Annotated in this window: 44 protein-coding genes, 2 tRNA genes and 1 rRNA gene (1 of these 47 cut by a window edge); 12 read left to right on the top strand and 35 right to left on the bottom strand. The window is 25.7% G+C overall.

Annotated elements, in window-relative coordinates; all coding sequences use genetic code 11:
• The 19 genes from KYD98_RS15245 to KYD98_RS15335 all read right to left on the bottom strand — a co-directional run.
• Positions 1-664: the 5' portion of a PTS mannose/fructose/sorbose/N-acetylgalactosamine transporter subunit IIC gene (locus tag KYD98_RS15245; protein WP_219780909.1), read on the bottom strand. It extends 95 nt beyond the left edge of the window; 664 of the gene's 759 nt are visible here — the first part of the coding sequence; the start codon lies at positions 662-664; its stop codon lies off the left edge, out of view.
• A gap of 105 nt (positions 665-769) precedes the next feature.
• Positions 770-1,240 carry a PTS sugar transporter subunit IIB gene (locus KYD98_RS15250; protein ID WP_219780910.1) on the bottom strand — a complete coding sequence of 157 codons (471 nt, stop codon included), beginning with the start codon at positions 1,238-1,240 and terminating at the stop codon, positions 770-772.
• Between the two features lie 16 nt (positions 1,241-1,256).
• Positions 1,257-1,682 carry a PTS sugar transporter subunit IIA gene (locus KYD98_RS15255; RefSeq protein ID WP_219780911.1) on the bottom strand — a complete coding sequence of 142 codons (426 nt, stop codon included), beginning with the start codon at positions 1,680-1,682 and terminating at the stop codon, positions 1,257-1,259.
• A 417-nt stretch (positions 1,683-2,099) separates the two neighbouring features.
• Entirely contained in the window at positions 2,100-4,772 is a 2,673-nt protein-coding gene (locus KYD98_RS15260; protein WP_219780912.1) for a sigma-54-dependent transcriptional regulator, read from the bottom strand.
• Between the two features lie 214 nt (positions 4,773-4,986).
• On the bottom strand, positions 4,987-5,340 hold the full coding sequence (locus KYD98_RS15265; protein ID WP_308462465.1) for a type II toxin-antitoxin system PemK/MazF family toxin: 354 nt from the start codon (positions 5,338-5,340) through the stop codon (positions 4,987-4,989).
• Between the two features lie 8 nt (positions 5,341-5,348).
• Entirely contained in the window at positions 5,349-5,591 is a 243-nt protein-coding gene (locus KYD98_RS15270; RefSeq protein ID WP_219780913.1) for a hypothetical protein, read from the bottom strand.
• 479 nt (positions 5,592-6,070) lie between these two features.
• The gene (locus KYD98_RS15275) at positions 6,071-6,700 is read right to left on the bottom strand and encodes a germination lipoprotein GerS-related protein (RefSeq protein ID WP_219780914.1); all 630 of its coding nucleotides are present in this window, start codon (positions 6,698-6,700) and stop codon (positions 6,071-6,073) included.
• A gap of 67 nt (positions 6,701-6,767) precedes the next feature.
• Entirely contained in the window at positions 6,768-8,270 is a 1,503-nt protein-coding gene (locus tag KYD98_RS15280; protein WP_219780915.1) for an NAD(P)H-hydrate dehydratase, read from the bottom strand.
• A 1-nt stretch (position 8,271) separates the two neighbouring features.
• A complete protein-coding gene (acpS, locus tag KYD98_RS15285) occupies positions 8,272-8,643 on the bottom strand; it encodes a holo-ACP synthase (RefSeq protein ID WP_219780916.1) in 372 nt (123 codons plus the stop codon).
• Between the two features lie 276 nt (positions 8,644-8,919).
• Positions 8,920-9,243 (bottom strand): DUF6514 family protein, encoded by a 324-nt coding sequence (locus KYD98_RS15290; RefSeq protein ID WP_219780917.1) that lies wholly within the window; start codon positions 9,241-9,243, stop codon positions 8,920-8,922.
• 662 nt (positions 9,244-9,905) lie between these two features.
• Positions 9,906-10,262 carry a single-stranded DNA-binding protein gene (locus tag KYD98_RS15295; protein WP_219780918.1) on the bottom strand — a complete coding sequence of 119 codons (357 nt, stop codon included), beginning with the start codon at positions 10,260-10,262 and terminating at the stop codon, positions 9,906-9,908.
• Positions 10,263-10,334: 72 nt separating this feature from the next.
• Positions 10,335-11,186, bottom strand: coding sequence for a YihY/virulence factor BrkB family protein (locus tag KYD98_RS15300; protein WP_219780919.1), 852 nt, complete (start codon positions 11,184-11,186; stop codon positions 10,335-10,337).
• 284 nt (positions 11,187-11,470) lie between these two features.
• The gene (gene dltB, locus KYD98_RS15305) at positions 11,471-12,619 is read right to left on the bottom strand and encodes a D-alanyl-lipoteichoic acid biosynthesis protein DltB (RefSeq protein ID WP_219780920.1); all 1,149 of its coding nucleotides are present in this window, start codon (positions 12,617-12,619) and stop codon (positions 11,471-11,473) included.
• Between the two features lie 147 nt (positions 12,620-12,766).
• Entirely contained in the window at positions 12,767-13,954 is a 1,188-nt protein-coding gene (gene dltD, locus KYD98_RS15310; RefSeq protein ID WP_219780921.1) for a D-alanyl-lipoteichoic acid biosynthesis protein DltD, read from the bottom strand.
• Between the two features lie 392 nt (positions 13,955-14,346).
• Positions 14,347-14,487, bottom strand: coding sequence for a hypothetical protein (locus tag KYD98_RS15315; RefSeq protein ID WP_219780922.1), 141 nt, complete (start codon positions 14,485-14,487; stop codon positions 14,347-14,349).
• Between the two features lie 135 nt (positions 14,488-14,622).
• Positions 14,623-15,939: a nucleotide sugar dehydrogenase gene (locus KYD98_RS15320; protein ID WP_219780923.1), complete on the bottom strand. Its 1,317-nt coding sequence runs from the start codon at positions 15,937-15,939 to the stop codon at positions 14,623-14,625.
• Positions 15,927-16,526 (bottom strand): acyltransferase, encoded by a 600-nt coding sequence (locus KYD98_RS15325; RefSeq protein ID WP_219780924.1) that lies wholly within the window; start codon positions 16,524-16,526, stop codon positions 15,927-15,929. The genes KYD98_RS15320 and KYD98_RS15325 overlap by 13 nt, the downstream gene beginning before the upstream one ends.
• An 18-nt stretch (positions 16,527-16,544) precedes the next feature.
• On the bottom strand, positions 16,545-17,729 hold the full coding sequence (locus KYD98_RS15330) for a DegT/DnrJ/EryC1/StrS family aminotransferase (RefSeq protein ID WP_219780925.1): 1,185 nt from the start codon (positions 17,727-17,729) through the stop codon (positions 16,545-16,547).
• Between the two features lie 243 nt (positions 17,730-17,972).
• Positions 17,973-18,563: a DUF1836 domain-containing protein gene (locus KYD98_RS15335; RefSeq protein ID WP_219780926.1), complete on the bottom strand. Its 591-nt coding sequence runs from the start codon at positions 18,561-18,563 to the stop codon at positions 17,973-17,975.
• 762 nt (positions 18,564-19,325) lie between these two features.
• On the opposite strand from KYD98_RS15335, the gene KYD98_RS15340 reads away from it, so the two are divergent.
• On the top strand, positions 19,326-19,571 hold the full coding sequence (locus KYD98_RS15340; RefSeq protein ID WP_003369321.1) for an AbrB/MazE/SpoVT family DNA-binding domain-containing protein: 246 nt from the start codon (positions 19,326-19,328) through the stop codon (positions 19,569-19,571).
• A 65-nt stretch (positions 19,572-19,636) separates the two neighbouring features.
• Here the strand turns inward: KYD98_RS15340 and rsmI are convergent, their stop codons facing one another.
• The 3 genes from rsmI to KYD98_RS15355 all read right to left on the bottom strand — a co-directional run bounded on the left by rsmI (position 19,637) and on the right by KYD98_RS15355 (position 22,785).
• The gene (gene rsmI, locus KYD98_RS15345) at positions 19,637-20,482 is read right to left on the bottom strand and encodes a 16S rRNA (cytidine(1402)-2'-O)-methyltransferase (RefSeq protein ID WP_219780927.1); all 846 of its coding nucleotides are present in this window, start codon (positions 20,480-20,482) and stop codon (positions 19,637-19,639) included.
• A 1-nt stretch (position 20,483) separates the two neighbouring features.
• Positions 20,484-21,236: a tRNA1(Val) (adenine(37)-N6)-methyltransferase gene (locus KYD98_RS15350; RefSeq protein WP_219780928.1), complete on the bottom strand. Its 753-nt coding sequence runs from the start codon at positions 21,234-21,236 to the stop codon at positions 20,484-20,486.
• 280 nt (positions 21,237-21,516) lie between these two features.
• Positions 21,517-22,785, bottom strand: coding sequence for a C40 family peptidase (locus KYD98_RS15355; RefSeq protein WP_219780929.1), 1,269 nt, complete (start codon positions 22,783-22,785; stop codon positions 21,517-21,519).
• Between the two features lie 364 nt (positions 22,786-23,149).
• Here KYD98_RS15355 and KYD98_RS15360 point away from each other — a divergent pair.
• Positions 23,150-23,225: transfer RNA gene (locus KYD98_RS15360), tRNA-Pro, on the top strand.
• A 149-nt stretch (positions 23,226-23,374) separates the two neighbouring features.
• The gene (locus tag KYD98_RS15365) at positions 23,375-24,019 is read left to right on the top strand and encodes an HAD family hydrolase (protein ID WP_219780930.1); all 645 of its coding nucleotides are present in this window, start codon (positions 23,375-23,377) and stop codon (positions 24,017-24,019) included.
• Between the two features lie 89 nt (positions 24,020-24,108).
• Here KYD98_RS15365 and KYD98_RS15370 read toward each other — a convergent pair whose 3' ends face one another.
• Positions 24,109-24,852, bottom strand: a complete 744-nt coding sequence (locus KYD98_RS15370; RefSeq protein ID WP_219780931.1) for a peptidylprolyl isomerase — start codon at positions 24,850-24,852, stop codon at positions 24,109-24,111.
• A 370-nt stretch (positions 24,853-25,222) separates the two neighbouring features.
• Between KYD98_RS15370 and KYD98_RS15375 the strand changes: the two genes are divergently transcribed.
• The gene (locus KYD98_RS15375; RefSeq protein ID WP_219780932.1) at positions 25,223-25,900 is read left to right on the top strand and encodes a uracil-DNA glycosylase; all 678 of its coding nucleotides are present in this window, start codon (positions 25,223-25,225) and stop codon (positions 25,898-25,900) included.
• Positions 25,901-26,088: 188 nt separating this feature from the next.
• Here KYD98_RS15375 and KYD98_RS15380 read toward each other — a convergent pair whose 3' ends face one another.
• The gene (locus tag KYD98_RS15380; protein ID WP_219780933.1) at positions 26,089-26,304 is read right to left on the bottom strand and encodes a hypothetical protein; all 216 of its coding nucleotides are present in this window, start codon (positions 26,302-26,304) and stop codon (positions 26,089-26,091) included.
• 460 nt (positions 26,305-26,764) lie between these two features.
• Here KYD98_RS15380 and KYD98_RS15385 point away from each other — a divergent pair, with 460 nt between their 5' ends.
• Complete coding sequence (locus KYD98_RS15385; protein WP_219780934.1) at positions 26,765-27,184, top strand: DUF3785 family protein; 420 nt, start codon at positions 26,765-26,767, stop codon at positions 27,182-27,184.
• A gap of 190 nt (positions 27,185-27,374) precedes the next feature.
• Here the strand turns inward: KYD98_RS15385 and KYD98_RS15390 are convergent.
• Positions 27,375-27,450 (bottom strand) — tRNA-Phe (locus KYD98_RS15390).
• A 5-nt stretch (positions 27,451-27,455) separates the two neighbouring features.
• A 5S ribosomal RNA gene (rrf, locus tag KYD98_RS15395) occupies positions 27,456-27,572 on the bottom strand.
• A 423-nt stretch (positions 27,573-27,995) separates the two neighbouring features.
• Here rrf and KYD98_RS15400 point away from each other — a divergent pair.
• Together KYD98_RS15400 and KYD98_RS15405 are read left to right on the top strand one after the other, a co-directional pair.
• Positions 27,996-28,703 carry a DUF554 domain-containing protein gene (locus KYD98_RS15400; RefSeq protein WP_219780935.1) on the top strand — a complete coding sequence of 236 codons (708 nt, stop codon included), beginning with the start codon at positions 27,996-27,998 and terminating at the stop codon, positions 28,701-28,703.
• 142 nt (positions 28,704-28,845) lie between these two features.
• Positions 28,846-29,574 (top strand): NAD-dependent protein deacylase, encoded by a 729-nt coding sequence (locus KYD98_RS15405; protein WP_219780936.1) that lies wholly within the window; start codon positions 28,846-28,848, stop codon positions 29,572-29,574.
• Positions 29,575-29,688: 114 nt separating this feature from the next.
• On the opposite strand, the gene KYD98_RS15410 is transcribed toward KYD98_RS15405, so the two are convergent.
• Positions 29,689-29,859 carry a (2Fe-2S)-binding protein gene (locus tag KYD98_RS15410; RefSeq protein WP_219780937.1) on the bottom strand — a complete coding sequence of 57 codons (171 nt, stop codon included), beginning with the start codon at positions 29,857-29,859 and terminating at the stop codon, positions 29,689-29,691.
• Positions 29,860-30,231: 372 nt separating this feature from the next.
• Between KYD98_RS15410 and KYD98_RS15415 the strand changes: the two genes are divergently transcribed.
• Positions 30,232-30,624, top strand: coding sequence for a hypothetical protein (locus KYD98_RS15415; protein ID WP_258049865.1), 393 nt, complete (start codon positions 30,232-30,234; stop codon positions 30,622-30,624).
• Positions 30,625-30,754: 130 nt separating this feature from the next.
• Here KYD98_RS15415 and KYD98_RS15420 read toward each other — a convergent pair whose 3' ends face one another.
• The 6 genes from KYD98_RS15420 to fusA form a co-directional block, all read right to left on the bottom strand.
• A complete protein-coding gene (locus KYD98_RS15420) occupies positions 30,755-31,765 on the bottom strand; it encodes a CPBP family intramembrane glutamic endopeptidase (protein ID WP_219780939.1) in 1,011 nt (336 codons plus the stop codon).
• Between the two features lie 364 nt (positions 31,766-32,129).
• A complete protein-coding gene (locus KYD98_RS15425; protein WP_219780940.1) occupies positions 32,130-33,365 on the bottom strand; it encodes a competence/damage-inducible protein A in 1,236 nt (411 codons plus the stop codon).
• A gap of 54 nt (positions 33,366-33,419) precedes the next feature.
• Positions 33,420-34,028, bottom strand: coding sequence for a histidine phosphatase family protein (locus KYD98_RS15430; RefSeq protein ID WP_219780941.1), 609 nt, complete (start codon positions 34,026-34,028; stop codon positions 33,420-33,422).
• A 412-nt stretch (positions 34,029-34,440) separates the two neighbouring features.
• On the bottom strand, positions 34,441-35,394 hold the full coding sequence (locus tag KYD98_RS15435) for an ROK family protein (protein ID WP_219780942.1): 954 nt from the start codon (positions 35,392-35,394) through the stop codon (positions 34,441-34,443).
• 113 nt (positions 35,395-35,507) lie between these two features.
• Positions 35,508-35,744, bottom strand: a complete 237-nt coding sequence (locus tag KYD98_RS15440) for a hypothetical protein (protein ID WP_219780943.1) — start codon at positions 35,742-35,744, stop codon at positions 35,508-35,510.
• Between the two features lie 307 nt (positions 35,745-36,051).
• A complete protein-coding gene (gene fusA, locus KYD98_RS15445; protein WP_219780944.1) occupies positions 36,052-38,133 on the bottom strand; it encodes an elongation factor G in 2,082 nt (693 codons plus the stop codon).
• 475 nt (positions 38,134-38,608) lie between these two features.
• Here fusA and wsfD point away from each other — a divergent pair, with 475 nt between their 5' ends.
• The 3 genes from wsfD to KYD98_RS15460 all read left to right on the top strand — a co-directional run bounded on the left by wsfD (position 38,609) and on the right by KYD98_RS15460 (position 44,038).
• A complete protein-coding gene (gene wsfD, locus KYD98_RS15450; RefSeq protein ID WP_219780945.1) occupies positions 38,609-40,174 on the top strand; it encodes a glycan biosynthesis hexose transferase WsfD in 1,566 nt (521 codons plus the stop codon).
• A 374-nt stretch (positions 40,175-40,548) separates the two neighbouring features.
• On the top strand, positions 40,549-42,378 hold the full coding sequence (locus KYD98_RS15455) for an LTA synthase family protein (RefSeq protein WP_219780946.1): 1,830 nt from the start codon (positions 40,549-40,551) through the stop codon (positions 42,376-42,378).
• Positions 42,379-42,670: 292 nt separating this feature from the next.
• Entirely contained in the window at positions 42,671-44,038 is a 1,368-nt protein-coding gene (locus KYD98_RS15460) for a DUF2334 domain-containing protein (RefSeq protein ID WP_219780947.1), read from the top strand.
• A gap of 162 nt (positions 44,039-44,200) precedes the next feature.
• On the opposite strand, the gene KYD98_RS15465 is transcribed toward KYD98_RS15460, so the two are convergent.
• The gene (locus KYD98_RS15465; protein ID WP_219780948.1) at positions 44,201-44,644 is read right to left on the bottom strand and encodes a VanZ family protein; all 444 of its coding nucleotides are present in this window, start codon (positions 44,642-44,644) and stop codon (positions 44,201-44,203) included.
• A 243-nt stretch (positions 44,645-44,887) separates the two neighbouring features.
• On the bottom strand, positions 44,888-45,325 hold the full coding sequence (locus KYD98_RS15470) for a hypothetical protein (RefSeq protein WP_219780949.1): 438 nt from the start codon (positions 45,323-45,325) through the stop codon (positions 44,888-44,890).
• Positions 45,326-45,697: 372 nt separating this feature from the next.
• On the opposite strand from KYD98_RS15470, the gene KYD98_RS15475 reads away from it, so the two are divergent.
• The gene (locus KYD98_RS15475; RefSeq protein ID WP_219780950.1) at positions 45,698-46,093 is read left to right on the top strand and encodes a hypothetical protein; all 396 of its coding nucleotides are present in this window, start codon (positions 45,698-45,700) and stop codon (positions 46,091-46,093) included.
• Positions 46,094-46,197 lie beyond the last annotated feature (104 nt).

The following is a 46,197-nucleotide window of genomic DNA, read 5'->3' on the forward strand; positions in this document are numbered from 1 at the left end:
AGCAAACTGACATTATAATTCCTAATACAAAGAATGGCATTGTAAATGAGTTCCCTATTAATTTTAAGTTCATTGCAATACCTAATGCTGGTAACATTGCACCTATTACATTAAATACATGTAATACATTAGGACTTAAAACTTCTAACATTCCTGATACAGCATTTGGCCCATAGTATACAACTAACGCTGCTGGAATGAAACTTAGTAAGAAAAGTGCTATTTGCGGTGGTATTACATTTATAAATCCAACAGCATCAATATTTCCTTTTTCAACTTCTCTATCTGCCCAGTGAACAAAGAATGAATTAATTGTCATCTTTCCTATCCATAGAATTGTTGCAATAGTACCAAGTGGAACTGCTATTGCCATTGCAGTTTCAATATCTAAATTTGAAATTAATGCAAGTGCGGTACCAACATATCCTGCAAAAGCAGGATCACCCATTTGAGCACCACCTGCTGATATAAATCCTAAATAAATAACATTTATACCTGCTCCTATTAGTGCACCTTCCAGAGGTTGTCCTAATATTATCCCTGTTATAAATCCAGCTACTAAAGGCCTATTAAATGTGAAAAATCCTGCATAAGTAAACCATGGACTCCATGAAATATAATAGAAAAATCCTATTAATACAGCTTGTAAAATTGTAACATTCATATCTTTTCCTCCTATTTATAGTTAAGATTTATTATTAATACGTTTACATAAGATTGAAATTATTTAACTATCTAATCTAGGATAAATTCAATCTAAGTATTTGTATTATAGTTTATCTAGTGAAATTTGCTTTGCATCAGGGACAATTTGTACATAAACATTTACACCAAGTTCCATAAGTTCTTTAAATGCACATTTTTCTTCTTCTGAAACTGAAATATTTTTATAGAATTGTTTTCTTCCTTGTTTTGCGCCCATTCCTCCAAGATTTAATTTTTTTATTCCTACTCCAGCTTTTACAAGACTAAGAATAGGCATTGGAGTCTTAACTAAGACTATTATTCTTTCTCCATCATCATCTTTATTTAAAGCATTAATAGCATCATTTACTCCATATATTTCAACTTTAATTGAAGATGGAGCTGCTGATTTTAAAACCATTTCCATAAATGGATCTTTTGCTACTGCATCATCTATCACTATTATTTTAGTTGCCTTTGTTATTTTAGACCAAGCTGTTGCTACTTGACCATGTATTAATCTATCATCTATTCTTGTTAAAACTATATTTAACATATTTACCCACTCCTTTTTACCTACTTGATTGTTGTAATAATTTCATTTCCTTAAATAATTCTTTAATCCCTGTTAATCCAGTTTCAATACAATGATTAGCTAAATCATCTAATTCATAAATTTCTCTCATTGTAATTGCTTCAAGTAACATTGGTAAATTAATACCTGTTATACATCTAAATTTAATATCTAGTAGCTTACCTGAATTTAGAGCAACTACATTATACGGACTTCCTCCCATTAGATCTACTAATACTAAAACTCCATCGCCATCTTCTAAAGTTTCAATAGATTCCTTAACCTTATAACCTAACATTTCAACACTATCTCCATGTTGAAGTCCTAAAGTTAAAATTTTCTCTTGTTTTCCTACAATAAGTTCTGCACTCTTTAATATTTCTTCCGAAAATTTTCCATGAGTCACCAATAAAATCCCTACCATTATGCCTTCACCTCCTTGGCCTTTCTTATACTTATTTTATTAAGCAAGTTCCTTGCCAAATAATTAATATAATGTGTCTCATAAAAGATATTTTATAATAAATATATACCTAAACCCAATATTTTCAATACGCTCCAAGGAAAACATAAATTGATTTATAAATAAAAAAGTTTTTAAATATTAAAATATAATTAATTATATATATTTTTTTATTTATAAATATAATATGTGTATTAAATGTGTATTTAACGTGTATTAAAAAAACTAAATGCAAATACACATTTAGTTTTTATCCATCTAAAGTATTCAATTGTTATAATACAACTTAAGCAATTATTAATATTAAAATGTCATTGTAATTTGTTCTATATACTACAATAACTAATTTTACTTTAAAATATAAAATTAATATAATACTTATATTTCTATTATGTTAAAGCTAATATCAATCATTTCTACTATGTAAGCTAGTTCTGAATCTGGAATTAAAATTCCAAACACTTCCTCAACTAATTCAAAATTATTTTTTACAATATTAAAAAGCTTACTTTTACTAATTTTTATTGTTAAAAACTTTTTATAAGGTAATGATTCATTTCTTATAACTCTTTCTATCATACATGAACAGTGAAATAAAAATTTTATATATAAACTATCATCAATTTTATTGTTACATTCCTTAGCTATCTTTTCTAAAACTTGATTTAATATTTCTGATGCCTTTTGCACATTTAAAAATGTAAGTGCTTCTTCTAATATTTTTATAATGTGTTTTTTCCAATTTATATTTTTATATTTAACTCCAAGTCTTAGATTATCTGAACTTATTTTTTCTGTATTTACTTTTACTCTTTCTCCAATTAATGAACTTACACTTTCTATATTATCCACTAACATATCCATACCTATGTTAGAAGTCATAGCTTTTCTTGCAGCTTCAATAACCATTGGTGTACTAACCATTTTTATTGTTCTTGTTTCTATTCCTGTTTTTTCTGTAATTATATCTCCAAATGTAGTTAAAGAGCCCATATCGACTAATAATAAAATTCCACTTCCCTTATCTATTTTACGAGCTATATTGATAGCTCTTTCTAAAGTAACCTCAACCTTTTCTTCTAAAGGCATGTCTAATGCGTGTAAACACTCATATCCTAAAAGTGTTTTTGCTACCTCAACCATATTAGTTGCAGTTCCATATCCATGTGCAATAACTAAAACTTGAATATTTCCATGCTCTTTTTTAGTATTTACAGAGTGTAATAACATGGTTATAAATGCTAATTCATCATTAGGTATTTTTACAAAAAATTTATCTTCAATTTTAGATTTTATTAATGATGCAACATAATATTCTTGAGCATAATTTTTATAATTATCTTCAGATTTTGGATATATAACTAAATTCCCTGTTCTTAATCTTTCCAAAAGTGTTTCTACATGTAACGCCAAACTATATATTAATTTTGTATCTATATTGTTAATACAAAAATCTTTATTTTCTATAAAAGACTCCTTAATAATATTAACAATTTCAGGAGTTACTATTTTTGATAATACTTCTTTATCCAGTCTTAAATCTTCAGATTTTTCTATAGATGATGAATTATTAAATCTATATTGAATCTGATTAACTATATTTTCCCTAATTTGTCTTACAGATAATCCATCTGCATAGAATTTTTGAGCTTTTTGTAACATTAAATCATAAAAATCTTCTTCTGTATTATTATTTTCATAAACTAATAAACTATTTAAATTATTTTCTAATTCTTCACTTTGACCATTAAATGTTATTGACTCAAAATCGTTTAAATTAAAATATTTACTTAATTCTTGTCTTTTATCTTCAATTGCAAATAATCCTTCTTTGAACCTTTGAGAAAGTTGAGATAATTTTACATAAACATATTCATGTTCTTCTGTAATATATTCAACAAATGCATTTGCACAAATAAGTTGAATATCATTCTTTAACTGTCCTATATTGCCTGGACATTTGTAAAGTAATAATACTTTTAATACTTCTTTTGATACCTTTAATGGAGCCTTAATTTTTATAGATTCATTTTTAAAAAATTGACAAATAAGTTCCATACGCTCTTTTAAAGAACGTTTATCTAAACTTGGAAGACTAATTGTTACTGGAATTCTTCTTAAAAATGTGCCTAAAATAGACGACTTTGGATCTTCTGTTGTCGCAGCTATAAATAGTATGTTAGCTTTTCTTGTATTTTCAGATTCCCCTAATCTTCTATAGCTTCCTCTATCCATTAATGAAAATAGCATTTCCTGTCCTTCTGGCGATAAACGATGCACTTCATCTAAGAATAATATTCCTCCATCAGCCTGATCTACTAATCCTTTTTTTTCAGAGCTTGCCCCAGTAAATGCACCTTTTACATGTCCAAATAAATGTGATAGTAAAAGCTGAGAATTTTCTGCATAATCGGCACAATTAAATATGATATATGGAGAATCTTTTGTAAGCTTTCCTGCTTCTATTGCATATATGTACATAGCTTCAGCAAAAGTAGTTTTTCCAACACCCGTTGGACCTATTAATAGTGTATGTAATCCATTAGGTGGGTATAGTATGGTTGCTTTTGCTTGTTTAATTTGTGATTTTAATGAATCTTCGCTACCAATTATACTTTTAAATATAGTTTTTTTATAATTAGAAACTTTCTCTTTGTTTTTTTCCAATTCTTCATTACTTTTTATATCTTTATTTTCTTTGATTTCCTTTATGTTCACTTCTTTTATTAACATTTTGTGCAAATCACTATATTGAGTTATTACTGGTTCTCTTATAGTTATACCAAACTTTAATTCCAAACAAACCTTATCTAGATATAATACAGGTTTACCCTGAATTTTAACTGCCATTCCTTCAGTTACAAGACAATTCAACTCCTTACTAACATTATTTCTAGATATACTTAATTCTTTAGCAATATAACTAGCTTCAAATCCTATTTTTTTATCAAAATCTTTATAAAAATCTATTGTTTTAGTAAGATTCTTTAATTTTTCATATACACGTTCTTTTCTATTTAATTTATTCTTTGGTCCATAATTATCAAACACTGCTACATCTCCTTTTTACTATAATTTATATTTAAATAATATAAATTATTAGATAACGTTTTCTTGAGTTTGAATAAAAGGAATTTTCCCCATCTATATCAAATTTATTCTAAAATAAAAGACACCCCCCTAGTTTATGCCCTTTTACTATAGAAAGTGTCTTAGTTTATATCATTTGAATATTATTAAAAGGATAGATTGTCTCTATCCTTTTTTAAGTTAAATTCAGACTTAAAGCTAATGATTTATCAACCTTTTTCATATCAACATCTGTCATATGTCCTATTTTCTCTTTTAGTCTTCTTTTGTCTAAAGTCCTTATTTGTTCTAATAATACAACCGAATCTCTATTTAACCCATATTCCTCTGACGAAATTTCAACATGAGTTGGTAATTTCGCTTTATTAATTTGAGATGTTATTGCTGCCACAATAACTGTAGGACTATATCTATTTCCTATATCATTTTGTATTATAATTACGGGACGTATCCCTCCTTGTTCTGATCCTATAACAGGACTTAAATCTGCATAAAATATATCTCCTCTTTTTACTACCATAGTTGCCATTTAAATAATCACACTCCGCAAAGCCATGTCTCATACTCATTAAAATCATTTAATAGCTTTTCAAACCCAACCATAGAAAGTTCTAAATTAATTTCAGCCATCTCTTTATAACCATTTATCATCCAGTTTTCAAGATCTGCTGAATTTTCCTTATCAATATATACTATTACTGAATCGTCTATAAATTCACTACTTTTTTCATTTTTAATTTCTTTTTTATTATTTATTTTTTTACTTTCAAAACACGACATAATTTCGCCTCCATAGTAATAAACGTCCTATGTATATACTTATTATATTGCAAATTATGTCAATATGTCAAAGCTTTTGTCCTTTTTCGGTAATATTATATATTTTTTTGTTTTCTGGCTTTTTAAAGCTTAATCTAATTCAGTATTAATTCATTTTATACTCTATTATTTTAACAAATAATAATCATAAGATTTTATTTTTAATGGATTTTCATCCATGATTGTTATATGTATCTTTAGATGTTCTCAGGTTGTTGTATACTATTTTTTAATGTTAATCATGGCCTAATAATTTATTTTTTTATTTATAATTAAAGAGCTAAATATAGTAGGTGCAATATAATTTGCACCTTGAGCATAAGCTTGTCTATCTATATTAGTTAATTTAAACGTTATCTTAAATAGAATTATAGATAAAATTTAAAATCCTAGCTCAAACTATTTTAGTCTTTTTCATCATATATAAATATAAATAACATTTAAAATAGTTCATCACTTAAATTCTTCTCTATTTTAAAATCTTTATATATTATTGTAATTCTTTCCTTACCTTTATCATCAAATATCTTTAATAATATTGGAGATTTTGTCTTTTTATCAATATAAAACTTTCCTTTATTAAAATGCTTATTATTAAGGTTATATTCTAAATCAACCTCTAAATAGTTGCCATCCCCCCATTCCTTAGTGCCCTCTTTTATATCTTCTGATAACTTATTTGATAATATATTATCTACTAATGCTAATGGATAAACAACATCTATATCATTATCAAGAATAAATTCATCCCCATCTTGTGATTTAACATGTATTTCTCCTGCATTATAAACTTTTATATGATTTCTTTCTTGTCCAAATTCTATTCTTAACCCTTTATCATTTTTATAATATTGAGTTGTTTCTTCTTTAAATTCTCCTCTAGAATTTTTAAAAATATATTCAACCCTAGTACTATATGACTTTGTTTCTTTTAAATTACTTATTATTTCTTGATTAGTTGGGCATAAAATATATCTAAATAAGATAATAGAAGAAATAATAATAACAGGAATAGATAATAAAATTAGAACAATTAAATTTTTTTTAATTGAAAATTTCTTTGTTTTCATAGAGTCCTCCAAAGATTTATTAGTACATTAATACTATTATGACAATCTTTAGAGTTTTATTCTTAAATTATTCTTTTATTAAACTATTAATTTTTAAAGGTAAATTTTCTATAATATCACGAGCATTAATTATATATGAAGTTTCAGATAAATCTTCTGCTATAGCCCCATGTATATATGCACCTAATAGACTAGCTTTATCTAATTGCATTCCTTGAGAAACCAATGCCGTTATTATTCCTGTAAGTGCATCTCCCATTCCACCTGAAGCCATTTTGCTGTTCCCAGTTGGATTTATATAAGTATCCACTCCATTGGAAATTACTGTATTATATCCCTTTAATAGTATAATACTATTATACTCTTTCGAAAGCTTTTTAGCTATTTTTATTCTATTATTTTCAATCTCACTAATTGTTGTATCCATAAATCTTGCTAACTCTCCTGGATGTGGAGTCATAATTAATCTTCCACCTAAATATTTCATAAGAGATTTGTTTTTTGCTAATAATGTTATTGCATCAGCATCAAACACTATTGGACACGTAGTATTATTTATTATCTTCTCCATTAATTTTTCTTGTCTTTCACCAATACCTAAACCCGGTCCCATTGCAATAACATCTGCCTGTTTTAATAACTCATCTAACTTCTTACTCTCTATACTCAAAGTCATAGCTTCTGTTAATTTTTCAGATAATATTGGTTGAATTTTCTCTGGACATACTAATGTTGTTAAACCACATCCTGCTCTAACAGTACATTCAGTTGTTATAAAAGCTGCTCCTGTAAATCCAACACTCCCTGCAATAATTACAGATCTGCCATAATTCCCCTTATGACCATATATTTTTCTTTTAGGTACTAAGTTCTTGTATTCCTTTTTATTTAATATGTAAAGATTATTGCTATTTTCTTTCTTTACAATATCAGGAATCCCTATATTTAAAACTTTAACTTTGCCTAAATATTTTATAGCATTATAATTAAGAAAACCTTCTTTTAAAACTTCAAATGTATAAGTAAAATCTGCTTTTATAGCAATACCTTCTTCTAGCCCAGAATCACAATTTAATCCTGAAGGTACGTCTACAGATACAATTAATTTTGAATTTTCATTAAGTTGCTTTATTAATAGCTCAAAAATACCTGTTAATTTTCTATTTAAACCTACTCCAAATATACAATCAACTATTACATCATAATGTTTTATTTCATTAATTAATTTTTCATTTATGTCTTCTTCTTTATTAATTTTTGTAATATCTACATTACCTATATTATCTAATATCTTTAAATTAGTTATGAAATCATCTGTATATTTTTCATTTATTCCAATAATCATAAGTTTTACTTTTTTTCCTATACTTATTAGATGCCTTGCAATAGCTAGTCCATCTCCTCCATTATTTCCATGACCACAAAAAATAAAGAAGCTTTCCCCCTTATTTCTTATTTCTGCGCACACTGAACTAGCAGCATTCTCCATCAATACAATACTCGGAATTCCTATATTTTCAATCGTAATTCTATCAATTTCTTTACATTGTTTTGATAGAAAAATCTCCATGTTATAGCACCTCCAATACTACATATGCAATAGCATCTTTATCACTATGAGATATACTTATAAAAATATTAGAATTTTTAACTTTAAATAACTCATATATTTTTTTACTTAGCTTTACAAAAGGTTTTCCTAAATCATCTCTTAAAATCTCTATATCTTTTAACCCAAACCCCCTAAAACCAGTTCCTAAAGCTTTACTTACTGCTTCTTTACCCGCAAAGTTACCAGCAATACTATTTGCATTTAATCCTTTTGCTTCAAAATATTCAATCTCATTTAATGTAAAAAAGCGTTTAAGAAAATTAGGATTACTTTCCACAATTTTTTTTATTCTATGAATTTCTACTATATCAGTGCCAACTCCAATAATCATAATATTACCCCTTTCTGTAATACTATTTTACTATATAATAAATTAAATATATAAGTTCCATTAAAGTTTATTCATTAATATAAATTTTAGAATAATTATAAATATTATGATTTGATTACTATAGTGAAAATCTTATATAAAAAATTTATGATATATATGATTCTAAGTAGGTATTATTAATTAAAAATATAATTTATTATAAAAATTAAATAAAAGTTTATAAATGTATTAACTTAATTAGAACATATATATTTAATTGACACTTAATAAATTCTGTTAATTTATTACTTCACTTTGTTCCCCTACATCAAATTCATACACATGTTCATCCACATATTCTCCTATTACATCTATTAGATGAATCGGTGAAACTTCATTATTGTACAGTTTCATAAGTATTTTTTTAACTTTATGTCTATGAATAGAGACTAATTCAACTCTATCTTGTTCGCAATCTGTGTCATTATCTTCAATAGAATTTTGGCTTTGTATTTCTATTCCATATCCTATTCTTCCTCGATAAATTGATTTAGTAAGTCTGTAATTGTATTTATACTTATTATTTTGATTTACTGATGTATACTCTTCCAATACTTCCATAAATAATCACCGCGCCTTTCTTTGATTTATACCATAAATCAATATTACCACAATAAACTTTTATAAAATGTCAAAGCATGTCCTGCAAATGGTTAATTTTAATTTTTTTTATTGACAATAAATTTTGTAAGTTGATATTTACTTTACATATTTAAGTCATATTGGGTTTATATATGTACTATTTGTCGAAAATTTTTTCTTAAAAACAAAAAAAGAGCCTTAGCTCCTTTTTTTCCCATTTAAACCCTATAAATTTTCTTTCATAACCATAATTGAAAAACGTTTTTTGATTATCGTTTACATATATTATAGCACATATACATATTATTTCAATAACTGTAATATTTTAAATCGAACTATTTATAAAAAAACTGCTATTTACTCTCTAAAATTTACAATAAATTTGTTTAAAATCAATAATATATTATAAAATATTTATAATTTTTTTTTAATGTTAATTTAGAATTATATATAAATATATTAATGACTTAATATAAACATGGTGTATTAAAATAAATATACTATGTTTTAAAAAGTATTAATATTTAAGATTAATATTTTTTAAGCACTTCAAATATTAACCTCAACTTAAAACATAGCATAAATATAAAAATATATAAAAATATTTTTATATACTTACATTATTTTATATCAAAGAAAATTTAAGAGTTTAAATTTTCTTTATTAGAATGTTCTGTTCTTCTATCTCCTAAGAATTTCAAATCTTCTCCTATAACTTCTGCTATATATTTCTTATTTCCATCTTTATCTTCATAACTTCCTGTTCTTAATCTTCCACTTATACTTATACTACTTCCTTTTTTCATGTATTTACATATAACTTCAGCTTTCTTACCCCAAACTATTACAGGTATCAAATCAGCTTTTCTAGTCCCATCTAAACTTTTAAAAGTTCTATCAACTGCAATTATAAACTTAGTATATGCTTTATTATCCCGTTCAGTATACATAAGTTCAGGGTCTTTAATAAATCTTCCTACTAATATTATCTTATTCATTATCTTGCACCTCCTGAATATTTCCTTTAGGAGTATATCCAATCGGTAACTTTCTATTCATTATTTATATAATTACATTAATATTTCTCTATTCCTTCTTTCATCTAATACACAATTTATCTCTACTCCTAAGATAAAAATCATTGATATTAAGAATAACCATGTCATCAATACAAATACAGCACCTAAACTACCATAAAATCTAGAATAATTACTAAAATTATCTATATAAAATGAAAAAGCATATGATGTTATAATCCAACCTATAGTACTAAAGATAGCCCCCGGTAGTGCTGTTTTCCATTTTAATCTTTTAGCTGGTGCAAATACATATATAGTAGCAAATATAAGTACCATTATTATTATAATAACAGCATATCTAAACAAATTCCAAATTACTATTACAACTTTTTCAAATGGTATAATATTATTAAGATAATTTTCAATTACATTACCAAATACTAGCATGGCTAATGTTAATATAATTATTATTGCTAAAGATACTATACTGGTCATGGAAATTATAGCTCTTTTAATATATGATCGATTTTCTTTAAAGTTATATGCCTTATTCACTCCTTTAATTACTGCTCTAAATCCTGATGATGCACTCCATATAGCCAATAAAATGGAAACTTGTAATAATCCTGCATGTTGTTTATCAAAAATTTCTATTATTATTGAAGATGTCAAATCATAAATCGCACTAGGAAGTATAGCATTTATTCCATCTAATACTTCGACTGAATTTATATTACTAAATCCCATTAATGTTATTAAAAAAATGATAAATGGGAAAAATGATAATAATAAATAATATGCCAATTGTGATGCTAAAGCAAATATATCATCATTATTAACTTTTACAATTAATCGTATTAATAAATTTAGTTTCCTTCTTATGTTAAATTTTTTATTAGCCATTTAATCACCATTTCCTATCGTTTAATTCATATTTATAGAATTATGATTTATACATAATATTTATACATTATATATTAAAAAATTTTTAAAGTTATTATATAATATATACCTCTTCTTTTTTATATTATATTATTTTATTTCATATGACTAACTTAATTAAAACATATGTATAATAAAAATCCAACATCTCCTTTATATTCTTCAAGGTACTCATATACTTAATTAAAACATATGTATAATAAAAATGAAGTGCAAAAGCACTTCATTTTTATTATTTAATCTTATTAAGATTTACCAAATAAATATCCTGAAAATATTAATAATCCAAAACATGCTATATGGAAAGTTATTAATATTTGTGTATACTGAAACCATTTTTCTTTTTTATGAGCTTTATAAAATTTAGATTTACGTTGATATATATCAGTAAGTACTAATGCAGTCCCTTGATAAAGTCCATATATAATGTAGTACCATGTAATACCATGCCAAAATCCCATTACAAGCATTGTTAATATTTGTCCAAAATGAGAAGCTATTATTCTATTTTTAAATCTTTTCTTTCTCATACTGTTTAGAACAAATCTTGAATATATGTAATCTCCAAACCACTTTGATAATGATATATGCCATCTATTCCAAAATTCTTTCATATCCTTACTAATAAAAGGTTTATTAAAGTTTATTGGTACCTTTATTCCTAAAATATATCCTGTTCCAATTGCAAAATTACTGTATCCTGCAAAATCAAAAAATAGATATAAACTATAAGCATACATATAATTTAGAGAATTTAAAAAAGTTATATCAGTAGAAATTTTATTCATCCATAATGAACTAATAATAGATGCAATAATAAATTTATATAATATTCCTTGTATTATATATTTAATTCCCGATAATAAATAAGAATTTAAATACTCTTCTCTACTTATTTTAGTTTGTAAATCTTTTTCAAATCTTCTTGACCTATCTACAGGACCTGAACTTAAAGTTGGAAAGAATAAAAAGAAATATAATATTTTAAAAAGGTTAATATCTTCTATAGCTCCATCATATATTTCTATGATCATTTGTATTGCTTTAAAGTTAAGATATGATAGTCCTAAAAACCCTAGATTAATACCATTAGTTAATCCACTTAACTTACAAATAATCAAAGGTAACATTGAACAAAATAAAGCTATAAAGTATATATATCTATTATCTGTTTTTTTTCTTATTATTGAATATGCTTTAATTAAAACAATTTCCCCTAATAAAAATAAAGGAAATAATTTACCAATCCCCATTATAGCAATTACCATTAATACTGATAATATAAAACCATAATATTTTATAGGCTTTTCAAATATACCTAACAAAATAGCAGGTATTAACGAAATAATTAATACATATAAATAAAAATAATCTCCATATTGAACTAATACCATTTGTTTTTCTCCACTTTTCTATTAAATTATAATTTAATTATTTAGCTATGTTTTAAAACAGTGTTAAACACATGAAATAAAATAATAAATCAAATAGACGAGCATACTGGTCTATTATTTTTTTTGAATGTGCCTTAATCTTATAGCCTATTGTTTTTTATTAAAGTAATTAAAAATATTTTCACTTACTTTTAACCAACCAGTTTTTCCTAAATGTTTTGGATCTATTAAAAATCCTTTTTCATATTCATGTTCTCTTAAATCAAGAACTTCTAAATTATAACCTTCAGCTAATTCTTTAACTTTATCATAAAATTGATATCTTTTATCTTTTGTAAGACCTGTATAATCATAAAACCAACCATTAACTGGCATAAGTATTACATACGGTTTTATATCAAGTTCTTTACACACACTTAAGAAAAATTTATAATCATCCATTTCTTTTGAATTTACAGGATCCTCATCCTTTGATTGAAGCTTAAGATTATCTAACTCTTTTTTTAAATTTTTATTATACCACTTATCACTTATATGAAATTCGTTGGTACTAACAGTTTTATTAATCTCATCTTGAGCTTTAGACTTTTCAGCTTTCCAATCTATTGTATATCCAGTTTTAGGTGCTCCATCTGGTAAACTTTTAAGCTTTTTATATATTAATGCCTTATCTTTTATATTTAATAAATACTGCTTAGTTTTGTAATAAGGTTCAAATATAAGCTTTAATACTTTCTTTGTTGGAGTTGGATTATAATATAATTTAGCATAAAATGCTTCAGCAGGATTCTTCTTAGCTTTTGTTAATAACTTTGAAATTCTTCCTGCATAATATTGTTTATTTTCATCACTTATTTTTGGGTTTTTCAAAAATTTATAAAACTGAATATCCGAAAAATTTACTGCAAAATGACTAGGTCCTATAGCATTTTTATCTTCAAACCATTGAATTGATGATATAAATGCTACTTTTTGATTAGACTGTAAATTAGTTGCTCCTAAATATGTAGCTTGTTGTAAATCCTGTGTATATGGTCTTCCAAAACAACTTACATCGTATCCGCATCCTTTAATAGGAAACAAGTTTATAGGATTTTGTTCTACATCTATTCCTAGTTCTGATGATCCAATTAAAAACAAATCTCCTTTAGCTGACAATAAGTCTTTAATAACAGCACTTTTATCTTTAACCGCATCACCATAAACTTTACCAACTAATGAAATATCTTTTGTTTTACATAACATGTCTATTTTATTATCTAATGATTTATCAATTCCTATAGTAAATATAATTGCAAATACTATAGGAATTAAAATACTGAATATTTTCTTCATTCTATAACGACCTCTTATTATTAAATTTATATATTTGTTCATTAATATATAGGCATGTACAAATAACTATTGCTATAATATTCCTCATTTTTAATAATGTCAATATAGTTGAGTTACATACTTATACATTTTAATATAATTTTAAAAAATTCCTAAGAATATAATAATAATTCTATAGATATATAATTTTCTTTTTTAATTTAGGATATATTATAAATTAATGTTCATATTTTTAAATATAGTTTAACTTTTAATAACTAACATGTTTAAGTTTTAATAATCAAAATAAACTTAAATAAATGAATTTTCAGTTGCATTTATTTAAGTTCATTTTTACTTTGAAATATATATTCAATTAAGGAATCTTTAATTAGTTATTTATTTTACGATGCCTAAAACTGACTATATACAAATGGTAAATCTGATTCAGAATAAAAGAAGAAAGCTGTTAATGCAAGTACTAACACCAATGTTAATATAGCACCTCTTCTTAAATCTTTATTTATTAATACACTATTAATTATATTTTTCATATACCTGCACCCCATAAATTTATAACTAGATTTAAGTAACTATTGATTACATTTCAAAACATAATCTAATTCATAAATATCAAAGGCAAAAAATAATCTTGTATTATCTTTTGCCTAATTAATACTTAATATATCTTATAATTTATAAATCTTATCTCTATTACTAACTACATTTTTAGTAGCATTTCTTGTATCATATACAACTTTAGCTCTGCTTACTATTTCTTCGTAATCATAGCAGCTATGATTTGTTGTTATAACAACAATATCACTATCATCTATAACTTCAGACCAATCTACAGAATTATATACTTTATCTTTATACTTAGATACTTCACAATATGGATCATTAACTATAATGTCAGCTCCATTTTTTTCTAATAATTCTATTACTTTAAATGCTGGAGATTCTCTGTAATCATCAATATCATTTTTATATGCTACCCCTAAAATAAGAACCTTCGCTCCATTAAGTGCCTTTTTATGCTTATTTAATATCTTCATTACATTATCTAATACAAATTCAGGCATTGAATCATTTATTTCTCCTGAAGTTTCTATTAATCTAGTATGATAATCATACTCTTTAGCTTTCCATTCTAAATAAAATGGATCTAGTGGTATGCAGTGACCACCAAGTCCTGGACCTGGATAAAATGGCATAAATCCATATGGTTTAGTTTTAGCTGCGTCTATAACTTCCCAAACATCAATTCCCATTCTATTACATAATATAGCCATTTCATTAGCTAATCCTATATTTATGTTTCTGAAAGTATTTTCTAGTATCTTTTCCATTTCAGCTACTGCTGGTGATGATACTGTATGAATTTCCCCTTCTAAAACATTTCTATATAATGCAGCTGCAACTTCTGTACAATCTTCGCTACATCCTCCAACAACTTTTGGAGTATTCTTTGTATTGAAATCCTTATTACCTGGATCAACTCTTTCTGGTGAAAATGCTAAGAAAAAGTCTTCTCCGCATTTTAATCCACTTTCTTCTAAAATAGGTCTTAAAACTTCTTCTGTAGTACCTGGATAAGTAGTACTTTCAAGAACTATTAACATTCCTCTATGCATATATTTTGCTACGCTTCTAGTTGAGTCTACAACATATGATAAATCTGGTTGTTTGTATAAATCAAGAGGAGTAGGTACACAAATACAAATAGTATCTACATCTTTTACAAAACTAAAATCAGTAGTAGCTCTTAAAACTTTTTGATCTACTAACATCTTTAACTTTTCGTCTACTACATCACCTATGTAATTATTTCCTTCATTAACCATTTGGACTTTTTGATCTTGAACATCAAATCCTATAGTCTCATATCCAGCACTTGCTTTTTCTACTGCTAATGGTAATCCAACATATCCAAGTCCAACTACACCAACTTTAGCAGTTTTATTATTTATTTTTTCTAATAATTGTTGCTTTAACACTGACATTTTGTACCTCCTAAATTTACGCACTCTACTTTTTCATCAGATTTAATATATTCATTCTGACAACTAGTGCACACTGCTTTATTATCGTTAAAATTTAGCTTTTCTCCACATTTACAAACAAATCCTGTAACTCTTCCAGGATTTCCAACCACTAATGCATAATCAGGAATATGTTTAGTAACTACTGCTCCTGCTCCAATTAAAGCATATTTTCCTATATTATGACCACATACAATTGTTACATTTGCACCAATCGATGCACCCTTACCTATTATAGTTTCCCTATATTCACTTTTTCTTTCAATAAAACTTCTTGGATTTATTACATTAGTAAAAACACACGATGGTCCTAAAAATACATCATCTTCGCAAATAACTCCTGTATAAACAGATACATTGTTTTGGATTTTTACGCCGTTTCCCAATTTTACTCCGGGCGATATAACTACATTCTGCCCTATATTGCACTTTTCTCCAATAAAGCAATTACTCATAACATGAGAAAAATGCCATATCTTTGTACCTTCTCCTATTTGGACATTATCATCTACATAACTAGATTCATGTACAAAATATTTATTTTCCATAAATTATCCCTCACCTAATTATTCTTTTATAGATTTAATTATATGTTCTACCTGTTCTTCTGTTAATTCTGGATAAACAGGAATTGCAAATGTTCTATGTGAAAGATATTCTGCAACTGGCATATCTCCTTCTTTATATCCAAGATCCTTATACACCTTTTGTAAATGTAAAGGTACTGGATAATATACCCCTGTTGCTACTCCTTTTTCTTTAAGTTTATTTAATAAAGATTCTCTATCTTCTGATTGTAAAATATACATATGATATACAGGTGAACAATCACCTAATACAGTTGGTGTAACCAATTCTGTATCTTTTAAACTTTCATTATATATTCCTGCAATCTCTCTTCTTTTTTCATTCCATTTATCTATATGTTTTAACTTAACTCTTAAAATTGCTGCTTGAATAGCATCAAGTCTTGTATTAAACCCAATTAAATAATTATAATACTTTAACGGATTATATACAGTATCATTAGCATCACTTGAAGCCTTTTCCACTTCTTCAGTTATGTTATTAAGTAAGTTATAAGCCTTTTGACCATTTTCCCCACTTCCATGAGTTCTTAATGCTCTAGCTATTGTAGCTACCTCGTCATTATCTGTTACTATAATTCCACCATCTCCAGCACATCCTAAATTCTTAGTTGGGAAGAATGAAAAACATGCAACATCAGATAATGTTCCTATACTTTTTCCTTTATACTTACCTCCAATTGCTTGACAAGCATCTTCTATTACTTTTAAATTATGTTTTTTTGCTATTTCATTTATTTCATCCATCTTAGCACTTTGCCCAAATATATGAACTGGCATAATAGCTTTTGTATTTTTAGTAATTTTACTTTCTATTTGTGATGGATCTATATTAAATGTATCTTTTTCTACATCTACAAATACAGGTTTTGCTCCTACAGCTGAAATACTTTCTGCTGTAGCAAAAAAAGTAAATGTTGTAGTTATTACTTCATCACCTTTTCCTATGCCTAAAGATTTTAAGGCTATAACTAATGCATCGGTTCCATTACCTACCGAAATTGCATGTTTAACTCCTACATACTCTGCAAATTCTTTTTCAAATTCTGTTACATTTTTACCCATGATATAATTTGCAGAGGAAAGTACTTCCTTAGTTACCCTATCTAAATCCTCAGCAATAGAATTATATTGAGCTTTTAAATCAATTAATGGAATATTCATTTCCCTCGCTCCTTTAAAACTCAGCTTTTTTATATATTTTTTTACAAATATCTATGTAATAAACTAACATGAATATTTTAACATACTTAAATAGATAAATAAACTTTTTTGTTCTTGAATATATTGCTTCAAAACCTTAATATTATTTAAACATATTTCTTTAAAACTCATTAAAATATCTAAAATAAAAAACACTTATTGGAATAAATATTTAATACTCATTCCAATAAGTGTTTGTATATATTACTCTGTATGATATTCATTTACTATTCTTTGTACTAATTTTTTAATTGCACTAGCTTCTGCTATTAAGGCTAAAACTAATAAAAATATAGTTATTCTTTCTTCATCGTTACTTTTTAAGTTTAAACCTTTTACTATATCCTGTAATTTTTTCTTATTATCTAATGTTGTAAGTAAATATTCACTCAAACTTTCATGTTGAATTTGTGCAAAAATTTTATATGCATTTTGCCATGAAATTATATCATCATTTCTATCATTTATTTCATTAAATGCTAAACTAAAAACTTTTTTTATTTCTTCTGTTGTTAATACAGGTCTCATATAACTAAGTAATACAAGTTGAGCTAAATGCATTTTAGTATAACCACGCTTTTTACCATCTTCTGGTTTAGTTATAACTTCACTTTTTATATAATTCTGCACTATATTATTAGTAAATTTTTCATCATCAAATTTATCATTTAAATAATCTATAACTTGAGATAAAAATAAATCATACTTTGGTAGATCTTCATATGAAACCGAATTATTTTCAGAGATTTTTTTAGCAAGTTCTCTTATATAATTTGAATCAAACTTATTATCCATATTATACACCTACACTTTCCTTCTATTATACTCATATTAAAGTATATAGTAAGAATAAACTTATTACAAGTTATTTTTAGCATTATATTATTACTTTTATTTTTGTTAATTATATGATAAAACACTTTAAATAAATTAATAGATCAAAATTTAGTTGTATATTTTTCATCAGATACTGAGACAAATTTACTTAATAAGTAGCTCTCATCTGAATTTGCTGATGCAGTATCATAAAAAATATAACTTTATACTAATGTATTATTTTTTTGAATATACTTAACATCTAATTCTTATTAAAATTATAAATATCCTATTTTTTATTTTTATTTTTTTATTATAAGTTTCAAAAAAATAATGTAATTTTAATATTTTTTGGTTAATTGCGACAGTAAATATGATTTTACTTGTTATTTTATCTTATTTCTGATTTTCCAATAAATTTATGCATTATGGTAATTTTTTATATTTGCTAATTATTCCTAATTATTTCGTTTTTTTTTTATTTTATATATGATTGTCCCCTCCAATCATAGTCATAATGCTATTTATTATAAATCTTATTCTTCTATCCTTATTTTTATAAATTATCAAAACTCTATTGACTTTTCTAAAATATGGTAGTATATTTTATATATAATGTTTTTTAAAGTTGAAATTTGTAACTTATTATACAAAAAATCGAAATATGTATTGACTTTTTATTACATACTTGGTAATATGACAATGTAGAATGTCGAACATTGTAATTAGGAGGAGTTTTTTATGAAATCAACAGGTGTTGTTAGAAGAGTAGACGAATTAGGTAGAATAGTTATTCCAATAGAATTAAGAAGAACTTTAGATATTGCTGAAAAAGATGCATTAGAAATTTATGTAGACGGTGAGCAAATCATTTTAAAGAAATATGAACCAGCTTGTATTTTCTGCGGAGATGCAAGAGACGTTATAAACTATAAAGGTAAAAATGTTTGTACTAACTGTTTAGACGAAATCAAAAATAACAGATAGTATATTGGTTATATTTAATACTTAGAAATTTAAAGCACCTTTAAAATTTTTAAAGGTGCTTTTACTTATATATCAGTTGAAAATTTATATACTTCACTTTTAGGTAACCCTCTATCTTTAGCTACCATCTTAATAGCGTCTTTTTTAGTTATTCCATCATCTATATACTTAATTATATGATCTTTGATAGATAAATCTATCCACTCTTGTTCTTTTTCTTGTTTTATTTCTTCTAACCTTTTTCCCTCTAAGACTAACACAAACTCTCCACGTGGCCTGTTAACCATAAAATAATTTATAGACTCTTCAATGGTACCCCTATATATTTGTTCATATAACTTAGTTAGCTCTCTGCAAACTGCAATATTTCTATTTCCAAAAGAATTAAGTAAGAAATTTAAAGTATCTAATAATCTATGAGGAGCCTCATAAAATATTAATGTTTCTTGACTTTGCATTAACTCATCTTTTATTATATTACGTTCTTTATTTTCTCTTGGTAAAAAACCCCTAAATATAAATTTAGTAGTATCTAGACCAGAGTATACTAATGCTGTTGTTATCGCAGTAGCTCCAGGTAAAACATGAAATTCAATTCCTTGTTCAATACATTTTTTTACAACAACACTCCCCGGATCTGATATTCCTGGTGTTCCTGCATCTGATACTAAAGCTATATTTTTTCCATTTAATAGTCTATCAATAACTTCATCGCTCTTATCTTGTTCATTAAACTTATGATAACTTATTAATGATTTTTTTATATTAAAATGATTTAATAATTTTAATGTTTGTCTTGTATCTTCAGCTGCTATAATATCAACTTCTTCTAATATTTCTAATGCTCTTAATGTTATATCTTTTAAATTTCCTATAGGTGTTGGTATTAAATATAACTTTCCAATTTCCATCTTACAGCCTCCCATATATTTCATCTATTTGCTTTGTATAAGATCCATCTTCATTATGAACATATAATGAAGAATCCCATTTTAAATAAGCTCCTCCATCTCTTTGGCCCTCCACCAAGACTATATTTGGTGCCTTTCCTAGTTTTGGATAAACCATTTTTACTCTTTTAGGTTCTATTTTATATTTTCTCATTAATGTAAATATATCTGCTAATCTTTCAGGTCTATGGACCATAAAAAGTCTTCCATTATCCTTTAAAAGTGTTTTTGATGCACAAATTACATCTTCTAAATCACATAAAATTTCATGTCTTGCAATAGCAAGCTTGTCAGAGGGATTAATAATTCCTGCATTGTTTAATTTATAGGGTGGGTTTACAGTAACTATATCAAATTTGTCTAATGTTTTTAAAAACTCTATGTTTTTTAAATCTTCATTTACAAAGTTTATTTTATGTTCCAACGAATTTAGTAGAGTACTTCTTTTAGCCATTTCTACCATATCTTCTTGAATTTCTAAACCATATATTTCTGTTGGTTTATATTTTCCATATAATAAAAATGGAATTATACCTGTACCTGTACAAATATCTATTACTCTATGCTTATTTTTAACATTTGCAAAATCTGATAATATTACAGCATCTACTCCAAATTTAAAACCATCTGCTTTTTGTATTAATTTTAATCCTTCTAATTGCAAATCATCTATAATTTCGTTTTTTTCTATATTGGCTAATGTGGTTTTACTCATCTGCTATCTTCCTTTATATGAATTTTCTAACTTATTATATCTTATTGCATTAGTGTAAACAACTTATTAGTATTCTAACCCAATATTAAATTTAAAATTGATAATTTACAATAACGTCTATTTTATTCTTTAATATTTCTATCTACATTTTTAACTGAGCTTGACTATAAGTTTTTTACAAATCTAATTTTTTACTAATCTAAAGATTACGCTATGTTTTAAAATATAGCCAAAGATTAAAAAGGCTAGATATTAAATATCTAGCCTAAAAATTCAAATATTATAATATTCTTCTTCCTGCATAGAATTTATATACTGGAGAAACCTTAACTACATCTCCTGTTTGAGGTGCATGAATCATATTTCCTCCACCAACATATATTCCAACATGACCTGCATGAGTAAATACTAAATCACCTGGTTGAAGTTGACTTTGAGATACTGGAGTACCAACATTTATTTGTGAATATGTTGTTCTTGATATATCAGCTCCAGCTGCTTTTGCATATACATATTGAGTAAATCCTGAACAATCAAAATGATCTGGACCTGTTGCACCATATACATATGATTTTCCTAAATGTTTATATGCTTCATTTAAAATTGCTTGTGCATTTCCTGCTGAAGGAACTGTTACATTTCCAGAAGATGAACCTGAGTTACCTCTATTTGGAGCATTATTAGCTGCTGCTGCCGCTGCCTTTCTTGCCTCTTCTTCTTCCTTTTTTGACACTTTAATTTTTGCAGATTCAATTTTCTCATTAACCTCATCTATAATTGTTGGACTCTTAAGTTGTCCATCTCTTATACTTCTTAATTGAGAAATTGCTCCTTTTAAATCACTAAGTGAACTACTAGAATTATCAATAATATTAAATTGCGATTGAACAACTTGTCTTTCCATTTCTGATAAATATTCTTTATCAAACTTTTGTTTTTCAGACTTTGTTTCTTCAACTAAAGTTTCTTGTTCTTTCTTTTTACCATCTAATTCTGATAAGCTCTTTTGAACTTCTGCATTAAGTTTATCTATTTCTTTCTTCTTTTCTTCTAAAGAATTTATTTTTTGGTTTAATGCTTCTTTCTTTTCAATAATATCATTTATTGCTTTTTTATCTTTTCCTAATATTCTTCCTAGAGATTCCGCTCTTGTAAAAAATTCACTAGTAGAATTTGATTCAAATAAGAAATTTAAATAACTAAATTCCATATCACCTTGCATATATACAGCTTTAAGTCTTTCCCCTAAAGCTAAATCTAATTTTTCAATTTCTTCTTTACATGTCGCTATATCTTTAGTCGTGTTATCGATTTGATTATTTATATTACTAATATCTTTTTTATTCTTAGTAACTGTTTGTTCTAATGGTTCTATTTGAGTATTTAAATCATAAATTTTATCTTCAATATTTGCTATATTACGTTCTATCTCTGCATATTTTTGTCTAGTTTCGTTTAATTCTTGATTTCCTGGTGTAGCAAAAGCTGGCATTGAAGTCCCTGCAACAAGCATTGCAGCTAACATCACGGCTAAAACTTTTTTCTTCATCAAATGCCGGTTCTTATGAACCTTCCCTCCTTTATTATCCTTAAATATGTTTACATATTCTTAATTATATCACTTCATATTAACATGGACAACTTTTCTACATAAGTAATAGCAAGTATTATTTTAATTTTTTTCCTATATAGTCCTAAATTCCTCACTTTTCTAAATTATACTATATATTTTTTAGTATGTAATCATTCACATTAATATAATTTTATATAAGAACAAAACTATCTGTGCTACGTTTCACTGCACAATGGTCTATTTAATCTATAATTTTATTTCATGTACCTAAAATTATAATAATCATACTTTAAAATTACTTGACATAAAATTTAGTAAATATTATAATTAATTGTAATTGCGGGGTGTGGCGCAGATGGGAGCGCGCGTGGTTTGGGACCATGAGGCCGCAGGTTCAATCCCTGTCACCCCGACCAAATATATATTATACATAGAAATTCTTGTTTTTATGAATGAATTTAACTTTAATAATTATATGTAAAATTTAGTTTTTTATTTAAATAGATCTTTTTACTTAAGGGGTTACCCTTAAGTTTTTTTATTATCTAAAAATGGAGGAGATTAAATGTTAAGTAATATTAAAGCAGCAATATTTGATTTAGATGGAACTTTAGTGGATTCTATGTGGGTTTGGGAACAAATAGATAAAGATTATCTTAAAGAAAATGGTTATCACTTACCTAAAGACTTAAAAAATGAAATTACTCATTTGAGTTTTTATCAAACTGCCGTTTATTTTAAGAATAGATTTAATATTAAAGATTCAGTAGAAGATATAATGGATACTTGGCATGATATGGCTTTTAAATATTATGCTAATCACGTTAAATTAAAAGAAGGAGCAAGAGATTTTTTAGACAAGCTAAAAAACTCTGGTATAAAAATTGCACTAGCTACTAGCAATTCTATACCTTTACTTAAAGCTTGTTTAGAAAACAATGAAGTATTCGACTATTTCGATTCAATTACTACTACAGATGAAACATCTGCTGGTAAAGACAAGCCTGATGTATATTTATTAACTGCTAAAAAACTAAATATAAAACCTGATAATTGTATTGTGTTTGAAGATATCCTTCCTGCAATACATGGTGCAAAAGCTGCTGGCATGAAAGTAATTGCTGTAGAGGACTCCTTGAGTATACATTCAAAAGAAGAACTTAGTAGTCATGCTGATAGATATATAAAATCTTTTTTAGAATTAATATAAAGATATAAATACATTACAACTAATTATTTAATCTATAAAATTAAGGCTATGTTTTTTAACATAGCCTTAATACAATATAGTTTAATGTATTATTTTCTTTCAACACCATACTTAGCAGATAATTCTGTTACCATATCTAAATATTTCTTTTGTTGATTTTGTTCTAAAACTTGTTTTACAACTGCATCTTTAATTTGTTCAAATGGAACATTTACTTCTTCATTTTTTTGTTCTACTAATATTAAATGATATCCAAATTGAGTTTTAACTGGTTCACTAACAGTTCCTATTTCTAATGCAAAAGCTGCTTCTTCAAATTCTGGAACCATCATTCCTCTACCAAATGCACCTAAATCTCCGCCTTGTTCTTTTGATGGACAAGTTGAATATTTCTTTGCTGCTTCTTCAAATGATAATCCATTTGTTATTTCTTCTTTTATGTTTTTAGCTTCTTCTTCTGTTTTAACTAATACATGTTTAGCTGATACTGTTGCAGGTTTTACAAACATCTTTTTGTTTTCTTCATAATATTTTTTAGCATCTTCATCTGTAACTGTAACATCTGCTAATACTTTATTGATTGATAATTGAGTTAAAGCTTCTTTAGCTAATCCTTCAATCATTTTTTTATATTCATCTGATTTATCTAATCCTATTTCTTGACCAAATTTATGCATTAATTCAAATGCAATTACTTGTTCTACTAATTGTTTTTTACCTTCTTCACCTTGAAACATAGCTCTTCTTTCAGGAGGATATCTCATTATTATTGAGTCTAAATCCTTATCTGTTATCTCATTTCCAGCAGCTACTGCCCATACCTTATTTTCCATTTAACTTCTCCTTTTATAAAAAAATTTTATATACCTCTATATTTTAACAGTATATATGTTAGCTAACAACCATAAAATTACCAAGATGACTGTAATAGTATTTATTTTACTTATATTCACTGTAATACTTTTAAGAGAAATGTTACACTGGATACATTTCTTTTTTATAATTAAGGCACATGAAATAAAATACTAGATCAAAGAGGTGTTGTATATTTTGTGTTAGACAAGGAAGTAAATTTAGTTAATAGTAAGCTATTGCTAAATTTACTGACGCAGTATCACACAAAATAGCCGAGCATACTGGTCTATTATTTTTTGAATGTGCCTAAATATCCTAAAACATGATATACTAATTATGGGTGATATTATGTCAGAAATATTAAAAAATGATTGGAAAGATTACATATCAGATGAATTTGAAAAAGAATATTATCTTAAACTAAGGAAAGTACTTGCTCATGAGTATAAAACTAGAACTATTTATCCAAATATGTATAATATATTCAACGCTTTGCATTATACTAAATTTAAAGATGTAAAAGTTGTCATTTTAGGTCAAGACCCTTATCATGGTCCAAATCAAGCACATGGATTAAGCTTTTCTGTTAATCCCGGAGTAAAAACTCCCCCTTCATTACTTAATATATATAAAGAATTAAATAATGACTTAGGGTGCTACATACCTAACAATGGTTACTTAAAAAAATGGGCTGACCAAGGTATACTATTATTAAATGCAGTATTAACAGTTCGAGCAGGTGAAGCTAACTCACATAAAGGGATAGGCTGGGAAATATTCACTGATAATATTATAAAATTGTTAAATACTAGTGAAAAACCTATTGTTTTTATTCTTTGGGGAAATAATGCTATAAAAAAACAAGAGCTTATAACTAATCCAAAGCATTTCATTGTAAAATCAGTTCATCCTAGTCCACTATCTGCCTCTAGAGGTTTTTTTGGTAGTAAACCTTTTTCGAAAACAAATAAATTTTTGATAGATACTAATCAAACTCCAATAGATTGGCAAATTGAAAATATTTAAAAGACATCCTTGATATATTTACCATCTTATTTGATGCGTATAACTTTCTAGTCATATATAAAAAGTTCTTAAAATCAGTTTTCCTTAAAGTTAAATTGATTCTAAGAACTTTTTATTTATATATATTTATTAAATTTATCTATAATCTACATAAATACTAATAGTACATATAACTTTATATAATAATACTATATTTTTAAAAAATCTATGTTCTTTTTCTTTTTATTTTCTTCTACTTTAGAGTAAATTAATGAGCTTACTATTCCTACTACTCCACCAAAAGCAAAATAAAATACTGTATTATCTAAAAGTGCACCTACTACCGTTCCAATTCCAACACCAATTGCAATTCCTTTAGCTAAGTTTTCGCATTCTTTATCACTTAACATTAATTTTTCTAACATAAACTCATCTCCAATCTATTTAAAATTTTATCTATGTATATTATAATCTTTTTACCTTAAGACTTTCTTAACTCAAACTTAATCATTTCTTATTATGGTATTATTATACATTATTTATAAGGTTTTTTTGTTACATATTTATGTCCTATTTATTACAAAATAGTTTCATTTTTTAATTATAAACTTTATTAATCATATTCTAATTGAATCAATACAGTTATCTTTTTATTATTATAGAAAGTAAATATCTATATTAGCATTAGTATCTTAAAATAATATATAGTAATTCTTCTAAATATGTTCCTTATATAAATGAGTAAAGTTTAATAGAACTTATATATTTTTATTTTATATATGTTAATATATATGTGTTATTAAGTTTAGGCACATGAAATAAAATAATAAAACAAAGATACGTTATATATTATTTTTGAATGTACCTTATTTTAAGGAGGATTTTATGAACTATAAATTTGTATATAATGATAAAGAATACATATTATCTGAAGAAAATTGTGATGGTATATTTTTTGAAACTACTGAAGATGATAAAGAAATTGATGGCATATCATTAGATATTATATTATCAGCTTTATCTCAAGGAGAGAATGTAGAATTTACAAAAGAATATTATTCTGGTAAATGTGAATGTAATAATCAAGAGAATTTAAACAAATCTTATGGATATTTAGAATATCATTTTTATATCTATACAAAGAATTTAAATTATGTAATAAATACACTATGCGAAGAATATAAAAACACTTCTTATAATAAGCTTTCTAGAGAAGGTAAAATAGATGATAGTTATATAGTTAGTGTAATTGTATGCCCATGTTGCTCTAATTACTTAATTGATATAGAACAATGTACTGTTTAATATACTTCTATTTAACTATTATATTAAAGATATAAAATCTCTATTAATAATATTAAAATTTCTTTAATAAACTAACAAAGAACTGTTATCCTCTATATTAATACTTATATTAATATAGAGCTTATCTTTAACTTTTAGAAAAATTTAAAATTAAGTAAAATAAAAAGCACTAACTAAGTTAGTGCTTTTTTGGTGGCTCGAACTGGAATCGAACCAGTGACACGAGGATTTTCAGTCCTCTGCTCTACCGACTGAGCTATCGAGCCATATTACCTGGCAATGTCCTAATCTCCCACACAGTCTCCCATGCAGTACCTTCGGCGCTATAGACCTTAACTGTCCTGTTCGGAATGGTAAGGAGTGTTACCTCTATGCCGTTACCACCAGATCACAAGTAGTATTATATAAGGATATTATACTTATGTCAACAGTTTTTAGAAACTTTTTTATATTTTCTTGTTTTTATTACTATTTCATATACTTATAAATCAGACTATATCTAGTATAATGCTGCAATTAACATTAAATAAATTTTTATAAAAAATTCATACTTTTATTTATAATAATACACTCTATTAATTATTTTTATTTTATAATTTCTATCTATTTTAAATTATTAATCTTATTTGACGCATATTTAAAAAATAATAGACTAGCATAATTATCTATTTAATAAACTCTATATTAAAAGTAATAGACAACTTGCATTTTTTATTATTTTATGTTAAATTACCTTATCTTTTGCAAAAGTATATATATTATATCTATGTACAAACAAGTACACAAGATATTTAAGAAAGAAGGTGTTAATATGCCAATAGGTGTATTTATAGATTGCTTATGTATTCTAATAGGAGGTACTATTGGAGCTTACTTAAAAAATAAAGTACCAACAAGGATTATTGAACCTTTAAATATAATTTTTGGTATTTCTGCTATTGCAATTGGGATTGTAGCTTTTATTAAATTAAACTCTCTTCCAACTGTTATCTTATCTATTATTTTAGGCACATTAATAGGGGAATATTTAAACTTAGAAGATAAAATTAAATTACTATTCGAAAACGTATTAAATAAATTAAACTTTAAAATTCCAAAAAACATCAATAGCGATGATTACATGAAATTTTATTTAATTGTAGCTGTAACTTTTTGTGCAAGTGGTACTAACATATTTGGTGCAATCAATGAAGGTTTAACTGGTGATATGACTATTTTGATTTCTAAGGCTACTATGGATATTTTTGCATCTTTTATTTTTGCAACAACACTTGGTTATGCAATGAGTATAATCGTAATACCTCAATTTATTTTTTTATCACTATGTTTTTATTCATCTCATATAATTATGCCCTTTATAACTGAATTAATGCTATCTGATTTTATTTCAGTAGGTGGGCTTATGACATTCATTTTAGGGCTAAGTATTGCTAAAATAAAGAGTGTAAGTGCTGTAAATCTTTTACCCTCTTTATTAATTGTTCTACCAGTATCATATTTATTTAGTATACTTCTTTAAATTTTAAGAATATAAAACCTACTCAGTTATAAGAATACAAAAAGTTATTAAATATATTTTATTTATTATTTTCTATCTAATTCATTTTTCCAAATAATTGTGCAATAATAATAATTATAAATATATTTTTAGAGGTGTTGTTATGAGCATTCAAAAATTAGCACAAATTTTAAAAGAAAGTAATAATATAGTTTTCTTTGGAGGTGCAGGTATGAGCACTGAATCAGGTATTCCTGATTTTAGAAGTGCTAATGGTTTATTTAATAAAAGACTTAATATGACTTTTTCTCCAGAGCAATTAGTATCTCATACATTCTTTATTAGATATCCTGAAGAATTTTTCAACTTTTATAAAGATAAACTTATATATGAAGATGCTAAACCTAATGAAGGACATTTAGCACTAGCAAAATTAGAAGAAATAGGAAAACTAAAAGCTATAGTTACTCAAAATATAGATGGGTTACATCAAGCAGCTGGAAATAAAACTGTATTTGAGCTGCATGGATCTGTTCAGAGAAACTACTGTATTAAATGTAATGCCTTTTATGATACTAAATTTATTTTAGAATCTAAAGGTATTCCTACTTGTACAAAATGTGGTGGAACTGTAAAACCAGATGTTGTTTTATATGAAGAAGGTTTAGATGAATCTACTATTCAAGGTGCAGTTAAAGCTATATCACAAGCTGATACTTTAATCATAGGTGGGACTTCATTAGTTGTTTATCCTGCTGCTGGACTTATTGATTATTTTAATGGTAAAAATCTTGTACTTATAAATAAGAGTAGTACTTCTGCCGATTCTAAAGCAGATTTAGTTATCCATGATTCCATTGGAAAAGTTCTAAGTGAAGCTCTTAAGGCATAATCAAAAAAAAATAACAAGTTCATATGCCTAAACTAATTTAAAAATTTTAAAACACAGTAAAGAAAAACTGTAGTAAATACATAAAAATATGTTTTTACTACAGTTTTTTTATATTTATTTAGATAATATTATTCCTTCAATCTTATCTGTACAACATCCACAACATGTGCCTGCACTAGTTTGATCTTGTACTTCCTCTAATGTTTTAGCACCATTATCTACAGCATTCTTAATATCTTGTACTGTTACATTTAAACATCCACATACAACTTCATTCATATCCATTTCATTCATTCTCCCTTTAACCTTTTATTTTAAGTAAGATAATAAGTAATTTATCTTATGAATATATTTTAATATATTATTCTTTATTAATCAATAGTAATTATTAATTAATATTAAATATTTTTGATTATTTTGTTACAAAATAATTTAATTATATAATTATACTTTCACTTCTATCCATAAGATTTATAATAAAACCTCAACACTATTTTAAAAGATAGCAATTAATCAAAACATAGACAATTGTATAAATAAATTAGTATGGTATTTTTATTAATAGTTATCAATATATTTTAAATGATAACTATTATAGGAGATTTTTTAATGAACTTTATATTATTTTTATTATTCATTTTGCTAGTGGGGGGAGGCATGTTTTTCTTAATTTCTTCTTATGAACAAAAACTTTCTAATTTACATCATCAATTAGTTGTTAGTAAAAATCAATTATCTAAATTGCAAAAAGAATATAAGGACTTAACTTCTTTTAAAAAAGATTTTTCGATTAAATTTATTAATGTTGATAAACATTCAGGAATAGTAGCTAAAGACTCTTTACTTTATCTATCCCCAACAAATCTGTCACCTATTTTACAAAAATTAAATATAGCAATGGAAGTTCGCATTTTAGATAAAGTACTTTATGATAATGATGTTTGGTATTATGTTGCACTTCCTATAGATACTGATATTAATTCAAGAGGCTGGGTTCTTGAAAGTTGTTTTTCTAATTTTTCACATGAAATCACAGACATTATTAGATGATAAAAAGTTTAAAGTCCATCAAATAAAAGCTTATTTGATGGACTTTAAGTTTAATATGTTCTTTAATTAAATACTATTACTAACAATACATAATTAGTTTTTCCGCTTATTATAAAACACCATAAATATATTATTTAACTAATATATATCTTGCATAAATCTCAATACTCATATATATAAGATATATAACTATTGTAACTACAAGTGGCCAATTAATTATTTTATCATAAGCTTTGTCTTTAACCACAATATTTTTATTATCATATGATATATATTCTTTATATGAGATTCCATTACATGCTAATATATTATTACTAAATCCTTCTTTTCTTTGATCATTAATCTTTTTAATTTTCTTAAGTAATAATATTGTTAATATTCCTGATATTAGTCCTATAATAGAATATTCACCTAATAAAACTAGCTTTTCCTTAATAGACAGTGATTTAATAGCTATTTGTTCTGCTGACTCTTGAATTCCAAATTTAGCATTAACAAATGTTAAAACTTTTTGCATTACAACAGATGTACCATTAATCATAAAATGGAATGTCATAGAAGCAAATATACTATTTGTTATTCTAACTAAATAAGCTAAAATTCCACCTAATACAGCTGCATATAAAAATTGTTGACCATTTAAATGGAATATTCCAAAAAATAATCCTATTACTATACAAGTCTTAAAATCACTTTTATCATCATATCCCGCTTGAACTATTCCCCTTAATGTTATTTCTTCAGTTATAGCCGGCATAACAGCCATTAAAAGCAACATTACTATAAATGATGTTGATGATATCTCAGATACAAAATTAGCTATATCATTTTCAAAGAAAAAAGAAGTTATTAAAGAAAATAGAGTTACTAATGGTTGACATAATACTGATAAAGCTATAATTAAAAAGAAATCTTTTAAATGTAATTTATTTAACTTAAATGTTTGTTTTATATCTGGTTTAACAATTAAAACATATAATATTGCTGGTAATATAAATAAAACCATATGATTTAGAAATAATTGAAGTCTTATATCACTTATACCAATGGCATTATAAATATTAATTAAAAAAAATGGTGCTATTATTTCTCCTAATAAAATTACTAAAAAATATAAATTTGCTCTAAATGTTTTTTTCATATTGACCCCTTATTAATATAATAAATATTATAAAAATCACTAAAATCTATTAATTTTATCTATAAACTAATTTAAATGATTCTTATTTTTTTCTTTGTAATATTAATTATATTTCTATTAATGTTTTTTAATGAGTAAATTTAAAATCTAATGTATAAATAAGTATTTGTTTGGAGAGAATTTATAATGAAGTAACTAACTTCAATATTTAATCGCCTCTCCCCCCATTTTATTTATATACCAAATTTTATTCCTCTTGCTATGTGCATATTAAAAGTACATAGCAGGAGGAATTGTTTTATATTAATATAACTTAATAACTGTTCATTCTAATAAACTTTATACTAAACTATTAACTTTATTTTTAAATAGACATAAGGCCTCTTCTAACCATATCTAATCCTCTTATTGTAGCTTGAGTTCTTACCTTATTTCTATCTCCCTTAAAAATATGCTTTTCAACACTTACTTTTCCTTTTATATAAAGCCCTATATATACTAAACCAACTGGCTTTTCATCTGTTCCACCACCTGGACCTGCAACTCCAGTTGTAACTATACTAACATCAGTATTAGAGGTTTTAGCAACACCTTCTGCCATTTCTTTAGCTGTTTCATAACTTACTGCGCCATACTTATCTAAAGTGTCTGTACTAACATTGAGTCTGCTATGCTTAGCTTCATTAGAGTATGTTACACATCCTTCTAAAAATACCTCAGATACTCCTGGATAAGAGACTAACTTAGCTGCTATCATTCCACCTGTACATGATTCTGCAGTTGATATTGTTAGCTTTTTATCTATTAACATCTTAGAAACTACCTCTTCTATCGGCTCTTCTCCTATAGTATATATGTTTTCACCTAATCTATCTTGTATTTCTTTTATAACAGGCTCAATTAACTTCAATGCTTTATTCTCATTACCAGCCTTTGCCGTTACTCTTAATGTTACTTCTCCTTCTTTTGCATATGGTGCTATCGTTGGATTTGTTTGCTTATCTATTAAATCTTGAATCTTTTCCGCTACTGAGCTTTCCCCGATTCCTATTATCTTTATTGTTCTTGAGACTAAAGTAGTATCACTCTTAGCTTTTAAATAAGGCATAACACTATTTTCAAACATAGGTTTCATCTCATTTGGTGGTCCTGGCATAATAATCATTATTTTATTATTTTCTTCAATAATAGTTCCAGGTGCAGTACCATTATTATTTTCGATTACAATTGAATTTTCTGGATATAAACCTTGCTTTAAATTACTTTCAGGCATTTCTTTACCCATAGTCTTAAAATATCTTTTTATTTTTTCAATAGATTCTTCATGTGCAATTAACTTTTTATTAAAATACTTTGCAGCAACTTCCTTTGTCATATCATCTTTAGTTGGTCCAATACCTCCAGTTGTTATAACTATGTCACTTCTTTTAAAAGCATCATCAAAAGCCTTTAAAATTCTTTCTTCATTGTCACCAACAACTTGTTGATTATACATATCTAATCCCAATAAAGCTAACTGTTTTGCTAAATATTGAGCATTAGAATTAATAATATCTCCTAATAAAATCTCTGTTCCTACAGCTATTATTTCAACTCTCATAAATCGTCCCTCCTATATTTATGTAGACCTAATGACTTTAATATTGAATTATATTTATATTTTCTCTGTATGACTTTTATCATTTTTAAATAGTATGTTATATTTATTATCTTCTTTTACTATTTTAGTCAAAGAAGCTTGTCCGTATACACCCTTAATTTCAGATTCAAATTCTATAAAGTAACTCATAATTACCTTTAACGCCATTCCATGCGAAACTATCATTATTGTTTTTCCTTTTTCTTTTTCTAAAATATCATTCAATACTTTAAATACTCTTTTTTCAACATCTAAAATAGTTTCTCCATTTATACCCTTTACTTCTCTATTACCAATAAACAATTCCTCTAAAAGATTTGATTCTCCTATTTTAGGTAATTCAGTTACTGACGTTCCTTCAAAATCACCAAATGAAATTTCTTTTAGTTCATCACAAGTAACTATTGGTGTGTTATTAGGATCTGCTATAATCTTTGCAGTATCTAATGCTCTCTTTATTGGACTTGAATATATAATATCAATTTTTTCATCTCTAACTCTATCCCTTAAGCATCTTGCTTGATTTAAACCTTTATCAGTTAATGGTGAATCCTTACTCCCTTGAAGCCTTTTTTCAGTATTCCATTTTGTTTCACCATGTCTTGTTAAAAATATTGTTGTCATATCTTCACACTCCCTCTAAGACATATCCAAAAATTTAATTATTATATTTTTGATTATGCCTAATATTCCTTAGATATAATTCTACAATATTTATACTATATCTTCTAGTAATAATGTCTATAAAAAAGTGGCTACTCCATGTTTCAATTGATAATTTACAGTTGACAATGCACAATTATGGTTGAAAGCCATAGGCTTTCTTTAATATATATTATTTAGAAATCACTTAGTGATTTCATCCTACATTGTCAATTGTCCATGGTCCATTGTCAATTCAAAAATATCTCCATAACATTATATTTTTTCAGCCTTTCAAGCTTCAAAAATTCTATAATTTCCTCTAAAGAATAAAAAATAAAACCATTTATCATAATAACAACATGATAAATGGTTTTAGGAATATATATTTATATTATTTTCCTTCAGTTTCAAGTAAAGCTAATGCTACAGCACCTATAACTCCAGCATCTGTTCCTAAGCCTGCTGGAACAATCTTAACAGCTTCAGCCATTGATTTAAAACATCTCTTATTAACTACTTTTCTTACTGTATCAAAAACCACTTGTCCTGCTTTTGACACTCCACCACCAATAATAATTATTTCTGGATCAAAAATAGATACTGCATTTGCAACAGCTATACCTAAATAATTTAAAGCATTATCTATAATATCTTTTGATACTTCATCTCCTGCAGCAGCTTCTACAAATACTTCATATGAAGTAATATGATCATATTTTCTTAATGATGTTTCAACTTTAGTACTAACTGCTTCTTGGCCTCTTTTTCCAATTGCAGTTCCTGATGAAGTTGCTTCTACACATCCAATATTACCACAATTACATCTTGGACCATCTGGAGCTACTGTCATATGTCCTATTTCTAAAGCATTAGATGTATTACCTCTGTATATCTTACCATCTAATACAGCTCCTCCACCTACTCCAGTGCTTACAGTGAAAAACAATACATTTTTAGCACCTTTTCCTGCACCAAACATATATTCACCAATAGTAGCAACATTAGCATCATTATCTAAGAATACTGGCACTCCGAACTTATTTTTTAATGGTTCTACTAAATTAAAATTCTTAAATGGAAGATTCGGTGTATATATTATTATTCCTTTTTCCGCATCAAGAGGTCCTGGTGAACCTATCCCAATTGCCTTTACATCTTGATAAGTTGCTCCACCATCTTTTATAACTTTATCTACTGATTCTATAATTCTATTTAATACAGGAATTTCTCCTTCATTGGCATTAGTTGGAACTGTAGTTTGACTAATTACTTCTCCATTTAATTTTGAAAGAGCTGTACTAATCTTAGTTCCTCCTAAATCTACTCCTACAACAAACGTCTGCATAATCTTATCCTCCACACTATAAACTTAAACTTTTATGACCGGTAACGGTTCTAGCATTTATATATTATACTATATTATTTCGTGTAAAGGAAATCAAATTTGTAAATTTACTACTATTTCTGTTTATATGCGTTAATAGAGTAATCTCCTAATGAATCATATCCCTCATTAATTATTTCAAATTTATTATCTTTAAGCATAGAATTTATTACATTTATATTATTTCTATTCTCTTTATTTATTCTTATTATAAAATTGTCACCGCTATCTACAATATTAAGATAATCAAAAATATTGCTATAATCACTTAGTTCAAGATTACCTTTAATATCCATGCTGTAATCTGACATATATACCCCTCCACCTCTAATAGGAAATTTTAATGCACTAATTCATATAATTTATTATTCCTTATATGAACAGTTTTATTCTATAATATGTATATGTAAAAAAAGATATAAATACCAGAATTATACTGATATTTATATCTTTTTATTGTTGTTAAGGCATAATCAAAAAACAATAAGTTCATATGCCTAAATGCTATATTTTTAATAGTTATGTGTTAATTATTATAATTTATTCTTTAGTAATATTTTAAATAAATATTTATACTAATATATTACTCTTATTTCAAAATATGCATGATTATTTTGATTATTTTTCATCAGAATTTAATTCCTCTATAACTTTAATTGCCTCAGATTCAGGAACCTCTTCATATCTTACAAATTCTTTCTTAAAGTTTCCACTTCCATGTGTAATTGATCTTAAATCAGTAACATATCTAGTTATTTCAGAAAGTGGAATCTCCGCTGTTATTTCTTGCTTAGAATTCTTTGGTTCCATTCCAATTACTCTTCCTCTTTTTTTATTAATATCACCAATTACATCTCCCATATATTCATCAGGTATTTCTACTTGTAACTTCATAATAGGCTCTAATAATATAGGTTTAGCTTTTTCTAATCCCTTTTTATAAGCTAAAGAGGCTGCAATTTTAAATGCCATTTCTGAAGAATCTACTGGATGATATGATCCATCGTGTAAAGTAGCCTTAAGTCCTATAACAGGGCACTTAGCTAATACCCCATGTTCTATACATTCTTTTAATCCTTTCTCTACAGCTGGAATAAAATTCCTTGGAACTGCACCTCCAACAACTTTATCTACAAATTCTAAATCGTTTTCTCCATCTGTTCTTGGCTCAAATTTAATTACAACATCTCCATATTGCCCATGTCCTCCAGATTGTTTTTTATGTTTACCTTGAACATCTGCTGACGATTTGATTGTTTCTCTATATGGTATTTTAGGCTCTCTTAAAAGTATATCTACTCCAAATTTATTTTTTATTTTACTTGCAATTATATCTATATGAGTTTCTCCAAGTCCAGAAACTATTATCTCTGCATTTTCACTATCTCTTTTTATTTCAAAAACAGGATCTTCATCCTTTAATTTAGTTAATGCCTGAGAAATTTTATCTTCATCACCTTTAGCCTTTGGCATTACTGACATAGAAAATACAGGTACTGGAAAATTCATCTTATCATATACTAATTTAAAGTCATTACTACATAGTGTATCTCCTGTCTCTGTATATTGTAGTTTTGATATAGCACCTATGTCCCCTGCTATAATTCTTTTAGTTGGAATTTGATTCTTTCCTCTAATAAAACATATATGAGAAAGTTTTTCATTTTTATCTTTATTACTATTTAAAATAACCATGTCTTCATTTGCTTCACCAGTTATAACTCTAAAAAATGATATTTTCCCTACAAATGGATCTGCTATCGTCTTAAATACAACTGCTGAAAAAGGCTTATCTTGATCTAAATTTACAAAAATCTCTTCATTATTATTCATATCTAAAGCTTTTTGTGGAATTGAATATTCTGGAGATGGTAAACACTCGATTATTTCCTTAATTAATGAATCTATTCCTATAACTTTTAAGGCACTTCCGCACATAACTGGTGCAATTTCTCCATTAGCACATCCCTTTATTAAACCCTTATATATTTCTTCATCACTTAATGTACCTTCACTAAAATACTTATCAAGTAAATTTTCATCAGTTTCAGCAACAGCTTCAATAATCATCTCTTTACATTTTTCTATTTCATCATTTAATTCTTCTGGAATCTCTATAGTCTTTGTTTGCTTAGTTTTAATATCATATATTGTTGCTTCTTTTGAAATAATGTTAACTACTCCTCTAAAATCTTCTTCAGATCCTATTGGATATTGAATTGGCACAACGCTTATTCCAAATCTTTCTTTAAGATTTCCTAAAACATTATTAAAATTAGAGTTTTCTCTATCTAATTTATTTATAAAAAATGCTCTTGGTAATTTTATTTTATTGCAATATTCCCAAGCTTTTTCAGTGCCTACTTTTATTCCTGATACTCCACTAACAACTATCATGGCTACATCTACAGCTCTCATTCCCTGAATACATTCACCTTCAAAGTCATAATATCCAGGAATATCAATAAAATTTATTTTTACATTGTCTAATTCAACTGGTGCTACTGAAAGTGATATTGATATTTTCCTTTTCTTTTCTTCATTATCAAAGTCTAAAGTTGTTGTTCCATCCTCAATATTTCCTAATCTATCGATTATTTTAGAATGATATAAAATGCTTTCTACTAAAGAAGTTTTTCCTGTTCCACTGTGTCCCATTAGTCCTACATTTCTTAAGTTTTTAATACTATAATCTCTCATAAACTCCTAGCCAATATTATAATTTTTGCTATAATCTGGCCTCCACCTGCCTTTCTCAAATAAACTGATTCAAAATAGTTTAGCAGTATTAAGCTTTTTATGCTCGCTCATATAATAACTGCATTAATTTAGATAAGCTGTTTATAAGTTTAAAATTAAAAGATATATTCTTTTAATTTAATCAAAAACAAATTATTACTTTGCTTTTAATATAAGTATATGAAGCATTTTTCTAGATAATTATAATATTCTATATATATTTTTAAACTCCTTTTATTTTTCTAAATATTCAGAAAACTATATTTGTTTTTTATTCCTATTTTTTGCATTATATCAACTATTGATTATTAAATTTATTTTAGTATCATAATATAGTTAAGTACGTAACTTCAAAGTTTAAATTATGAGTTAAATTAATGATTATATTTTAAAGACATAACTAAGATTTAATGTTATATATGGAGGGTAATTTTTAATGAAGGCTGAAAGAAAATTTAAAAATAATTATGAATCATATCTTTTATTAAGTTTTATAATTATATCTATATGTATAATATCATTTGTCTTATTTAAATCACCTCAATTAGGTGTTGCAGATCAAGGAGATTTTGACAGAGTAATGAATAGTTCTGGATTATCATTACTAGATTCATATAGCTCAAATTCAAAATTTAATAGATTTTATAATTATATAATTACAGATTATATAATTACAGATAATTTTGATTATCCGATAACTATTGTTAGTTCTAGTCTAACCTGGTTAATAGCATTAATAAGTTTTATATGTAAGTTATTAAATCAAAATATTTTTAAGACACAATACTTAGCTGTGGCTTATAGTATTCTTTATATATTCTCAATAACTATGATATTAAAATATTTAAATATCAAAAATAAATTTAAACTTACTTTAATATCACTATTAACACTTTTTATTCTTTTTGATGGTAATTACATACTTTGGTTTAATAGTTTATATGGTGAACCTATGATGCTTACTACCCTATTAATCTTTATCGCAACTTGTTCATATTATATAGATTATAAATATGTTAAAAAAAACACAGATAAATTAACATCAAAATTAGTACTAATCATACTAGCTGGATTTTTATTACTCGGTTCAAAAATGCAGTTACTTACAGCTTTACCATTTTTAATAGTTTTAATCTCTAAAATTTTAATAGATAATTGTAATCTATTATCTAAGCGTAATTTTATATTACTTATAGTATTATTTTTAATTATGATTATTTATCCTCTTAAAATTAATGCAGTAAATACAAATATAAGTAAAGATACTCAATATAATTCTGTATTTTTTGGAATCTTAAATGAATCTAAAACCCCAAAGCAAGATTTAATAGATTTGGGTCTTAATCCAGATATGGCTGTCGAAGCTGGAAAACATTCTTATTTAGATGAAAGCGAATACGTAAAATATGTTCCCAAAACAGAAATTACTGAACAAGAGTTTTATAGTAAAATGAAGAATTCTAAATTAGCAAAGTTTTATTTAACTCATCCCATAAGACTTATTAATGGTTTAAAATATACAGCTAGTAAAGCATTTTATACTGGTACACCATTAGGTAAAACTTCAATAAAATATAGCAAAGAACCTATAATAGAATTTAATAGATTTACTAATTGGTCATATTTTAGAGAAAATTTTATACCTAAAAAGTTATCATTTATAATAGCAACATTTATTATTGTATTTTTATTTTCATTATATAAATATTTTAAAAATAAAAATAATCTTGAACTTAGAAATAAAATATTTTTACTTTGGATAATTATGTTAATAGGTACTGTTCAATTTCCTATGCCTTTTGTTGGTAATGGAAAAGCTGATACTGCTAAACAATTATTCTTGTTTAATTTTATTTTTGATATTTTATTAATAATAATTGCTTGTTATATATTTTCAAAAATATTAACCTTATATAAATTGTGTTACAGTAGAAAATTTAAATTTTCTATGAAAAAAATTATATTGTTCATCTCCAATATTCAAAATTTAATGTTGTTATAATTTATTCAAATATTGTTTCTGAAATTTCATTTGCCTTTCCCCAATATACCATTTTTATATTTTGCTTTATTATATTTCTTTATTTTTTATAAACTCACTTATTTTAAAACTTTCTAATTCCCCGATTTTTATTTCTTTGATACCTCCAATAGTATCACCATACCAACCTGAATAATCTTTATAACTTTCAATATATTTTTCAAATAAAGATTGTTTCTTTTTAGCAAAATATTTTATAATTAAATACCTTATTGGGGTTACTAGCATTACTAAAAAAATAAAAAGTTTAACTCAAGTATTAGTATCTTGGTTAAACTTTTTATTTAAGTTATAATATATGTAGAAAATAAAATAGAAATTAATGGAGAATAAATATGAAAAAAAATTTAAAAAATATTTTTAGAAGTAATTGGTTATTTATATTTATGATAATTATACTTCAAATTAAATCTATGACATTATTATCTATGCTTAGAACTCCAAATTCATCAAGCATAAGTTTAAAAAGTATTTATTTTACGCCCCCTATAATTTGGGCACACATAGCCATAATAGCATTAGTTTGTAGTCCTATCTTTCTCTTTAAAAAGAAATATGAATTAAATGCTGCTATAACTATAGATATTTTAATTACAATTCTTTTTATAGCAGATATATGGTACTATCGAGCTAACGGAACTTTTTTATCTATTAGACATTTAATACATAATGAGATATTCAATCCTATAGGTAAAAATTTATTTAATTTTAGATTAGTAGATTTAACATTTTTTATTGATTTTATTGTACTCTTTCTTATATATAAATTTATTAGAGTACAAGAGCATCAATATGAAAATGAACAAAGATTTCCTTTAAGAATAATAAAGGCTACATCTATATTCTTAATAAGTTCATTAATTATTGGTATTGGACACTACTATGTAGATATAAATAAGTCAGCATCTGGCAAAAGTTTGTTTAGTTTATCTTGGGCGCCTTTTCAAACATTTAGTGATATGAGCCCTTTAGGATATCATGGATTTGATATTAACTTCTATAAAGATAAGAATAAATCTTTAACTTCTGATGACATAAATAATATTAAGAATTGGTTTAATGATAATAAAGAAAATCTTCCCGATAATGAATACAAAGGCATATTTGAAGGTAAAAATTTAATTGCTTTACAAGTAGAATCATTAGAAAACTTTGTTATAAATCAAAAAGTATATGGGCAAGAAATAACACCTAATTTAAATAAGTTATTATCAAGTAGTCTATATTTTGATAATATATACGAACAAAATAATTCTGGTACAAGCTCAGATGCAGATTTATTAGTTAATACATCTATCTTACCAATAAGACAAGGCACAACTGTATTTTCTTATCCTTGGGATAAATTTAATTCGTTACAGTTATTATTAAAGGATAAAGGTTATAATTCTATTTCTACCCATGCTGAATTACCTGGTAATTGGAATTGGTCAGAAATACATAAGTCATTTGGTGCAGATAAAATATTAGACATAGGAATGTATAATGAAGATGAACTAATAGGATTAGGATTATCCGATGAATCTTACTTAAAGCAGATATCAGAAAAATTAAAAAATGAAAATGAACCTTTTTATGCTTTTATGACTACATTAACCAGTCATGGTCCATTTGAAATGCCTGATGATAAAAAGTATTTAAATTTGCCAAAAGAATTAGATGAAAATATGTTGGGTGCATATTTCCAAAGTTTAAGATATACTGATGAAGCTATAGGAAAATTCTTAGAAGCATTAGATAAAAATAATCAATTAGATAATACTGTTGTTATGATTTATGGTGATCACTGTGGTGTTCATAAATTTTATGAACAGGATATACAAGATTCTCCTTTAGAGGGAGACTGGTGGAAAGATAATCATAAAAAAATACCATATATAATATACTCTAAAGATTTGCAACCAGAAGTAATCTCTAAAGCAGGTGGTCAGTCAGACTTCTTGCCAACAATATCTTATTTACTTGGAATAGATAGAAATGAATTTGAAAATAGTTCTATGGGACGAGTATTAGTAAATACAGAAAGAGATACTACTATTTTAAACTCTGGTGATATTGTGGGTACTCCTAAAGATGATAAAGAACTTAATCATTTAAAAGATACATTTAAAATTGCTAATGATATCATTGAAAAAGATTATTTTAAAAGTTACAAACGTGACTAGTCACAAACTAAGCATTCAAAACAAGAAAACTTAAAAACATTAGAATGAATTTTTGTTTTTATCTAAAAGTCCAAGTAAAAGATTTATTACATTTAAAGTAATAAATCTTTTACTTGGTAAAATTAATTTAAGGCTATTATATGTCTTTTTTAATTTTTATATCCATATTTTTTCATTTAATTCATTTTTTTCATTTAATTCATATTTATCTTGTATGATAAATATTTTACATAAAATAATTTTACAATTTTTAAGCTAATTTATTTATACATAATTAAAAGGAGAAAAACTTATGCAAAAGAAAATACGACTATATATTTTTTCAATATTAATTTTCTCAATATTTATAATTTTTACTTTGTTTTATATTAAATCATTTAGAGAAGAGTTAACTATAATAAATAACACTGTGCACTCTACTTTATTTCCTAAAAATAATTTTAAAAGTACCTATAATGCAAAACTTAAATTTGAAGATAGACCTATAAGTAAAATCAATGGAGTAATATTAAATATACTAGATGAAAATAACATAATTAATGTGCCTATGTTACTTAAATCTCAAAGATATTATATTCCTCTAAAGTTTATTTGTAATAAGCTTAACTATACTCTTGATTCTTCCTCTAATGAAATTTTATTATATAACGATAATAATAAAATTTCACTAACTAAAAATTCTTATATCAAAAATAGCCAAGCTGGTTCTCTTCGTGGTAATCTAATAGATGCTAATGGTACTAAATATATTTCAATATCAGATATAGAACAAATTTTTAATTTAATTGCTGTATTTGATTTTAAAAAGAATAGTATTAGTTTGCTTGATAGCAATGTTAACGCTCCAGAGTCATCTTCAATATTATATAGTAATAAAATTGCTTTAATCCGATTAGAAGATTTCGGATGTGGAGACTCAAATACTATAGACACAAATCAAACAAAAGTAAAATGTATGGCAGATCTTCTTTATTCTGAAGGAATAAAGTTTCATTTAAGTTGGGTGCCTAGATTTAAATCTCCTGAAGAAAATTTTGATAATGACTTATTAACAAATGATAATATAACAAACGTGGGCTTTGTTAATCTTCTAGATTATTTAATTAATAAAGGTGGAGAAATAGGACTTCACGGTTATACTCATCAACATGATAATGAAAAAAGCGGATTTGGTGAAGAAATGTCTAAGGATATAAACAATACAGTCCCAGAAACTAAAGCTATAATTGAAAATGGAATTGAAACTGCAAGTGCTTTAAATATTCCTATTTCATATTATGAAAGTCCTCATTATAGAGAAACTGAACTTCAAAGAAAAACTATTGAAGAGTATTTTCAATTTATATATGAACCTTTTGATAGTTCAAAAGATTATATTTATAAATCCGATGAATATCACTTATTTGTTCCAACTCCTTTAGGATATGTACACGATTCAGATCCTTCATCAATCATTGAAGGGATTAATAATTCAAACCCTAATTTACTTCATAGTTTTTATTATCATCCATTTGTTGAATTAAAACATATAGATTTTAATATTAAAGATAACAAACTAAATGTAACATTTGATGAAAGTTCACCATTACAACAAATAGTTAAAAGTTTAAAATCTAATGATTATAAAACAGTTCATATTGACGAATTTATAAATAAATAATTATGAAAGGACTATCTTAAAAAGCGTCTCATGCATTTAAGATAGTCCTTTGTTTTCACTACTCTCTATAAATTCTTCTGTTAATAAACTGCATTACAATAGTCATACTAATTTAAACTATAATCATTCATTTTACTATATCTATATATAAATTTTTTAATTTTAAAGTTTACCTTTTATTTTGCATTTTAAATTTATTATAACAATTGATAAACTTCCCCCAAGTGTATCAATTATCACATCTCTAAATGCACCTTCTCTACCTTGTATAAATAATTGATGAAATTCATCAGAACAAGCATATAAAAATACTATAAGTAATGATATAAATTTAATTTTTTTATTTATCTTATAATATAAGCTTAATACATTTAAAGTTAAAATTCCTAGAATCATATATTCCAAAAAGTGAGCCATTTTTCTTAATATAAAATTAGCCAATTCTCCAAATAGCCCGTTAAAATTTATACCTAATTTAGATAATATTAATATAGCTGTTGTACTTTGTTTATCTGATATAACTGCCGGCTGATTAGACATGATAAAAATAAAAGCCATCCAACATATCAGCAAACTCCAATAAAATATTTTTTGCTTATTTTTCATTAGTCTCTCCATATATAATATATTTTAAATTGAAGCACATAGAAATTAAATAACAAGTTCAAAGTTAAAATTGATATTTTTCATCAGGCAAGGAGATAAATTGTCCTTATAGCATGTCTATTAGGTCAATTAACAACACAGCATGTAGAAAATAGTTTAGCAAATAGACTTGTTATTTTTTGATTGTGCCTAACCTTATTTAATTATATATTTTTTTACAGGTTATTACTACTAGAAATATTATTATTCACACATATACTTGTTTATATATGCTAATGATTCTTCTAATAATTCTTGTCCTCTTTCTAAACCTTCAACCTTTATTTCTAGATTACATACCCTTTGATCTACCTGATGCATAAGATCTTTAATATCATGTAATAATTTAGCTTCATATGTTACTTGAATGCCATCACTATCAACAAATACTTTTTCTGGTGGATTTCCACATTTAGTACATTTTGCATATAAATTATTACTATCTAAGTCTTTGAATACTTTAAATACATTATTATTACAAGATGAACAACTTGATAACATTTTAAAATCGTAATTATTTGTATCATAATAATATATACTTTCACAGTCCTTACATCTCAATTTTAATTTGTCATCTTGACCATTTATATAAAATTCATTTCCGCTACAACCATCTTTTTCACATACTACTGTTCTTATCATACAAATTACCTCCTATATATTTTATAAAACATAACCATATAAATTTAATATGTTATTAATTTTAAATTTATACCTAAAATAGATATTATGAATAATTTATTCCTATATATAAATCTAACTAAAAATATATTTAAATACTTATAATATATTTGAATAAAAAATATATTATTTTCACCTACTATATATGTTATAGCTATACTTTTTAGATAATTACAAATACTAACTATATTAATGCTATCAGCTAAATAAAAGTTCACTTAAAAATTTTTATAAAAAAATAATAAGTATAATACTATCACTTTTTAAAATCATAATTTTTAAGCTAATAGTATATAAAGTACACTATTTAAAACATTTAGGAGGGTTCAATATATGAAAAAGTTATTTATATTATTTTTAAATTTACTAATAATAACTTCACTCATTTCATGTAAAAAAAACATTTATAACGACGGGATTTTTATAGGAAAAGGTGATAATTATTCATATGGATATGATGATGCCGCTATTAGCATTGATGAAGGAAAAATAGTAGATTTAACATTACGTCATTTTAATCAAAATGGAAAAGAAATTAATTATGAAGAATGGACTGGAAAAGAAGTTAATGGAGTTACTAATCCTAACTTACAAAAATATAGAGGTGACATTATTCAAGAAGTGCTAGAAAAACAATCTGGAGAAATAGATATAATTGAAGAAATCCCTGAAATATCTTCTAATTGGAAATTAGCAATTAATAGAGCATTAGAAAATGCAAAAAAATAAAGCTATGAAAATTCATAGCTTTATTTAAATGGTGGAGATAAAGAGATTCGAACTCTTGACCCCCTGCGTGCAAGGCAGGTGCTCTCCCAACTGAGCTATACCCC

This window comes from Clostridium weizhouense (genome assembly GCF_019431045.1).
GTDB lineage: Bacteria > Bacillota > Clostridia > Clostridiales > Clostridiaceae > Clostridium > Clostridium weizhouense.

Bases quoted from the DNA above. Each gene is read 5' to 3' on its own strand.
- KYD98_RS15475 (WP_219780950.1), top strand. From the start codon at position 45,698: ATGAAAAAGTTATTTATATTATTTTTAAATTTACTAATAATAACTTCA.
- acpS (WP_219780916.1), bottom strand. From the start codon at position 8,643: ATGATTATTGGAGTTGGCACTGATATAGTAGAAATTCATAGAATAAAA.
- KYD98_RS15430 (WP_219780941.1), bottom strand. From the start codon at position 34,028: ATGACAACAATATTTTTAACAAGACATGGTGAAACAAAATGGAATACT.
- dltB (WP_219780920.1), bottom strand. From the start codon at position 12,619: ATGGTATTAGTTCAATATGGAGATTATTTTTATTTATATGTATTAATT.
- KYD98_RS15275 (WP_219780914.1), bottom strand. From the start codon at position 6,700: ATGAAAACAAAGAAATTTTCAATTAAAAAAAATTTAATTGTTCTAATT.
- KYD98_RS15250 (WP_219780910.1), bottom strand. From the start codon at position 1,240: ATGTTAAATATAGTTTTAACAAGAATAGATGATAGATTAATACATGGT.
- dltD (WP_219780921.1), bottom strand. From the start codon at position 13,954: ATGAAGAAAATATTCAGTATTTTAATTCCTATAGTATTTGCAATTATA.
- KYD98_RS15405 (WP_219780936.1), top strand. From the start codon at position 28,846: ATGAGCATTCAAAAATTAGCACAAATTTTAAAAGAAAGTAATAATATA.
- rsmI (WP_219780927.1), bottom strand. From the start codon at position 20,482: ATGGAAATTGGAAAGTTATATTTAATACCAACACCTATAGGAAATTTA.
- KYD98_RS15315 (WP_219780922.1), bottom strand. From the start codon at position 14,487: ATGAAAAATATAATTAATAGTGTATTAATAAATAAAGATTTAAGAAGA.
- KYD98_RS15400 (WP_219780935.1), top strand. From the start codon at position 27,996: ATGCCAATAGGTGTATTTATAGATTGCTTATGTATTCTAATAGGAGGT.
- KYD98_RS15455 (WP_219780946.1), top strand. From the start codon at position 40,549: ATGAAAAAAAATTTAAAAAATATTTTTAGAAGTAATTGGTTATTTATA.
- KYD98_RS15440 (WP_219780943.1), bottom strand. From the start codon at position 35,744: ATGTCAGATTACAGCATGGATATTAAAGGTAATCTTGAACTAAGTGAT.
- KYD98_RS15410 (WP_219780937.1), bottom strand. From the start codon at position 29,859: ATGGATATGAATGAAGTTGTATGTGGATGTTTAAATGTAACAGTACAA.
- KYD98_RS15255 (WP_219780911.1), bottom strand. From the start codon at position 1,682: ATGGTAGGGATTTTATTGGTGACTCATGGAAAATTTTCGGAAGAAATA.
- wsfD (WP_219780945.1), top strand. From the start codon at position 38,609: ATGAAGGCTGAAAGAAAATTTAAAAATAATTATGAATCATATCTTTTA.
- KYD98_RS15435 (WP_219780942.1), bottom strand. From the start codon at position 35,394: ATGCAGACGTTTGTTGTAGGAGTAGATTTAGGAGGAACTAAGATTAGT.
- KYD98_RS15460 (WP_219780947.1), top strand. From the start codon at position 42,671: ATGCAAAAGAAAATACGACTATATATTTTTTCAATATTAATTTTCTCA.
- KYD98_RS15370 (WP_219780931.1), bottom strand. From the start codon at position 24,852: ATGGAAAATAAGGTATGGGCAGTAGCTGCTGGAAATGAGATAACAGAT.
- KYD98_RS15340 (WP_003369321.1), top strand. From the start codon at position 19,326: ATGAAATCAACAGGTGTTGTTAGAAGAGTAGACGAATTAGGTAGAATA.
- KYD98_RS15375 (WP_219780932.1), top strand. From the start codon at position 25,223: ATGTCAGAAATATTAAAAAATGATTGGAAAGATTACATATCAGATGAA.
- KYD98_RS15300 (WP_219780919.1), bottom strand. From the start codon at position 11,186: ATGGCTAATAAAAAATTTAACATAAGAAGGAAACTAAATTTATTAATA.
- KYD98_RS15365 (WP_219780930.1), top strand. From the start codon at position 23,375: ATGTTAAGTAATATTAAAGCAGCAATATTTGATTTAGATGGAACTTTA.
- KYD98_RS15265 (WP_308462465.1), bottom strand. From the start codon at position 5,340: ATGGCAACTATGGTAGTAAAAAGAGGAGATATATTTTATGCAGATTTA.
- KYD98_RS15425 (WP_219780940.1), bottom strand. From the start codon at position 33,365: ATGAGAGTTGAAATAATAGCTGTAGGAACAGAGATTTTATTAGGAGAT.
- KYD98_RS15295 (WP_219780918.1), bottom strand. From the start codon at position 10,262: ATGAATAAGATAATATTAGTAGGAAGATTTATTAAAGACCCTGAACTT.
- KYD98_RS15330 (WP_219780925.1), bottom strand. From the start codon at position 17,729: ATGAATATTCCATTAATTGATTTAAAAGCTCAATATAATTCTATTGCT.
- KYD98_RS15415 (WP_258049865.1), top strand. From the start codon at position 30,232: ATGTTTTTCTTAATTTCTTCTTATGAACAAAAACTTTCTAATTTACAT.
- KYD98_RS15385 (WP_219780934.1), top strand. From the start codon at position 26,765: ATGAACTATAAATTTGTATATAATGATAAAGAATACATATTATCTGAA.
- KYD98_RS15270 (WP_219780913.1), bottom strand. From the start codon at position 5,591: ATGTCGTGTTTTGAAAGTAAAAAAATAAATAATAAAAAAGAAATTAAA.
- KYD98_RS15465 (WP_219780948.1), bottom strand. From the start codon at position 44,644: ATGAAAAATAAGCAAAAAATATTTTATTGGAGTTTGCTGATATGTTGG.
- KYD98_RS15420 (WP_219780939.1), bottom strand. From the start codon at position 31,765: ATGAAAAAAACATTTAGAGCAAATTTATATTTTTTAGTAATTTTATTA.
- KYD98_RS15325 (WP_219780924.1), bottom strand. From the start codon at position 16,526: ATGGAAAATAAATATTTTGTACATGAATCTAGTTATGTAGATGATAAT.
- KYD98_RS15350 (WP_219780928.1), bottom strand. From the start codon at position 21,236: ATGAGTAAAACCACATTAGCCAATATAGAAAAAAACGAAATTATAGAT.
- KYD98_RS15290 (WP_219780917.1), bottom strand. From the start codon at position 9,243: ATGGAAGTATTGGAAGAGTATACATCAGTAAATCAAAATAATAAGTAT.
- KYD98_RS15320 (WP_219780923.1), bottom strand. From the start codon at position 15,939: ATGTCAGTGTTAAAGCAACAATTATTAGAAAAAATAAATAATAAAACT.
- fusA (WP_219780944.1), bottom strand. From the start codon at position 38,133: ATGAGAGATTATAGTATTAAAAACTTAAGAAATGTAGGACTAATGGGA.
- KYD98_RS15380 (WP_219780933.1), bottom strand. From the start codon at position 26,304: ATGTTAGAAAAATTAATGTTAAGTGATAAAGAATGCGAAAACTTAGCT.
- KYD98_RS15335 (WP_219780926.1), bottom strand. From the start codon at position 18,563: ATGGATAATAAGTTTGATTCAAATTATATAAGAGAACTTGCTAAAAAA.
- KYD98_RS15355 (WP_219780929.1), bottom strand. From the start codon at position 22,785: ATGAAGAAAAAAGTTTTAGCCGTGATGTTAGCTGCAATGCTTGTTGCA.
- KYD98_RS15470 (WP_219780949.1), bottom strand. From the start codon at position 45,325: ATGATAAGAACAGTAGTATGTGAAAAAGATGGTTGTAGCGGAAATGAA.
- KYD98_RS15280 (WP_219780915.1), bottom strand. From the start codon at position 8,270: ATGGAGATTTTTCTATCAAAACAATGTAAAGAAATTGATAGAATTACG.